Origin of the sequence: Lysinibacillus sp. JNUCC 51 (assembly GCF_015999525.1) — a bacterium.
Lineage (GTDB): Bacteria > Bacillota > Bacilli > Bacillales_A > Planococcaceae > Lysinibacillus > Lysinibacillus xylanilyticus.
The window spans coordinates 4,506,472-4,564,142 of the sequence record NZ_CP065545.1 but is presented as its reverse complement, the minus strand read 5'-3'; the positions used below and the strand labels follow the sequence as shown (position 1 = coordinate 4,564,142).

At 36.8% G+C, this 57,671-nt stretch carries 61 protein-coding genes and 3 pseudogenes (2 of these 64 only partly in view); 15 read left to right on the top strand and 49 right to left on the bottom strand.

From position 1 onward, the window contains the following. From leuB to JNUCC51_RS21985, 10 genes are all read right to left on the bottom strand, one after another. Positions 1 to 101 carry the start of a 3-isopropylmalate dehydrogenase gene (gene leuB / locus JNUCC51_RS22030; protein WP_049664474.1) on the bottom strand. It extends 1,000 nt beyond the left edge of the window, so 101 of the gene's 1,101 nt are visible here — the first part of the coding sequence; the start codon lies at positions 99 to 101; its stop codon lies beyond the left edge, outside the window. Between the two features lie 138 nt (positions 102 to 239). Beyond that, on the bottom strand, positions 240 to 1,778 hold the full coding sequence (locus tag JNUCC51_RS22025; protein ID WP_337989770.1) for a 2-isopropylmalate synthase: 1,539 nt from the start codon (positions 1,776 to 1,778) through the stop codon (positions 240 to 242). After that, on the bottom strand, positions 1,765 to 2,799 hold the full coding sequence (gene ilvC / locus JNUCC51_RS22020) for a ketol-acid reductoisomerase (RefSeq protein WP_100543809.1): 1,035 nt from the start codon (positions 2,797 to 2,799) through the stop codon (positions 1,765 to 1,767). The genes JNUCC51_RS22025 and ilvC overlap by 14 nt, the downstream gene beginning before the upstream one ends. Before the next feature lie 90 nt (positions 2,800 to 2,889). Beyond that, a complete protein-coding gene (gene ilvN, locus JNUCC51_RS22015) occupies positions 2,890 to 3,405 on the bottom strand; it encodes an acetolactate synthase small subunit (protein WP_132359853.1) in 516 nt (171 codons plus the stop codon). Next, a complete protein-coding gene (gene ilvB, locus JNUCC51_RS22010) occupies positions 3,402 to 5,168 on the bottom strand; it encodes a biosynthetic-type acetolactate synthase large subunit (RefSeq protein WP_337989769.1) in 1,767 nt (588 codons plus the stop codon). The genes ilvN and ilvB overlap by 4 nt, the downstream gene beginning before the upstream one ends. A 573-nt stretch (positions 5,169 to 5,741) precedes the next feature. Beyond that, positions 5,742 to 7,412 carry a dihydroxy-acid dehydratase gene (gene ilvD, locus JNUCC51_RS22005; RefSeq protein WP_337989768.1) on the bottom strand — a complete coding sequence of 557 codons (1,671 nt, stop codon included), beginning with the start codon at positions 7,410 to 7,412 and terminating at the stop codon, positions 5,742 to 5,744. 336 nt (positions 7,413 to 7,748) lie between these two features. Next, entirely contained in the window at positions 7,749 to 8,699 is a 951-nt protein-coding gene (locus JNUCC51_RS22000) for a D-arabinono-1,4-lactone oxidase (RefSeq protein WP_337989767.1), read from the bottom strand. Positions 8,700 to 8,937: 238 nt separating this feature from the next. Continuing rightward, on the bottom strand, positions 8,938 to 10,089 hold the full coding sequence (locus JNUCC51_RS21995; protein ID WP_337989766.1) for an RNA-guided endonuclease InsQ/TnpB family protein: 1,152 nt from the start codon (positions 10,087 to 10,089) through the stop codon (positions 8,938 to 8,940). Between the two features lie 670 nt (positions 10,090 to 10,759). Beyond that, positions 10,760 to 11,107, bottom strand: a complete 348-nt coding sequence (locus tag JNUCC51_RS21990; protein ID WP_049664464.1) for an FAD-binding protein — start codon at positions 11,105 to 11,107, stop codon at positions 10,760 to 10,762. Further along, positions 11,095 to 12,270 (bottom strand): amino acid deaminase/aldolase, encoded by a 1,176-nt coding sequence (locus JNUCC51_RS21985; protein ID WP_337989765.1) that lies wholly within the window; start codon positions 12,268 to 12,270, stop codon positions 11,095 to 11,097. The genes JNUCC51_RS21990 and JNUCC51_RS21985 overlap by 13 nt, the downstream gene beginning before the upstream one ends. A gap of 407 nt (positions 12,271 to 12,677) precedes the next feature. On the opposite strand from JNUCC51_RS21985, the gene JNUCC51_RS21980 reads away from it, so the two are divergent. Continuing rightward, positions 12,678 to 13,226, top strand: coding sequence for a cysteine hydrolase family protein (locus JNUCC51_RS21980; RefSeq protein WP_337989764.1), 549 nt, complete (start codon positions 12,678 to 12,680; stop codon positions 13,224 to 13,226). Positions 13,227 to 13,341: 115 nt separating this feature from the next. Continuing rightward, on the top strand, positions 13,342 to 13,599 hold the full coding sequence (locus JNUCC51_RS21975) for a GlsB/YeaQ/YmgE family stress response membrane protein (RefSeq protein ID WP_049664459.1): 258 nt from the start codon (positions 13,342 to 13,344) through the stop codon (positions 13,597 to 13,599). Positions 13,600 to 14,223: 624 nt separating this feature from the next. Here the strand turns inward: JNUCC51_RS21975 and JNUCC51_RS21970 are convergent. Continuing rightward, positions 14,224 to 14,919, bottom strand: coding sequence for a lytic transglycosylase domain-containing protein (locus tag JNUCC51_RS21970; RefSeq protein WP_337989763.1), 696 nt, complete (start codon positions 14,917 to 14,919; stop codon positions 14,224 to 14,226). A 168-nt stretch (positions 14,920 to 15,087) separates the two neighbouring features. Between JNUCC51_RS21970 and mscL the strand changes: the two genes are divergently transcribed. Further along, the gene (mscL, locus tag JNUCC51_RS21965) at positions 15,088 to 15,477 is read left to right on the top strand and encodes a large conductance mechanosensitive channel protein MscL (protein ID WP_337989762.1); all 390 of its coding nucleotides are present in this window, start codon (positions 15,088 to 15,090) and stop codon (positions 15,475 to 15,477) included. Here mscL and JNUCC51_RS21960 read toward each other — a convergent pair. Continuing rightward, positions 15,474 to 16,091 (bottom strand): Rossmann-fold NAD(P)-binding domain-containing protein, encoded by a 618-nt coding sequence (locus tag JNUCC51_RS21960; protein ID WP_337989761.1) that lies wholly within the window; start codon positions 16,089 to 16,091, stop codon positions 15,474 to 15,476. The genes mscL and JNUCC51_RS21960 overlap by 4 nt on opposite strands. 188 nt (positions 16,092 to 16,279) lie before the next feature. Between JNUCC51_RS21960 and JNUCC51_RS21955 the strand changes: the two genes are divergently transcribed. After that, positions 16,280 to 17,413, top strand: a complete 1,134-nt coding sequence (locus JNUCC51_RS21955) for a methionine biosynthesis PLP-dependent protein (RefSeq protein ID WP_337989760.1) — start codon at positions 16,280 to 16,282, stop codon at positions 17,411 to 17,413. After that, complete coding sequence (locus tag JNUCC51_RS21950) at positions 17,397 to 18,563, top strand: aminotransferase class I/II-fold pyridoxal phosphate-dependent enzyme (RefSeq protein ID WP_337989759.1); 1,167 nt, start codon at positions 17,397 to 17,399, stop codon at positions 18,561 to 18,563. Before JNUCC51_RS21955 ends, JNUCC51_RS21950 begins: the two co-directional genes overlap by 17 nt. 72 nt (positions 18,564 to 18,635) lie before the next feature. Here JNUCC51_RS21950 and JNUCC51_RS21945 read toward each other — a convergent pair whose 3' ends face one another. After that, positions 18,636 to 19,064, bottom strand: coding sequence for an NUDIX hydrolase (locus JNUCC51_RS21945; protein ID WP_337989758.1), 429 nt, complete (start codon positions 19,062 to 19,064; stop codon positions 18,636 to 18,638). A 90-nt stretch (positions 19,065 to 19,154) separates the two neighbouring features. On the opposite strand from JNUCC51_RS21945, the pseudogene JNUCC51_RS21940 reads away from it, so the two are divergent. Beyond that, positions 19,155 to 19,624 (top strand): annotated as a pseudogene (locus JNUCC51_RS21940) (GNAT family N-acetyltransferase). Positions 19,625 to 20,015: 391 nt separating this feature from the next. Here JNUCC51_RS21940 and JNUCC51_RS21935 read toward each other — a convergent pair. From JNUCC51_RS21935 to JNUCC51_RS21890, 10 genes and pseudogenes are all read right to left on the bottom strand, one after another. Further along, a complete protein-coding gene (locus tag JNUCC51_RS21935) occupies positions 20,016 to 20,354 on the bottom strand; it encodes a cupin domain-containing protein (RefSeq protein WP_337989757.1) in 339 nt (112 codons plus the stop codon). 39 nt (positions 20,355 to 20,393) lie between these two features. Beyond that, a complete protein-coding gene (locus JNUCC51_RS21930) occupies positions 20,394 to 20,915 on the bottom strand; it encodes a GNAT family N-acetyltransferase (protein WP_337989756.1) in 522 nt (173 codons plus the stop codon). A gap of 311 nt (positions 20,916 to 21,226) precedes the next feature. Further along, positions 21,227 to 21,379, bottom strand: a complete 153-nt coding sequence (locus tag JNUCC51_RS21925) for a YpzG family protein (protein WP_082172689.1) — start codon at positions 21,377 to 21,379, stop codon at positions 21,227 to 21,229. Between the two features lie 92 nt (positions 21,380 to 21,471). Then, positions 21,472 to 22,218, bottom strand: a complete 747-nt coding sequence (locus JNUCC51_RS21920) for a nucleotidyltransferase domain-containing protein (RefSeq protein ID WP_337992278.1) — start codon at positions 22,216 to 22,218, stop codon at positions 21,472 to 21,474. Between the two features lie 431 nt (positions 22,219 to 22,649). After that, positions 22,650 to 23,600, bottom strand: a complete 951-nt coding sequence (locus JNUCC51_RS21915; protein WP_337989755.1) for a restriction endonuclease — start codon at positions 23,598 to 23,600, stop codon at positions 22,650 to 22,652. Positions 23,601 to 23,757: 157 nt separating this feature from the next. Continuing rightward, positions 23,758 to 24,054: a hypothetical protein gene (locus JNUCC51_RS21910; RefSeq protein WP_337989754.1), complete on the bottom strand. Its 297-nt coding sequence runs from the start codon at positions 24,052 to 24,054 to the stop codon at positions 23,758 to 23,760. Positions 24,055 to 24,174: 120 nt separating this feature from the next. After that, a pseudogene (locus JNUCC51_RS21905) lies at positions 24,175 to 24,408 on the bottom strand (transposase); the annotation flags it as partial. A 5-nt stretch (positions 24,409 to 24,413) separates the two neighbouring features. Continuing rightward, a complete protein-coding gene (locus JNUCC51_RS21900) occupies positions 24,414 to 24,665 on the bottom strand; it encodes a transposase (protein ID WP_337989753.1) in 252 nt (83 codons plus the stop codon). Between the two features lie 190 nt (positions 24,666 to 24,855). Then, a complete protein-coding gene (locus JNUCC51_RS21895) occupies positions 24,856 to 25,185 on the bottom strand; it encodes a hypothetical protein (protein WP_337989752.1) in 330 nt (109 codons plus the stop codon). Positions 25,186 to 25,419: 234 nt separating this feature from the next. Further along, a complete protein-coding gene (locus JNUCC51_RS21890; protein ID WP_337989751.1) occupies positions 25,420 to 25,599 on the bottom strand; it encodes a hypothetical protein in 180 nt (59 codons plus the stop codon). Positions 25,600 to 25,920: 321 nt separating this feature from the next. Here JNUCC51_RS21890 and JNUCC51_RS21885 point away from each other — a divergent pair, with 321 nt between their 5' ends. Continuing rightward, positions 25,921 to 26,130, top strand: coding sequence for a helix-turn-helix domain-containing protein (locus tag JNUCC51_RS21885; protein ID WP_337989750.1), 210 nt, complete (start codon positions 25,921 to 25,923; stop codon positions 26,128 to 26,130). 322 nt (positions 26,131 to 26,452) lie between these two features. Here JNUCC51_RS21885 and JNUCC51_RS21880 read toward each other — a convergent pair whose 3' ends face one another. From JNUCC51_RS21880 to JNUCC51_RS21865, 4 genes are all read right to left on the bottom strand, one after another. Further along, positions 26,453 to 27,184, bottom strand: a complete 732-nt coding sequence (locus JNUCC51_RS21880; protein ID WP_337989749.1) for an ABC transporter permease — start codon at positions 27,182 to 27,184, stop codon at positions 26,453 to 26,455. Continuing rightward, the gene (locus JNUCC51_RS21875) at positions 27,177 to 28,097 is read right to left on the bottom strand and encodes an ABC transporter ATP-binding protein (protein WP_337989748.1); all 921 of its coding nucleotides are present in this window, start codon (positions 28,095 to 28,097) and stop codon (positions 27,177 to 27,179) included. Before JNUCC51_RS21875 ends, JNUCC51_RS21880 begins: the two co-directional genes overlap by 8 nt. Before the next feature lie 83 nt (positions 28,098 to 28,180). Next, positions 28,181 to 29,113 (bottom strand): sensor histidine kinase, encoded by a 933-nt coding sequence (locus JNUCC51_RS21870; protein ID WP_337989747.1) that lies wholly within the window; start codon positions 29,111 to 29,113, stop codon positions 28,181 to 28,183. 33 nt (positions 29,114 to 29,146) lie between these two features. After that, complete coding sequence (locus JNUCC51_RS21865) at positions 29,147 to 29,845, bottom strand: response regulator transcription factor (RefSeq protein WP_337989746.1); 699 nt, start codon at positions 29,843 to 29,845, stop codon at positions 29,147 to 29,149. Between the two features lie 234 nt (positions 29,846 to 30,079). Here JNUCC51_RS21865 and JNUCC51_RS24885 point away from each other — a divergent pair, with 234 nt between their 5' ends. Next, positions 30,080 to 30,229: a helix-turn-helix domain-containing protein gene (locus tag JNUCC51_RS24885; RefSeq protein WP_443136966.1), complete on the top strand. Its 150-nt coding sequence runs from the start codon at positions 30,080 to 30,082 to the stop codon at positions 30,227 to 30,229. Between the two features lie 238 nt (positions 30,230 to 30,467). Here JNUCC51_RS24885 and JNUCC51_RS21860 read toward each other — a convergent pair whose 3' ends face one another. Then, complete coding sequence (locus JNUCC51_RS21860; protein ID WP_337989745.1) at positions 30,468 to 30,770, bottom strand: helix-turn-helix transcriptional regulator; 303 nt, start codon at positions 30,768 to 30,770, stop codon at positions 30,468 to 30,470. Between the two features lie 712 nt (positions 30,771 to 31,482). Here JNUCC51_RS21860 and JNUCC51_RS21855 point away from each other — a divergent pair. Further along, positions 31,483 to 33,189 (top strand): methyl-accepting chemotaxis protein, encoded by a 1,707-nt coding sequence (locus tag JNUCC51_RS21855; RefSeq protein WP_337989744.1) that lies wholly within the window; start codon positions 31,483 to 31,485, stop codon positions 33,187 to 33,189. A 134-nt stretch (positions 33,190 to 33,323) separates the two neighbouring features. Here JNUCC51_RS21855 and JNUCC51_RS21850 read toward each other — a convergent pair whose 3' ends face one another. From JNUCC51_RS21850 to JNUCC51_RS21820, 7 genes are all read right to left on the bottom strand, one after another. Beyond that, positions 33,324 to 33,767: a hypothetical protein gene (locus tag JNUCC51_RS21850; protein ID WP_337989743.1), complete on the bottom strand. Its 444-nt coding sequence runs from the start codon at positions 33,765 to 33,767 to the stop codon at positions 33,324 to 33,326. Between the two features lie 201 nt (positions 33,768 to 33,968). Beyond that, entirely contained in the window at positions 33,969 to 35,618 is a 1,650-nt protein-coding gene (locus JNUCC51_RS21845) for a sensor domain-containing diguanylate cyclase (protein ID WP_337989742.1), read from the bottom strand. Between the two features lie 121 nt (positions 35,619 to 35,739). Continuing rightward, positions 35,740 to 35,988 carry a hypothetical protein gene (locus tag JNUCC51_RS21840; protein WP_049664421.1) on the bottom strand — a complete coding sequence of 83 codons (249 nt, stop codon included), beginning with the start codon at positions 35,986 to 35,988 and terminating at the stop codon, positions 35,740 to 35,742. Continuing rightward, positions 35,981 to 36,484, bottom strand: a complete 504-nt coding sequence (locus tag JNUCC51_RS21835; RefSeq protein WP_443137015.1) for an RNA polymerase sigma factor — start codon at positions 36,482 to 36,484, stop codon at positions 35,981 to 35,983. The genes JNUCC51_RS21840 and JNUCC51_RS21835 overlap by 8 nt, the downstream gene beginning before the upstream one ends. A gap of 7 nt (positions 36,485 to 36,491) precedes the next feature. Next, entirely contained in the window at positions 36,492 to 36,872 is a 381-nt protein-coding gene (locus tag JNUCC51_RS21830; protein WP_337989740.1) for a group-specific protein, read from the bottom strand. Positions 36,873 to 36,880: 8 nt separating this feature from the next. Further along, positions 36,881 to 37,630: an ABC transporter permease gene (locus JNUCC51_RS21825; protein ID WP_337989739.1), complete on the bottom strand. Its 750-nt coding sequence runs from the start codon at positions 37,628 to 37,630 to the stop codon at positions 36,881 to 36,883. Continuing rightward, positions 37,627 to 38,349, bottom strand: a complete 723-nt coding sequence (locus tag JNUCC51_RS21820; RefSeq protein WP_337989738.1) for an ATP-binding cassette domain-containing protein — start codon at positions 38,347 to 38,349, stop codon at positions 37,627 to 37,629. Before JNUCC51_RS21820 ends, JNUCC51_RS21825 begins: the two co-directional genes overlap by 4 nt. A 268-nt stretch (positions 38,350 to 38,617) precedes the next feature. On the opposite strand from JNUCC51_RS21820, the gene JNUCC51_RS21815 reads away from it, so the two are divergent. Beyond that, entirely contained in the window at positions 38,618 to 39,205 is a 588-nt protein-coding gene (locus tag JNUCC51_RS21815; protein WP_337989737.1) for a hypothetical protein, read from the top strand. Between the two features lie 264 nt (positions 39,206 to 39,469). On the opposite strand, the gene JNUCC51_RS21810 is transcribed toward JNUCC51_RS21815, so the two are convergent. The 12 genes and pseudogenes from JNUCC51_RS21810 to JNUCC51_RS21755 form a co-directional block, all read right to left on the bottom strand. Then, positions 39,470 to 40,573 carry a C45 family autoproteolytic acyltransferase/hydrolase gene (locus JNUCC51_RS21810; RefSeq protein WP_337989736.1) on the bottom strand — a complete coding sequence of 368 codons (1,104 nt, stop codon included), beginning with the start codon at positions 40,571 to 40,573 and terminating at the stop codon, positions 39,470 to 39,472. 87 nt (positions 40,574 to 40,660) lie between these two features. Further along, positions 40,661 to 41,509 (bottom strand): MerR family transcriptional regulator, encoded by an 849-nt coding sequence (locus tag JNUCC51_RS21805; protein WP_337989735.1) that lies wholly within the window; start codon positions 41,507 to 41,509, stop codon positions 40,661 to 40,663. A gap of 193 nt (positions 41,510 to 41,702) precedes the next feature. Then, positions 41,703 to 42,032 (bottom strand): hypothetical protein, encoded by a 330-nt coding sequence (locus JNUCC51_RS21800; RefSeq protein ID WP_337989734.1) that lies wholly within the window; start codon positions 42,030 to 42,032, stop codon positions 41,703 to 41,705. A 798-nt stretch (positions 42,033 to 42,830) separates the two neighbouring features. After that, positions 42,831 to 43,145, bottom strand: coding sequence for a DUF3784 domain-containing protein (locus JNUCC51_RS21795; RefSeq protein ID WP_337989733.1), 315 nt, complete (start codon positions 43,143 to 43,145; stop codon positions 42,831 to 42,833). 12 nt (positions 43,146 to 43,157) lie between these two features. After that, the gene (locus tag JNUCC51_RS21790; RefSeq protein ID WP_337989732.1) at positions 43,158 to 44,441 is read right to left on the bottom strand and encodes an alpha/beta hydrolase; all 1,284 of its coding nucleotides are present in this window, start codon (positions 44,439 to 44,441) and stop codon (positions 43,158 to 43,160) included. 13 nt (positions 44,442 to 44,454) lie between these two features. Beyond that, a complete protein-coding gene (locus JNUCC51_RS21785; RefSeq protein ID WP_337989731.1) occupies positions 44,455 to 45,534 on the bottom strand; it encodes a DUF1648 domain-containing protein in 1,080 nt (359 codons plus the stop codon). A 7-nt stretch (positions 45,535 to 45,541) separates the two neighbouring features. Further along, positions 45,542 to 45,919, bottom strand: coding sequence for a GntR family transcriptional regulator (locus JNUCC51_RS21780; RefSeq protein ID WP_337989730.1), 378 nt, complete (start codon positions 45,917 to 45,919; stop codon positions 45,542 to 45,544). Between the two features lie 629 nt (positions 45,920 to 46,548). Next, positions 46,549 to 46,855 (bottom strand): annotated as a pseudogene (locus tag JNUCC51_RS21775) (carboxymuconolactone decarboxylase family protein). 623 nt (positions 46,856 to 47,478) lie between these two features. Further along, the gene (gene argH / locus JNUCC51_RS21770) at positions 47,479 to 48,852 is read right to left on the bottom strand and encodes an argininosuccinate lyase (RefSeq protein WP_337989729.1); all 1,374 of its coding nucleotides are present in this window, start codon (positions 48,850 to 48,852) and stop codon (positions 47,479 to 47,481) included. Between the two features lie 83 nt (positions 48,853 to 48,935). Then, positions 48,936 to 50,129 carry an argininosuccinate synthase gene (locus JNUCC51_RS21765; RefSeq protein ID WP_337989728.1) on the bottom strand — a complete coding sequence of 398 codons (1,194 nt, stop codon included), beginning with the start codon at positions 50,127 to 50,129 and terminating at the stop codon, positions 48,936 to 48,938. Between the two features lie 505 nt (positions 50,130 to 50,634). Then, a complete protein-coding gene (locus JNUCC51_RS21760) occupies positions 50,635 to 51,390 on the bottom strand; it encodes an SDR family NAD(P)-dependent oxidoreductase (protein WP_443136965.1) in 756 nt (251 codons plus the stop codon). An 8-nt stretch (positions 51,391 to 51,398) separates the two neighbouring features. Continuing rightward, a complete protein-coding gene (locus JNUCC51_RS21755) occupies positions 51,399 to 52,346 on the bottom strand; it encodes an MBL fold metallo-hydrolase (RefSeq protein WP_337989727.1) in 948 nt (315 codons plus the stop codon). A 492-nt stretch (positions 52,347 to 52,838) separates the two neighbouring features. On the opposite strand from JNUCC51_RS21755, the gene proC reads away from it, so the two are divergent. Together proC and namA are read left to right on the top strand one after the other, a co-directional pair. Then, on the top strand, positions 52,839 to 53,645 hold the full coding sequence (gene proC / locus JNUCC51_RS21750) for a pyrroline-5-carboxylate reductase (protein ID WP_337989726.1): 807 nt from the start codon (positions 52,839 to 52,841) through the stop codon (positions 53,643 to 53,645). 45 nt (positions 53,646 to 53,690) lie between these two features. Continuing rightward, positions 53,691 to 54,701 (top strand): NADPH dehydrogenase NamA, encoded by a 1,011-nt coding sequence (gene namA, locus JNUCC51_RS21745; RefSeq protein WP_337989725.1) that lies wholly within the window; start codon positions 53,691 to 53,693, stop codon positions 54,699 to 54,701. Positions 54,702 to 55,023: 322 nt separating this feature from the next. Here the strand turns inward: namA and JNUCC51_RS21740 are convergent, their stop codons facing one another. Next, complete coding sequence (locus JNUCC51_RS21740) at positions 55,024 to 55,377, bottom strand: immunity 51 family protein (RefSeq protein ID WP_337989724.1); 354 nt, start codon at positions 55,375 to 55,377, stop codon at positions 55,024 to 55,026. A 392-nt stretch (positions 55,378 to 55,769) separates the two neighbouring features. Between JNUCC51_RS21740 and JNUCC51_RS21735 the strand changes: the two genes are divergently transcribed. Beyond that, positions 55,770 to 55,865, top strand: a complete 96-nt coding sequence (locus JNUCC51_RS21735) for a putative holin-like toxin (protein ID WP_337989723.1) — start codon at positions 55,770 to 55,772, stop codon at positions 55,863 to 55,865. 298 nt (positions 55,866 to 56,163) lie between these two features. Here the strand turns inward: JNUCC51_RS21735 and JNUCC51_RS21730 are convergent, their stop codons facing one another. After that, positions 56,164 to 56,607: an immunity 22 family protein gene (locus tag JNUCC51_RS21730; RefSeq protein WP_337989722.1), complete on the bottom strand. Its 444-nt coding sequence runs from the start codon at positions 56,605 to 56,607 to the stop codon at positions 56,164 to 56,166. Positions 56,608 to 57,114: 507 nt separating this feature from the next. Between JNUCC51_RS21730 and JNUCC51_RS21725 the strand changes: the two genes are divergently transcribed. Both JNUCC51_RS21725 and JNUCC51_RS21720 read left to right on the top strand, forming a co-directional pair. Continuing rightward, complete coding sequence (locus JNUCC51_RS21725; protein WP_049664394.1) at positions 57,115 to 57,324, top strand: hypothetical protein; 210 nt, start codon at positions 57,115 to 57,117, stop codon at positions 57,322 to 57,324. 28 nt (positions 57,325 to 57,352) lie between these two features. Further along, positions 57,353 to 57,671: the 5' end (the start) of a DUF2167 domain-containing protein gene (locus tag JNUCC51_RS21720; protein WP_337989721.1), read on the top strand. The gene runs 671 nt beyond the window's last position; 319 of the gene's 990 nt are visible here — the first part of the coding sequence; it begins with the start codon at positions 57,353 to 57,355; the stop codon falls past the right edge of the window.

Sequence of the window (57,671 nt, the reverse complement as noted above, 5' to 3'; positions counted from 1 at the left end):
TGGTTGAATCGCTTACCAATCACCTGTAATACACGTACAGCAGAAGCAACAACCTCTGGCCCTATTCCGTCACCAGGAAGTACTGAAATTTTTTTCTCCATCGTCAAAACACCTTTCTTTGTATAGCGCTGAAATACGCTATTTTAGTAAGACTCTCACCTATATTAATAGGTGAGGTCATCAATATTACGACTACACATAACATAATTGGCATAATTCCGTGACATCCGCCGGAAGCTTTAACTTACAGGCTGTGTACGAAGGCTTGCTTGTATTAAATGACGGTTGATGGCATTTAAATAAGCTTTTGCCGATGCTTCTAAAACATCCTGTGAAGAGTTTCGTCCGGTTGTTGAAATACCATCATATCGAATATTAATTACAGCTTCTCCTAATGCATCTCGTCCCTTACCAACAGACTTAACTCGATAATCAATCACATGAATATCTCCTTGAACAAGTTGCTCAAGCGTATTGAAAATAGCTTCCACCGATCCAGAACCCGTTGCCACAACTGTCTTTTCCAAACCTTCTGGTGTTAAAACAATCGCTGTTGCTGTTGGTATATTTTCTGTACCATATTGCACCTGTACCATCTTTAATTCGTAAAGTGGAACATCTTCTATTTGAACTTGTTGCTCTGTAAGAAGCGTTAGTAAATCTTCTTCTGTAATTTCTTTTTTACGATCAGCAAGCTTTTTAAATTCAGTAAATGCTTTATTTAGTTTTTCATCCGAAAGGTTGTAGCCCATTGTTTCTGCACGGTCACGGAATGCTGCTCGGCCAGAGTGTTTACCTAGAACAAGTGGCACCTCTCCTTCACCAATAAGAGCCGGTGTAATAATTTCATACGTTTCCGGATTTTTTAACATACCATCTTGGTGAATACCTGATTCGTGAGCAAATGCATTTTTACCAACAATCGCTTTATTCGGCTGAATAACCACATTCGTAAGCTTACTGACTAATTGAGATGTACGCTTAATTTCTTGTAAATGAATACCTGTTTCTACAGGGTAAATATCTTTACGGATATGAAGGGCAACTGCGATTTCTTCAAGCGCAACATTTCCAGCGCGCTCTCCGATACCGTTAATCGTACCCTCTACTTGTGAGGCACCATTTTCAATGGCTGCAATCGTGTTAGCGGTCGCCATACCTAGATCATCATGGCAATGTGCAGAGAATTTTACCTTGTCTGCACCTTTTACGTTTTCAAGTAGGAATTTAAATAATGCACCATATTCTTGTGGCGATGCATATCCTACTGTGTCAGGTACATTAATGGTTGTTGCACCTGCCGCAATAACATCATTCATAATACGTACTAAAAATTCACGATCTGAACGAAATGCATCTTCTGCAGACCATTGTACAAGCGGAAAGATTTTTTTCGCGTATTTTACAGCTTCAACCGCTTGTTCTACTACTTGATCGGGTGATTTTTTTAGCTTGTATTCCATATGAATTGGGGAAGTAGCTAGGAAAATATGAATGTGTGGCTGTTCGGCCACTTTAATTGCATCCCACGTTGTGTCGATATCCTTTTGTACACAGCGAGCTAAGCCAGTTACGATAGAGTTTTTTACTGTCCCTGCAATACGATTTACCGCTTCAAAGTCACCGGGTGACGAAGCAGGAAAACCTGCTTCAATAATTGTCACTCCAAGGCGCTCCAGTTGCTTAGCGATTTCAATCTTCTCTGCTGTGTTTAGATTAATGCCAGCAGATTGTTCGCCGTCACGAAGGGTAGTATCGAAAATATCAATTTTTCGCACTTGCAGCCACTTCTCTCACAACTTTTTCTTTACCTTCGTTGATGAATGGCATCATAGCACGTAATTTAGCACCAACTTCTTCGATTTGGTGGTTTGCACCAGCTTCTTTGAATTTTGTATATTCTGGACGACCGTTTTCGTTTTCTTGAATCCAACGACGAGCGAATGTACCATCTTGGATATCAGTTAATACATCTTTCATACGAGCTTTAACTGAGTCATCGATAATACGTGGTCCCGCTACATAGTCACCCCACTCTGCTGTATCTGATACTGAGTAACGCATTGTTGCCATACCACCTTCAAACATTAGGTCAACAATTAATTTTAGTTCGTGAAGTGTTTCAAAGTATGCTAATTCTGGTTGGTAGCCTGCTTCTACTAAAGTTTCGAAACCTGCTCTTACTAATTGTGTAGCACCACCACAAAGTACAGCTTGCTCACCGAATAAATCAGTTTCAGTTTCTTCTTTGAATGTTGTTTCAAGTAAGCCGCCACGAGCTGCACCGATTCCTTTTCCGTATGCAAGAGCTAAATCTTTTGCTTGACCAGTTGCATCTTGATGAATTGCGAATAAGCCTGGTACACCAGCACCTTCTTGGAATTGACGACGAACTAAATGTCCTGGACCTTTCGGAGCAACTAAGAATACATCCACATCTGCTGGCGGTGTAATTTGACCGAAATGAATGTTAAAACCATGTGCAAACATAAGTGCCTTACCTGCTTCAAGATGTGGAGCAATTTCAGCCTCATATACAGCTTTTTGACGCTCATCTGGAAGTAAAATTTGGATAACATCTGCTTCTTGCGCTGCTTCAGCAACAGTTTTTACATCTATTCCATCCGCTTTTGCTGCATCGAATGATCCACCTGGGCGAACTCCTACTACTACATCGAATCCTGATTCTTTAAGGTTTAATGCATGTGCGTGACCTTGTGAACCATAACCGATGATTGCGATTTTTTTTCCTTTTAATACTTCCTCGTTGATGTTTTGTTCATAGTACATAGTAGCCATTGTTTGTTTCCTCCTAATATTGGTTTTTTTTTACTTCAGATGCAAACCGACTTAGGGCATGCATCCAAAGCTATGAATTTTATATGCAAACTATTTTAAAATAGAGAGCTGCGCGTTTGAGATTTTTTGTGTTTCACGAACAGATGCAGTAGCTCCTGTACGCGTTAATTCTTTAATACCATAAGGTCGAATTAGTTCAATAAAGGCGTCAATCTTATCTGGATCGCCTACTACTTGATATGTGACAACGTTTTTCGCTGTATCAATAATTTGTGGACGGAATGGTTCAACAATTGAATTCATTTCCAATCGTAAGTTTGGTGGTGAAATTACCTTCACAAGTGCTAATTCGCGTAGCACGATTGATTTATCTGTAATGTCATTGACCTTTAACACATCAATTTGCTTCGATAATTGCTTCACAAGCTGTTCAATTTTACGCTCATCCTCAACGTTTACAACAAAAGTCATTTTAGAAAAGTTTGGCTGTTCTGTATGACCAACTGTGATTGATTCGATATTAAATTGACGCTTCATAAGTAAGCCTGTTACACGATTTAACACACCGCTTTGGTTAATCACTGTTACTGTAATTACTCGTTTCAATTCTCTTTCACCCCAATCATTTCATGTAGGCCTTTGCCTGGTGCTACCATTGGGTAAACACATTGATGCTGTTTAACACGACAATCAATTAACACTGGCTCATCAGAAAGTAGTGCCTCGCGGAAAATACTTTCCGCTTCATCGATTGTGTTGATTCGGTAGCCCTTAAGATCATATGCATCAGCTAATTTAACAAAATCTGGTTGAACCGGCATTAATGAAGATGAATAACGCTCCTCATAGAATGTTTCTTGCCATTGGCGTACCATTCCTAGACAGCTGTTATTTAAAATTACTACTTTTACCGGTAAGTTGAATTCTTGTAGTATTGAAAGCTCTTGCGCAGTCATTTGGAATCCTGCATCTCCTACAATAGCAACAACTTTTTTGTCTGGCTTCGCAAACTGGGCGCCAATTGCAGCTGGGAAGCCGAAGCCCATCGTACCAAGTCCACCAGACGTTACCCATCCATGATCATTGTTTAAGTGATAATATTGCGCAGCCCACATTTGATGCTGACCAACATCTGTAGTGACAATTGCGTCACCTTCTGTAATTTTATGCACAAGCTCTAGTGCTTCCTGCGGTAAAATTTCTTTATCCCCTGGCTCCTTGCTGTACCATAATGGATATTCCTTTGCGTGATTATTTAAGTACTCTAACCATTCTGTTGTATCTGGACCATCGAAGCCCTTTTTCAATAATGCTTTTAATGCTTCTTTGGCATCTGCAACGATTGGAATATCCGTAGGAACGTTTTTTCCAATTTCCGCTGGATCAATATCGATGTGTATGATTGTTGCATTTGGAGCAAATGTTGCTAAATTACCCGTTAAACGGTCATCAAAGCGAGCTCCGATATTCAATAATAAATCTGATTTTGTTATAGCTGTGTTCGCCGTTGCAGTTCCGTGCATTCCTGCCATACCGATGAATAATTCATGCTCTCCATGGATAGAACCAAGTCCTAGTAGAGTGTTTGCTACTGGAATTTGGTATTTTTCAGCGAATGCTGTTAACTCTTCTTTGGCATCTGCAAAGAGTACACCTGCTCCAGCTAAAATAACTGGATTTTTAGCCAATGAAATCGCCTGAATGGCCTTTTGAACTTGTAAATAATTTGGTTTATATGTTGGTTGATAACCAGGTAAATATATTTCGTCAGGAGCCTGTGGTGGATTCTCCACATCAAATAACATTTGAGAAACATTTTTAGGGAAATCCACTACAACAGGGCCCTTTCGCCCAGTGCTTGCAATATGGAAAGCCTCTTTAACAATACGTGGGATATCATTAACATCCTGTACCTGATAATTGTGCTTCGTAATTGGTGTCGTAATTCCCATAATGTCCGCTTCTTGGAAAGCATCTGTACCAATCACAGATGTTGAAACTTGACCTGTGAATACAACTAATGGGATGGAATCAATCATCGCATCAGCAATACCAGTTACTAAGTTTGTTGCCCCCGGGCCGCTTGTTGCAATAACTACACCAGTTTTATTGGAAACACGCGCGTAACCTTCTGCTGCATGGATTGCACCTTGTTCATGTCTAGTTAAAATATGACGAATCGGATTTTTATACATTGCGTCATAGATTGGTAGTACCGCTCCACCTGGGTAACCAAAAACAATTTCAACACCTTGTTCATGCAGTGCTTGCACTAATACGTCTGCACCATCTTTCGCTTGATAGGTTTGTTCAGCTTTTGCTGTTGTTGCTAATTCTTCTTTCTCATTGATAGAAACATTCGTACTCATCAAATATGCCTCCTTCTTTATCATTCAATTTCACATCAGTAATGCGCATCATTGAAGTATTACAAGCTGGTTATCTCCTTGAAAAGAGACGACAGACTCTTTCTAACGTTGTAAAAAAATAAAAAGCCTTTTTCTCCACACGCAAAGAATTACCTTACGTAGGGATGAAAAAGACTTTCCATGGTACCACCCTTTTTTATAGCAAATAATTGCTACCTCGTGAATAAATATAAGCATTTATGCACCAACGCGAGATCATTCGCATCCAATACGGTGTCATAAATTATTTATTCATTAATAACGAGCACTTTCGATTATGCCCGGAGCTATCTAATGGCGAACACGCGTTTAATAGCTCACTCAGAGGGGATGTCGGATCTAGTTGTATCGCCGGCTTCCAGCACGACCGGCTCTCTGGTAAATACAAGGCTCTAGAACCTTTAACCTCATCAACGCTTTATCTTTTTCAATTGTGCCTTGGCATAATTGCGTCTGGAATCGGCTTTGTGCTTGCACAAAGAACTCCTTTCCGATTCCATGACATCCGCCGGAGGCTTTAACTTCTGAAAGAAGTTAAATTTTCATAACGCCACCTGTAGAGGCGCTTGTTACTAATTTTGAATATCTTGCTAACCAACCGCGCTTAATTTTCGGTTCAAATACCGGCAGTTTTGCACGACGTTCAGCTAATACTTCGTCTGAAACTTCTAAATTAATAGTTCGATTTGGTAGATCAATTGTAATAATGTCACCGTTCTCTACTAAAGCGATTGGACCGCCTTCTGCAGCTTCTGGTGAAATATGTCCGATTGAAATACCACGAGATGCACCTGAGAAACGTCCATCTGTAATTAATGCAACCTTTGTGCCAAGACCGCGGCCTTGAATCGCAGACGTTGGTGCAAGCATTTCAGGCATCCCTGGGCCACCTTTTGGTCCTTCGTAGCGAATGACGACAACATGACCCTCTTTAACCGTCCCGTTATCGATATTTTCCTGTGCCGCTTCTTGTGATTCAAAGACGATTGCTTCGCCTCTGAATACTTTAATAGAAGGGTCTACAGCTCCTACTTTAATAACAGAACCATCTGGTGCGATATTTCCAAATAACACCGATAAACCGCCAACTGGGCTATACGGATTGTCTTTCGTACGAATAACTTCAGCATTTGTAATATGATAATCTTTAACAAGCTCACCCATTGTCACTCCTGCAACTGTTGGTCGATCTGGGTGAATAGCACCTGGAATGGATGCTAATTCATTAATAATGGCACTAACGCCACCCGCTTTATTAATATCATCCATTGAAATATCTGAAGCAGGCATAATTTTCGCTAGATATGGAACACGCTCTGCAACTTTATTAATATCCTCAATGTTATAATCGATTTCAGCTTCATTGGCGATTGCTAATGTATGGAGGACTGTATTTGTCGAACCACCCATCGCCATATCAAGTGCAAATGCATCATCAATAGCTTCTTTAGTAATAATGTCTCGAGGTTTTATGTCCTCTTTTATCATACGGACTAATTGTTTTGCAGCTTCTTTAATAAGCTTATGGCGCTCTTCAGAAGTAGCAACAATTGTTCCATTACCTGGTAAAGCTACCCCTAGCATTTCCATTAAGCAGTTCATAGAGTTTGCTGTAAACATTCCTGAACATGAACCACATGTTGGGCATGCATTGTTTTCAATATCTAATAGCTCTTCAGCTGACATTTTGCCAGATTTATGTGCCCCTACACCTTCAAAAACTGAAGTTAATGAAAGTTGCTTGCCAGTAGCAGAAGTACCTGCCTCCATTGGACCACCAGATACGAAAATTGACGGTACATTAGTACGAACTGCTGCCATTAACATTCCCGGTGTAATTTTGTCACAGTTAGGAATATAAAATACTCCATCGAACCAGTGTGCATTAATAACTGTTTCAGCAGAATCTGCGATAATTTCACGACTCGGTAAAGAGTAACGCATACCAATATGTCCCATTGCTATTCCATCATCTACACCGATTGTATTAAATTCGAATGGAATACCACCCGCCTCAATAATGGCTTCTTTTACAACATCTGCAAATGTACGTAAATGAACGTGACCTGGTATAATGTCGATATAAGAATTACAAACCCCAATAAATGGCTTGCCTAAATCTTTCGCTTTTACTTTGCCTGTTGCATATAAAAGACTTCGATGTGGCGCACGATCTACGCCTACTTTAATCATGTCACTTCTCATTTTAAACGCCCCTCATTTATTGCTATGTTCGTTGCTATATACAAAATGTTCTGTCTATTCCATTTTTGCGTATATGTTAATCTCTTAGAAGATTACTAATTGCTGTAACGAACGTGTTAAATTGTTGTAATCATAGTACGAAAAAAAGGTCTAGTCAACAGTATTTTTAGAATTGTTTGAACAATTTAAATAATGCATAAAATTTGAAATCGTTTTCATGCTGATTAAGCATCACTTTTATCTCGCTCCGGAGAATATTTTGACATTTTGTTCAAATTTTAATTTTTTCAATAATTCCACCATTTTTTCAAATCCTTTAAATTGCATAATATTCCTTCACAATGTAAATAATTTTCTTAAGTACCCTGTCAAAAACACATTATCAGGATCCAATTCACTACGAATTGCTAAAAATTTCTCGATATCCGGGTATAGCTCGTATACATATTTTGCGGTTAAATGATTTAGTTTGCCCCAATGCGGTCGTCCTTTATATTTCTTCATCATCGTATGAACCCATTCAAAATAAGGCTCTTCCTGCATTCCTTTATACATATGGAAGGCAACAAACGCTGATTCTTGTCCTTGGGTAGGACTTAAAAAACCTGCTTCCCCTGCTGTCGTACGACATTCTAACGGGAAATGTACATCAAAAATTCCACTTTTAAAGGTTGCGTGGATCTCCTCCATACATGCCTCAAATTGCGTTAATGGAATCGCATATTCACTTTCTTGGAACTTTACGCTACGTGGAGACGGATAAATTTCATAGCTAATCCCTGTTTTCTCCCCTTCAACTACATTGGCTGCTGCTAATTTACTCATAGCGCCACTTAACGAAGGCTTCCATTTACAAAGCTCGGACATAGCAAAAAAAGCACCGTTCTCTACTATTTGCAGTTTCAACGTCTCTATTCTCTTACTCCAATCACTTTGATAAACAGGCGCTATAGCGTTCATACGCTTCACTTGAATGGTTTCGCTGCCCGGGAAATAAAACCACTCAACATGTCGATTCTGTCGAATATCTTCAGCAAATATCGCCAGACCATTTTCTAAAGTATCTCTTGTACTCACGTAATGTAAGCTATATAGAGGTATCACCTTTATCGTTACCTTCACAAGCACACCCAGCATACCTAGCGAAACATGCAAAGCTTCAGATAAATCATCCATTCCTCTCACATGCTCCCTATAAGTACCTGTACCATCTACAAAACCCCATTTTGTTACAGCTGAGGATAACGAACCAAGTGTTACACCTGTTCCATGGGTACCCGTTGACACTGCTCCTGCAATCGTTTGCTCTTGAATATCGCCGATACGAAAAATATATACATTTCTTAAAAAATGTAGACATCTCTACTGTGACACAACTTATATCTTCCGACTTTCGTTTATGTGTCTTCCTTATTCTCTGAGTCTGGTTTCGCCAAAGCTACTACCATTTAGTATGACTCTCCAAAGGCGTAAATTCCGCAGTATCGTTGCGTACACATCTAAGGTTTATTTCTAGTTAAGCTCCTTAGATTGAATAATTTGCTAAGTTAATGCTTGCGTTCAAATCTCTATCCAACTTTAACCCACAAGAGCAGATATATAATCTGTCTTTCAGTTTCAAATCGACTTTGATTTGTCCACAACTAGAACAAGTTTTTGATGATGGAAACCATCTGTCAGCTTCAACAAATTCAATTCCGTATTTTTGACATTTATATTGAATTTGCCGTTTGAATTCATATAGCTTTTGCTCGGCTACCGCCTTGGCCAGATGTTTATTTTTCATCATACTTTTTACATTTAAATGTTCCATGACAATACGAGATGGCTTGGTTTTCACAATCTCATTAGAACATTGATGTAAATGATTTGTTCGGATGTCGTTAAGTCGCTTATATAAATTTCGGATTGCAATGTTTTGTTTTTGAATATTTTTCATATTGTTTAAAGGTGTTTTATAGATTGGCTTTCGGTTTTTAGTATACTCTTTCGTGTTGGCTTCGAGCTTACGAGCTTGTTTTCGTTGCTCTCGTTTTAACTTTTGCTCTAATCGTTTAACTTCTTTGGTTTTGTTGATGTTCTTTTTGAACTTGCCATCAGAACAAACTGCCAATTTTTTGATCCCAACATCAATTCCTAAACTTTCACCTGTTACATCAAATGGCTCAAATTCTTGCTCATATCCAATGGATAAGAACCAATTTCGTCCGTCAAATGAAATGCGTGGATTTGAATATTTATGACCTTTTTTAAGCTTAGGAAGTGCATTGCAAGTTTTTACAATGCCAATCTTTTCACCTCTAAAACCTTCATTTGTTCGTTTTAAACTTTCGTAATTTACATAAAAGCTAACTTTACTTCTTCGTCTGCTTTTGAACCTTGGCTTTTCAGTCAATCCTTCGAACCAACGCTTTCTAGCAATATCCGCATCTTTTACGGCCTGCTTCATCACATTGCTTCCGACTCCCTTAAGCCATTTATGCGTTGATGGTTTCAGTTCGTTATTGATTTTCTTACGAACTTCGCCCTCTTTGACTGTACGCTTCTCGTCGTTATAAATACGTTCGCTTTCAGCCAAGAAATAGTTGTAAGCCCATCTCGCAGTCCCCGCAGACTTCCAAAATAAAACCTCTTGTTCTTTAGTTGGCTTTAGTTTAATCTTTGTCGCCAATATCATTGTTTTTCACCTTGACTTGATGTACTGGCTCGACAATAGCCAATGACCAACTTTTGTTTAGCAAATTTCCCAATGGACATTAATTCCATGCGTACCACCTCTCTTTCACTATGATAAAATCACATTACCCTATTTAGAGAGGTTGTTAACATTTTTTATATTTGTATATATTTTTCTTGTTCACACGAAGGCGCAACCCTTCATGCAGTCTTTCTCTCACGAGTAGACCTCTTATGCTTTCACATAAGCGCAGACTATATCTTCATCTTACCTTCTAAATAAGAGCCACATTTTTCTTCCGCCATTCGCTTGCGGTTTTACTCTCCCTCAAGGAGATAGTCGTTGAACGTTTTCCTTGTCTCATTAGAGATTTAGGACTTTCGCTGCTAAACATCCATTGTCAAAGCACTTAGCGCCACCGTTTTCCGTTGTCACGATGATCCTTTACGGACACTGAGTAATTTTTTTCAGCTTATGCCATCCTTGTTGTTTTTTCTGCTTTCGCACCGTTACGTCTGCCGTTTCCAGCTCCGCGTTGGTCACAAGGCTTTAGGAGTTAAAAGCAATTAACGTGGAGTTCGCACCAATCGCTTGATACGAAGGGTATTCTGTTTTAAATTTATACTTCTATACAGATTTGTATAGGTTTGTCTAAATTTGTCGCAACAGTTTAGTTACCCATATTTATAAGGGCAAATCCGTGCTTCGCAAGCAACGGTCCTATTTCATATAAATACGTTCCGGACCAAAGTGTCACCTCTTGCTTCTCTTCATTCACTGCTATTAGCCCACGCATATTATGTAAAGAAAGTGCTATATGCTCAGGCATTGCAACAGCGCTAAAGGAGTGAGCAGCACCAGTGACACGAATCGTTTTTCCTAACTCACGAGCATGCTTCACGATATTCGTAACCTCTTCAATAGATCGAGGCAAGTACATCTCAGACGGATAAGAGATGACATTACCAGCCCAGTTTGTCCACTTCTCACCATTTTTCCACTTATCTATAGAAAACATTGACCATTCCCCCTATAGGTTGAATAAGTTCCCACATACTTGTCCCCTCTAATCCCATGTAGTACTTGAAATCGTTCACAAAGTTCCCCAGCCTTCGCATGTCGAAAATATAGCGTGTCCCCTACATTAACTTTTTTACGCTTTACTTTAACGGGTGTTTGAACTTCTCCCGCTCCTTCTAAGGTAAGATATGAAAAAAAGGTAGGCTCATAGAATACCGGTAATCGATCAGTATTAATTGCCCCAGACGCCGTATAACCACCACCATGGCAAACAACAATATTTTTTTCTGGCTTTCTTGTTACACTTAAAGCAAATCCAACTGCCTTTTCTAGTTGTAGATGTGTAAATTGGTCAAACAAAGCTGGTGCATAAAATGCAGAGCCAACTGTTATTTCTGTTACTTCCTTCTGTTGTGCCGTGTATGCCATACTTCCTGAACCACCACCATTTACAAAGTGCAAGCTCGGGAAATACGCTTTTATATGCGCAATTGCTAATCTACGAAACTGGGTGACTTGCTTTTTAGCTTGTAATTGCATTACTTCAATTAGTTTTCCTTTAACAGTGTTGGCTGGGCGATTACCGACTCCTGCAATTTGAGCCTCATAGCCCATCGCTCCAACCACCTCAATAAATGCTTGATTTTTAATATATTCGAGGAATGGTGTAAGTGACTCAAGTGAATGAAGCGAAGAGCGTTTCGTACCAAAATATAGCAGTTTAAAATCATTGGATACATTAATATCAATACATACTTGTACACGAACGCCTAGCTCTTGCCCTAACTTCGCCAAAAATTTGACATGTTCCCGCTTATCCACCATAAAAGTGACAGTTTTCCCGGCCTTTACGAAATGTAATAACCGACGAACAGCAGCTTCTTCCATCACCGGATATCCTAGCAGTAAATCATCAAATTGCTGTTGCAGTAAAAATATTGTTTCTGCCGCTGTGAACGTCATAAACCCCATCACATTTGGTTGATTTGTTTGTAAATAACGTAATATCTCCACAGAACGAACTGATTTCGTAGCGATGCGTATATTTTTCTCTCCACAAGCGTTGTGTACGGTTGAAATATTGTGATCCAATGCATCAAAGTCCAACCAAGCAAATGGACGTTCTAGTTCATGAAACGCTCGATCAAATCTAGTGGTCATGCTATCACTCCTTTGTTGACGCCGTTGTCTTTATTATAAAAATTCCATTTAGACATAAAAAAACAACCGTGGACATGTAATCAAATTTGCCTTCACGGTTGTTTTAATAATAGACAAGCATTTAACTCACCTTTCTATATTTTTAAGAGATTACGAGGAAAATATGAAATCCGCTGCTAAATTTAGTAACACTAGCAGATGTAAACCTGCAATAAGTAATCCTTGGCGATTTAATCGTTTCATAGCTGTCATATTCATATAGACCACTCTCCTTTTTTCACATTATACTCTCAGAAAAATCAATTTTCAAACTATTCTTAATATTAAAATTGGATCATTTTTCTGACAACCAGGCCCAAATATGGCATGATAAAAGTGAAATAATACCTATAGGGAGAGTGAGAAGGTTGAAAAAGGCTTTACTAGTAATTGATTATACGTATGATTTTGTTGCTTCTGACGGAAAACTAACTTGTGGAGAGCCCGGTCAAGCATTAGATAAAAAAATCTCATCCTTAATTCAAAAATTTATTACTGAAAACGAATTTGTCGTTTTTGCGAATGATCTACATGAGGAAGATGATCCGTTCCATCCTGAAACAAAGCTATTTCCTCCTCATAATATTCGCGGCACTAAGGGACGTCATTTATTTGGGCAAGTCGGCGAAATTTATAACCTTCACAAAGATAAAGTTCTGTGGCTCGATAAAACTCGCTATAGCGCATTTGCCGGAACCAATTTATCGATTTTATTGAATGAACGAGGTATCAAAGAAATTCATTTAGTTGGAGTTTGTACTGATATTTGCATTTTACATACAGCAGTTGATGCTTATAATTTGGGCATTTCAACGGTTGTTTATGCAGATGGTGTTGCAAGTTTTGATGCTGCAGGTCATGTGTGGGCATTACGTCATTTCGAACATACATTAGGCGCAACAGTTGTTAAGCCATAAAAACAGTATCGTAAATTTGTAATAATTACTAAAGAAACGAATACGTTTAATATACTCCATTCAGGGCATAACTAAGCAATCGCCATTATATCTTAATTTTAAGGAGATGAAAAAAATGATTAGCTTCATTTGGTATTTAATCATTGGCGGGATATTAGGTTGGTTAGCTGGCGTAATTTTAGGTAAAGATGTACCTGGCGGCATAATCGGAAATATTGTTGCTGGGGTTATCGGTTCTTGGATCGGTAGTATGATTCTTGGCAACTGGGGTTGGCGAGTTAGTAACTTTTACGTATTCCCAGCATTAATAGGTGCTGTAGTGCTGATCTTCATTGTAAGCATTATTTTAAAGAGTATGCGTAAAGCAACCTAAATATGTAATAAAGAGACTGGGACAAAAGGATTTTAGCCAATGAAAAACCCGAACTATATTACGAAACACTCATTTTGTGTTTTGTAATAGTTCGGGTTTTCTGTTTATTTTCTTTGTTAATTTTAAAAATTATACGTCTTTAATAAAGGACAAATTAGTTATGTCCCAGCCTCTTTACATATATTTTTGAAATATACAATGATCAAGGAAATATTTGTAATGTGGCAACGTTTTACATGAGTTTGTCGAGTCCCTTTCTCATGTAAATATCCATTCGAATTTCCGTTTTACATAATTTAAATTACAAACCGGGAGATTTGGTTGATTGGAGTTGAGACTGGGCGACTCCTTGGGGATTAGCAATAGAGGAAGAACGAAGGCTAAAACCATCACGTCCTGTGATAACGCCTTCGTGACCAACATCCTGCTGTTGCTGCTGCCGCTTCGCTTTCGCGCAGATGAACCCCTTTTGCTGCCGCTACATTAGCACTTCGCTTTCGCGGAAAAAACACCTGTTGCCCCAAGCGGCTCATCGGACGCCCCAAACAAAGCACCCAGTCGGAACGGAAATCAACCCCACGTTTTGCCAAATTACAATGTTTTTTATTAAAGAGCCATCTTTTTTTACTTTTCTTTATAAGCGATTGCTTCCTTTAGTTCATCATGATAGTCATTATACAAATTGAAATAATGTAACACCTTTTCCACATATTCATCACTGTGATTGTACTTAAACACAGCTTGTTTTATATGGCCATCTGCTGCACCATTTTTCGATAAATAATTCGCGGCACTAAATATAGCGTCCTCAATATCATAAGGATCCGCTATGCCATCTCCATTAGCATCTACTCCATAACCACCATATTTTTTAATGGCTGTTGGATTCATTAGTTCAGTCTTCGATATATCCCCTTTTCCTAACCCCGAGCAGGAAGGATGTTGCCAGCCTACAAACGTACATGGCATAAATTGTAAATGTCCTTCTGCTCCAACTGGTGAAACGAGCGATTTCATTGAAGAAAATCGTGTTTCAATTCGATGATGAGCGGCAAGTAAAGTCCAAGGTACGCCGTATTTCTCTTCTGCTGCTACATAGATAGGAATATATTTCTCAGGAATTTTCATATCGAAATTTTGTTGAATTTCTTCTAGTTCTTTTTCCCGCGCTAACTTTTCAAATATAGGTAATGTTTGTAGTTCCTTCCACGCAAAGAAAGCGAAAACACAAACAGTTATCGCTATTGGTATTAATAAAGCTATCACGCCTAATTGAGCGGGAGACGATAGCATCGGTTTTTTCTTCTTTTTTTTCACCATATGTCACACCTAATCATTTATTCTATTTCTATATTACCAAAATTTTTGATTATATAGCAGATTTTTCAGTATATAATTACCACTACTTTAATAGTTGAAAAGGTAGGAAAAAATATAGTAAAATATAATTCGATTATTTTATATGGATAATAATAGGAGGAATTTGTTTTGTGGAAAGACTTTAAAGAATTTGCTATGAAAGGCAATATTGTCGATCTAGCAGTAGCAGTAGTTATTGGTGGTGCTTTCGGTAAAATTGTTACCTCCTTAGTTGAAAATATCATCATGCCATTAGTCGGTGTCTTAACTGGTGGTATTGATTTAACAGAAAGCTTTAAATATGGCTCAGGTGACGCTCAAGTAAAGTTAGGCGTATTTTTACAGTCAATTCTTGACTTTTTAATAATCGCATTTGCAATTTTCATGGCATTACGACTTATGACTAAGCTTTCTCGTAAAAAAGAAGAGGCTGTTGTGGAAGAACCAGCACCAGAATTAGATGCTAAAGAAGAGCTTCTAAAAGAAATTCGTGATTTATTAAAAAAAGAACAAGCTTAAATTAAGTGAAAAAGAATCTGTCTAATTCCCTCGACTTCCGAGGTAATAGGCAGATTCTTTTTTTGTTTAAGGGCGCAAATTCCACGGCTCAAAACACCTACATGTTTTTCTGGTATTTCTTGTTTTATTGCATCAATAGTTCCTTGGGTAATTTCACTATTTGTTAGCCATCTCGAAGTGTTGTTGTCTTCTATGATAAAACCAAGTTTCACCTCTCGATAAATTATATTAGAAGGGATATAACTTTTTGTACTGTCATTACTTAAATAAGAGCTACTTCCTTTTATATGGTATAAAATCACATTTTTTGTGTTAGAAGCTGCTTGAAAAAGTGACTCCCAAATTCTTGTATCAGAGCCATGAATCCAAGCAATAATACAATCAAACGACCCATGAGTTTCTTGAGACTTTATTAATGCCGTTTTCAAGTTATTATAATTCGTATAATCAACTAATAATGGCGTCAATTTTGAAGAATTTTTAGCTTCATTTATTAAATTTTGCATTTTCTTTTGTTGTCTCCCGATAACGGTTACATGATTACCTCCATTTATAAGCCATATAGAAACATCCTTTAGCATTCCTGTTCCACCTATTACTAACCAATGCTTCATTTACTTATCTTCCCTTCCTTATCTCCTACTATTCCTAGATGATTTAATATAAATAATCTAGTTAATTTTCTGAAATTATCTTGTTCTTCTTTATTATACATGTTAAATTGGAAACAATTATTTTGAATATGGGGAAAAGAAGGTCTAATAGATTCCCCATTTATTATGATGAAGAAAAGAGTGACGACATGACAAACAGCAGAAGTATTGAAACAAAACTTGTACAACTTGGGAATTTAAGTGACCCGAGAACAGGTGCTGTCAGCCCACCAATCCATTTATCGACAGCTTACAAACATACTGGTATCGGTGAATCCACTGGTTTTGATTATACACGTACAAAAAATCCAACTCGTGCACTATTAGAAGCAGGTATTGCCGATTTAGAGGGCGGAGATGCTGGATTTGCCTGTAGCTCTGGGATGGCAGCTATTCAATTAGTTCTATCTTTATTTAAGCCTGGTGATGAATTAGTGGTGCCTGATGATTTATATGGTGGTACATACCGACTTTTTAATTTCTTTGAAGAAACATATAATATTAAGCCAGTCTATTCAAAATTTGAATCAGTTGAACAGGTAGAAGCATTAATCAACGACAATACGCGTGCTATATTCATTGAAACACCAACAAATCCGCTTATGCAGGAATTTGATTTGCAAGTATATGCAGAATTAGCTCACAAGCATGGGGCATGGTTAATTGTCGATAATACGTTTTATACACCATATTTCCAACGTCCAATCGAATTAGGTGCAGACATAGTTATTCATTCGGCTACTAAATATATTGGAGGCCACAATGATGTGTTAGCTGGATTAGTTGTAGCTAAAGGTACTGAATTAGCAGAACGCATTGGCTTTATTCATAATGGAAGCGGTATGGTTTTAGGTGCGATGGATTCTTGGTTACTTATTCGCGGATTAAAAACAATGCATCTTCGATTAAAGCAGCACGATGCGAATGGCAAAGCAATTGCCGCATTTTTAGAGGAAGAAGAACTTGTGACAGATGTGCTATACACAGGAAAAGGTGGCATGCTTTCATTCCGCTTGGAAAAGGCTGATTGGATTGACCCATTCCTTCGAAACTTGAAGCTAATTATTTTTGCTGAAAGCCTTGGTGGTGTTGAAAGCTTCATTACGTATCCTGCCACTCAAACACATGCAGACATGCCTTATGAGGAGCGTATTGAACGTGGCGTTTGTGACAGATTACTACGCTTTTCTGTTGGAGTTGAAGAGGCTGAAGATTTAATTGCAGATTTAAAACAAGTATTCGATATCCTTAGAAAAGAGGTTAAAAATGAAGCAGCATATTGAAACAAGTCTTATTCACGCAGGTGTCCGTGACGGCTATGAAAATAAAAAAGGTGCAGTCAATGTGCCTATGTATTTATCATCTACTTTCCATCAGGAGAGTATCGATGAATTCGGCGAATATGATTATGCACGTTCAGGAAACCCTACGCGGGATGCATTAGAAAAAGCAGTAGCAGAGCTTGAAGGCGGAGTACGAGCTCATGCATTTTCTTCTGGTATTGCCGCTGTATCTGCAGCGTTAATGCTATTATCTCAGGGTGATCATATTGTCATTACTGAGGATGTTTATGGTGGAACATACCGCTTCGTCTCCAAGGTTTTACCACGCTTCGGTATTTCCCATACTTTCGTTGACTTCACAGATTTAGCGGCAGTAGAAGCAGCCATTACACCGGCTACAAAGCTACTCTATATGGAAACACCGTCAAATCCAACACTTGGCATCACAGATATTCGCAGAGTAGTAGCACTTGCCAAGCAGTATAATTGCCTAACATTTTTAGACAATACGTTTATGACACCTTTACACCAACGTCCACTTGAGCTAGGTGTAGATGTTGTTATTCATAGTGCTACAAAATTTTTATCTGGTCATTCTGATATTATCGCGGGATTGACAGTAACAGCTGACGAAAAACTTGGTCAGGATCTGTACTTTATCCAAAATTCATTTGGCAATATATTAGGTGTACAGGACTGCTTTACTCTATTGCAAAATATTAAAACAACAGATGTGCGTTTTAGTCGTTCTGCAGAATCGGCACAAAAAATTGCTGAGTTTTTAGACGCAAGTTCCCTTGTCGAGCAAGTATACTATCCGGGTCTTGCATCACACCCTGGTTATGAGATTCATCATAGTCAGTCCACGAGTGCAGGAGCAGTACTATCCTTCCGTTTACCAAGCTACGAAGCTGCAAAAGCACTAGTAGAAGCTATGAAAATTCCTGTTTTCGCTGTCTCTCTTGGTGGCGTTGAATCGATTTTATCCTACCCTGCTAAAATGAGTCATGCAGCAATGGAGCCTGAGGAACGAGCAAAACGTGGTATTACTGATGGACTTTTACGTTTCTCAGTCGGACTAGAACATGTTGACGATTTGATCGCCGATTTCGCTCAAGCATTAGAAGCGATTGCCTTAAAGGCTAGATAAAAATAACCGCGTCTCCAAATTATTGGAACGCGGTTTTGTTTTTAATATATACAATTTATGAATGTTTAACAATCAGTTGTTAACATGAGCTGTCACCCGATATAAATAATCTCCATGTCCCTTTGCCAAAGTCACTTCTTGTTCATCTGTTATCCAGTAAAATGAAAATTCTAAGCCTGTCTCGTTTACACCTGTCGGACAATGCATCCATGAATCTCGTTTTTCATTTGTCGTTAAATGATAAAAATAGCGTTTTTGTAATAACCCTGAATGATGATTAAAATAATCCTGGGCAATTAATCCCTTCACTACTAAAGAGGATAAACCTGTTTCTTCAAACATCTCTCGTTTTACTGCCTCTAGAGGTGTTTCCTCTTCCTCTACCGTGCCTTTAGGAATTTGAATTCCCGCCCCTTCTGTATTTTGCTCAAATACTAGCACTTGTAACTGACCCTCATGCTCTCTCGTAATATAGCCAAATGCCTTTTCTACAACTTGCATGAAGTCATCCCCTTTCGCGTGATTTGATGTTCCAATAAATAGAAAAAATGGAATTGAAGGTGAAAAGTATTGATATCAATTATACGGCATATGCAAAAGAATGACATCATTTTTGTGCAAGAAATTGCCAAAAAGAGTTGGCATCAAACATACGAAGGAATTATCCCAAATGAGATTCAGGATCGTTTTATAGAAGCTGCTAATAGTAGTGATCGATTACTGAGCCGTTTAGAAAATAGTCTATTTTTAGTTGCTATACTTGAAGAGTCAATAGTAGGCTTTGCAAATTTTTCAAATGTTGTAGATGGTGAGGCAGAACTTTTTTCAATATATTTACTTCCTGAAACTCAGGGCAAAGGAATTGGTAAAGCCCTATTACAGGAAGGGATCAACATGCTTCCAGATTTAACGTCACTTTTAGTTTGTGTAGAAAGGAAAATAAGATTGGCATTAACTTTTATCAAGCGAAAGGCTTCAAGAAATTGGAGGAATTTGATGAGCTATTTGATGGTCATTTATTGAAAACAGTTAAACTTGGAATCAATTATGCCTTGGCATAATTGCGTCCGGAATCGGCTTTGTGCTTAGGCCTGCACGACGCAGGTCAGTTAGCCGTTATCGCATGGATGCGATGATTTTAGGCTAACATCCCCTAAGAACTCCTTTCCGATTTCCGTGACATCCGCCGGAGGCTTTAGGCCAACACGAAGTTGGTCACTCAGTCGTTGCCACAGGACGTGGCGTTCTTAGACTGAGTTCCTCTATTTCGGCGGATATTTGTACACCCAGTGAAAGTAACTTAAATCCGTATTCATCTCACCACCTAAAGAGGTGGTAGTCTTCTGTTGCTGAGGCTTCGCTTTCGTTACAAAAAACATCTGCCGAAAGAAGTTAAATATAACTTAGTGAAACGGAGCTATAAATTACTCCGTTACACATTTTTTATGTAATCTATGCAAGATTGATTTGCTCGGATTGGATGACAAGTGCTGTTAACCCTGAATTACTCCCGGATTCATGCGCTTCTCCTGTTTGCCAAAGGACACCTTCTCCAGTTTTTATGAGTACTTTCTCTTGATCCTCACCGCAAACCCATCCTTCCCCCTGAATCACAATAAATAACTGTGGTATAGGCGCCTCATGCATCCCGACAACACCACCAGGTTCTATATACATAAAGCCAATATTGGCAGGCTCCACCGTTTTCATGATTTTTGTATAAAAAGCATCTATGGATTGATAGTTATTAATTTGATTGGCCAATTCTTGTGTGAAATTATATTTTTTCATGTGATTTGCATGCTCCTTTCTATTTAAAAGCCAAAATAATTATTTATGAACCATTTTATACATTAAAACATCATCTATATATTCATAGTCATGTAGCTTTATTTCTTTGATTTTTCTTCCTTCTTCAACAAATCCCATCTTTTTATAGAGCGCAATAGCCCTTTCGTTTGTTGAAAATACGCCAAGACTAATCTTTTCAATATAAGGGTTATGCTCTGCCCATTCTAGTAGCTTTTCAATTAAAAGTTTGCCAATCCCTAGACCACGATATTCATTAAGCACCATCATGCCAAAGGTACCTGTATGTGCTAATCGTTTTCTTTGTGGCGATTGAAATACAAGCAAGCCAACTATTTTCCCTTGATATTGTGCAATAAAAATTGTTTCTCGTTCATTTGCTAATTTCTCTTGTATCCATTCTCTTTGCTCTTCAATCGTTCTTTGAAATTCATCTATTGTAGTAATTAAATAATCTTCTTCTGCTAAAACCTTTTGCTGAATTTTCAACAAAGCTCCAGCATCCTCTTCATTAGCAACTTTAATTTTGATTTTTTCTGTCAAAATCCCCTCTCCTTTCAAATATTTATTAAATCTCCATGAAATCATTAATTTGAGCATTCGTAGATTGAAGATAATTTATCGTATGAGTATAGAACGTTATCTTCATAATAAAATTGTCTCCCTCTTTACTATACCGCATTAATTACAAATAATTGAAAATAAAATAATAATTAGGTTAGATATCTTGCATTATCATTTGTTAGTATGTTGATTGGGTTGAAGGCTGCGAAGATGAGACCTTAGAAGTTATAGGAACGAAGAAAAAACCCAGAATATTTTCTGGGCTTGATGACACTTACTTTTCTAGCTGATTAAAACTGTCGGGCTTTTGCTTCACTTCTCAAGATACGGTTATGGAGAGTAATCTCCGTTTCACCATTTACTTGAGATTTTGAACGCTTAATCCTTGACCAGTTGCGGTGGATTTTTTGAGATTTTGGGTCTAGTTGTTCGAACCTACTCATTCGTGCCATCCTCCTCATCAATATAGATTTCATAAGTGAAACCTTTTTTAGTATGACCTTACAATTAAAATTTATTCAGATTTCTATGACCGTTAACCCCACACTTCTTTCAATGTATTTCTAAATAACGCATCTAATTTTTGTGTAGGATCATCCATTTTAACATGAAGACTTTTACAATATGCCTCAATATGCTTTATTTCTTTATCTAAATACTCATTAATATTTTCAATTCGAGGCTCCATATTTAGTTCATCACCAGCCATTTTTCTTTGTAAAAGTTGCTGAACTTCGGTTTTTAAAGGCCCCTCAGTAATAATTGCATTTAACAATTCCTGAAAATCAATTGGTGGAACCGTATTGTTTTGCTCTATCCATTTACATGCTATAACTGGTCTAAGGACATAGAAATATTTTTTTATTTTCACTTCTGAGCCCTGTAAATACTCTCGATAATTGTTTTTAGCCATATTTAAATAATGATACAAACTTGCATTTGGATAAAAAACTTCACTTTCCAGTAACCGTACATTGTCAATAAATGAATATTGCTGATCATACACAATATTGCTTCGTAACCATTCTAATAGAGGTGGATTACTTTTGCGAAATAGCCTTAATGCTTTTGTTATTTCCCAACCACTAATATCCAATAAATCATTGATAGGCACTTCAATAACATCCCTCTTTGCACCAATCCCTTGAGGGTCGATTGAAAGATACCATTGAGGTTGATGAATATATATAAAACGAACATCATAATCACTATCCTTAGAAGGAAACCCCCAAGCACGACTACCCGATTCTACAGCATATAATGTGGAATGAATGCATGCAATATCTTAAAACACCAATAAACACTGATTTATCAATACTTTGTGATTTTCGCCAGCCTCAACAACAAAAATATAATCTAAAATCCAATAGTGTTGCTTTATCCAATAAAAACATTTTAATAGAAAAGTTCAGTAAAATAATTTTCAATATTCGCCAAAATAAGTTCCGAATTTACTTATTAAAGCAGAGATAATATCAAAGGGTTACTATCCCTAAAAACTATTCCTCTACACTATCCTCATCAAAAGAAGGAATAATATCTTCATCATCAATTAATTTAATTCTCTAGGATCATCTAAGTCATTTTCAAATCATCATTACCATTACCTTCATCGACTTTATCAACAGATTTTACATCCATTTTTTTTGCAAAACGTTATTAACTAGTTGGGTTAAAAAAGTGGGGAATGTAATCAAAAATTTCTATTTCTATTTATAGATAAGATGGAATCGAAGCTAACTGTCTCAACCTTTCAGTTTGCTCTTCGCTTCGATTTTTAACTACTAATTGAGATACTTTAAGTATAAACTGTTTCAGTTTAGAAAACGCCTCGTCAGTATAAACATCTTCACCATCTCGAACTCTATTTAAAACTGCCATGTTCCAAGAAAGATATTTATTTGGAATGATAATATCAGAAATATCTTCCCACTTTGTTATACAGTTTTGTTGTAAATAATGATGTTCTAATACACTATCACAGCGCCCTTTACAACTAAAATAAATATCCACATATTTACTTTTTTCGTAATTATTCTCTTCTGAAAATTTAATATCTTCAACAAAAACAATTATAGACTCATCAATAATTTTTCTGTCTAAAAGATCTTTCTCACAATACTTACATCTAAGGGGCTCATATTCATTAAATAGATTAGCAGGCTCATTCTGAAATGATTCCCATTTTGTAAATGATTTAATAAAATACCTTCGTGCAATATCTTTACCCTTACTATTCTCAAGTAACTGTGTTTCAATTCTTTCATTATCAAATATTAATACTTCATAACCACGTAGTTTCAAAGCTTCTAGCTTTCTACCTAAAGGAGAGCTTATAACGGTTGAATAGAATCCTATAAAACCACTAGCATTATGAGCTGTCAGCCTATCACTTATATCTTGCTCGTCACTGTCTGTTACTGATTTTCCTGAATGTGCTTTATGCTTACAACTTACCATCCATCTGACTTCTGTATTTCCAATAATACCTGGTCTTTTCTCAAGTAAGATTAAATCTCGGCCACCATCTTGTCCCCTATCTGGCCCTTCTAAAATTTCAAATCCTAACATTTTAAAAAAGTCCCTCGCAAACAGCTCAAAAGTATCTTGTTTTCCTGTAGGTTTATTAGCCTGTGCAATTTCCAAAAAGTCTAAAACCGGCATCTTTCTCCTCCAATTTCTCAATTCATCTTTACTAAAATCCTGCATTTACTGGAATTATGAATTTTTCAAATAAAATAAAATCCTTTGTATTATGGATAACCCACAACCCATTTTAACTAAAGAACTAAGTAAATATTCTTTCCTTAAAATTACAATTTTAAAAGTCTTCATTTACTCGCCACTCACCTTCTCCATCATAGAATATTGTAAGTTGTTGGTGAGCATTATTTAAAGCCTCTTCCTCAGAACTAAAGTTAGCAGCTGATGAAATGTATATCCCTGCACAATCTTTACAACGATAATAATGGCTTGTGTCCATTTGATAATATCCGTCTGAACCTAAATATATTTTAATGCCCACTTTTTTATTTCCTACTAACATGGTATATTGACTAATCAATTTCCTTACCCCAGAAACATTTCGGGATGTTGAAATTTCAAAATTTTTACTCATATTCTCACCTCCCACCCAATAATAAGTTATAAAATGAAAAATATGGCTCATCACCAAAATCCGGGGATGACAAAATCAATGACCTGTTTCCAAACGTAAACGGAGGAAAAGATGGGCATCATTTCGGTAGCCAAAACCACGTCTTTTGATGAGCTTAATTTTATTATTTGTGCCTTCCATAATGCCGTTTGAGAAAGGTGAGTTTATGGTATCTATCATGGCTTTCTCACGAACAATCACGGTTTTAGCTATCTTTGAAACTACAGTACTTGTGTGAAATTGATAGCGTTTGAGCCAGTCTTTTAAGCGTTTTGTTGCTTGTGTATCCGTTGTAGCTTTTAACACATAACGCATGTGATTCAATGCTTGATAGATATGCTTTGTATGAAATCTTCCCGTAGCCATTCACGCACAAAACCACGTTCTTCCTCTGTTAACTCGTCCGGCTTTCGCGCTAAACAGCGGTCGATAAATCGGGATTTGTGCTGTTTTTTTGCTTCACCTAAGTAACGTCGTCTGCGCTGCTGGGCATCGGTGAAAAATTGAATCAAATGAAAGCGATCCAATACATGAATAGCTGTTGGGTAAACGGCTTGAATCGCACCTGCCATGGCCGCTGCGAAATCACTGACCACGGTAAAGTGTACTTTGCGTTTCCATCAGACCTCCCCGGGTAAGCGCATCCGGTATGCTATCACTTTGCTAATTTCCGCTTCTAGTCCATTTTTGGCTAGTACTTCTGTTAAAACGTTGTAAGCTGCTGCTTTTAATCCAACAATTCAGTGAATCGTGGGTGATCTGTTACAGAATACATATTGTTTCCTCCTTCTTTTTCAACTCTGCTGACTTTTGTTTTATCAACTCAGTAACTTCGATTAAACCTTTCCCCTTATAGTCTATTTCAAAAAGATTAGCTGCATATTTCACCGTATATACCAGAGCACCGTTCTCTTCAAACATAAAGCGTTTATAGGCCTCTAAAGATATAGTAGCTTCACGTTCCCCCTTAACTTCTTCTTTCCATACATGTAGTACAATATCTTCCGTTTTGTATATAAGTTGCAAAGTTAAAATACCTGCTGTGTAATCACTATAAATCAAGAAACTATCACCATAATATTTACTTTCCACGCCTCTCACCCAATCTCTGTATTTGTTTTCAAAGCAACCTTTTCGAAAGTTCAAATTTACTAAAGTTAAAATCTATCTTTTCCACAATTATGACCAAAATACTAAGAATCTATTACACGGGATTAAAATATATTTCTTATATATGCCTCCCTTGATTTTCATGGGAACTTCTTTTTAAGGTCCGACATAACAAGCCATTCTTTTTCCATCCAATTCCACTTTCTAACATGCTTTTTATACACAATCTGTTATTACAGTAATACGCTGATCATACAAACAAACCTCAATCGCATTGATAGCCGCTACTAATGCATTCAACTCTGTCAGCAACTCGCTATCCTTCGTTTCTTTCCATTCGGCTCCTGCTGTATAGAATTGTTCTTTTAGATAATCAAGTGTGTTTTGTAAACGCATATCGCTTCTCCTCTCCTCTTAGTTACTTTTTAATTTGCTGTGTGAGCAACTTCATAGCCTTTTAGCATGTCTCGTGTTATTTTCTGGCGTTCTTGTGATGATAGTACCTTCATATACATTCACCTACCTTTATGTTGCATGTCGGCTATTTCTAGTCCATTCACCGACTGGCTATTGATAGCCTTCAAAACACAAACCAAAAGTTCAACTTCATGAACTTATAATACATCTTATTAAATCAACAGTCAACACGTTAATGAATTAAAAGTTTATTTTTGTGAACTTTTAGTATATAATAGTAAACATATGGAGGTGCTTTCTATGTCATTTGATTACAAACCATTCTTTAAAACACTTATTGACAAAGAAGTGACAAGAGAACAAATAAAAAAAGATTTACAACTTTCCCCTGCAACTATGGCTAAACTTGCTAAAGGTGAAAACATATCTATGTCTGTATTAGATAAACTATGTGAGTATTTAGATTGTGAAATAGAAGATATTATTTCACATGTGAAGGTATCTGAATAACAACACAAAAAGCATCTACTCTTTTGAGCAGATGCTTTTTGTATTTTGGGTTGTTAGTTATAATGTCATGTCGATAAGTTCTATAGAGACTGTGTTTCAACGCTAGCTTTTGGATATAGTAAATCAACTAGTACCAATGGGGTACCACTGAGAAGGGATACCTCAACTCACCCCTTTAACGGTAGTGTCAGAGTTAGATTGCTCCTATAGACTTTATAGTTTAAGTGCATTCTTAAAAAAATATCTTTAAAGAAACATCCAACTTATCTTTATATAATGGAAATTTAAATTCTTCATGTATAAACGTTGTTTTCCTCTAATACTATGACCCACTATGTACATCCATCTTATGGAAATAAACTAAACTTACAATTAATGGAATGGTAAAATAAAAGACTAAAGAGCTAATAGAAGGTACAGATATTTGGAGACTATGTTCTGAGAATCCAAGCTTACCTGCTATACTATATAATGTCATAGTGGCAGCCGTAGAGGGAAACAGGTGTCCAAGTTTGAAGCTTGCTAATACTCCACCTATTAGTGAGGTAGCTACTCCAAACCCTGTACTTAAAATGTAATTTTTGCTTAAAATGGTAAGGAAAGCGGCAATAGGTACAAATGCAAATTCCATAATATTCAAAATAACATAGAACTGAATATATTTAATTACCATCTCTATGTTTAGACCCGGAATATTAGTAAGTAAACCAAAGATTATTGTAAAAATGAACGACATTGTTATCGATGTGGTAATCAAAATAAAGATTGCAAACATCTTCCCGATAAAAAATTTATAAGCTGCATAGGGGTAGGCTAATAAATTATTTATCGTTTTATCGAGATATTCGTTTGCAAAAACATAACCGGTGAACAAGGATGCGATAGCTGGCCCCATTAAGATCGACCAAAATACTGCATTATTTATTAAAGCGCTATGCCAATCCTTTGCATTAAATCCGCTTAATATCGCAGTTATAATAGCCGCAAGCGGGATAACAATAAATACAAGCGACCTTTTAAGTTTTACAATTTCAGAATATAAAATGCTAAGCATTATTCTCACCCCCAGTTAATTTCAAGAAATAGTCCTCTAGGGTATCTTTAGAAATTTTTATTTCAGCTACATCAATGCCATTTTTCACAAATATTTTATTAATAGCCGAGGAATTTTCCGAATTTTCGTAAATCCGAATAATTCCTGGCTCTATTATAGAATAATTTTCAATCGCAAAATGATTCTCCAGTAAATAAGCGGCTTTTTTATCATTGCTTACTTTTGCTTCGATGAAGTGTCGGTTTCTTTCCTTTATGGCTTCATACCCTACCTCTTCGAGAAGATGCCCATTATTAATAATCCCGATTCTTGTTACCATTTGGTGAATTTCACTCAAGATATGACTGGATACTAGAATTGTTATTCCATGAGTTTTAGCCAAATCTATGATTAATTGCCTTATTTCCTTAATACCCACAGGATCAAGACCATTCGTCGGCTCATCAAGTATTAAAAATTCAGGTTTATGAAGTAGCGCGCGAGCAATCCCTAATCTTTGCTTCATACCAAGTGAAAAACCTTTTACCTTTTTATTAGAAACATGTTGCAGATTTACCAATTCCAATACTTCGTCTATTCTTTTTTTATCGGATACTCTCATTAGTCTGCGATGCATTTCAAGGTTTTCCCTTGCAGTTAGATTTTGATAAGACCCAGGAAATTCAATAATAGTTCCTACCCTCTCAAGAAAAGCTTTATTCCCTCTGGAAACTGGATGGCCGAATATCTCAACATTTCCAGATGTGGGATTGATTAGTCCTGTAATCATACGAATCAACGTAGTCTTTCCTGCACCGTTTTTTCCAATAAACCCATAAATGTCACCTTTTTTAATCGTCATATTTACATTTTCTACAGCTGTAATGTCTTTGTATTTCTTTGTTAGATTATAGGTCTTTAAGATATAGTCCATATTATATTTAGGACCCTCCTTTCTACAAAATTAACTATATCAATTAAATCTTTCTACGATTTAATAAAAGTCTTACATTTTTCTTACATGGCTTTAATTGGTTTTTTTAGAGAAAAAGAAAAAACTGTTTTACCTTTAATCTCACTTGTAACAGTAATATTTCCATTTTGCATTTCTACTAATCTCTTTACGATGGCAAGTCCCAGTCCGTTTCCCCTAGATTCTGGATTTCTTGAATATTCTCCAGTATATGTCCTTTCAAAAATATGATTAATTTGAGTTTTGCTTATTGTTACTCCTTTATTCCATACATCCACCCAAATCCAATCTTCTTCTTCTCTTAGTTCGATGCCTACTAATTTTCCTTTTTTACCGTAACGCAATGTATTGGATAATAAATTACCTAATATCCTTTTAATGCTCATCGGATCACCAAGGACATAAAGAGGAAAGCAAGGAATATTGATTTGAGGTGTTATGTCCTCTTTTTCAAAATCATTATAAAAGTCGAGCAGAGTATCTTGTACAACTTCCGATAAATCTATCTTTTTTATTTCTATAGTTATATCCCCTGCATCTATTTTTGCAAGATCGAAAAAATATTCGATCAAGTTTAACATATCTTTCCCTTTTCTTTGAACAATGTTTAAACATTCTTCTCTCTCTTCTTCTAATATCTCATCATTCTGAAGCACTTCAATGTATCCTAATAAAGAAGTTAAAGGAGTACGTAAATCATGTGATATATTAGAGACCATTTTTCTTCTTTCTTCTTCTGTCCGCTTTGCTTTAACTTCTAGATCGTTTACTTCTTTAGTGATTCTATTTAAATAACTGCTAAGTTCTCTAATATTCTTTGAGGTAGGTTCAACACGAAAATACTGATTAAAGTTTCCTGTGCAAACCTCTTTTAAAATATTATTTATTTTTTTTATTCTTCTTTCAGTTCTGAGCCATAGATAAAAGAATCCTATGAGTAAGAAACTCGTTATAATCAATAAAAACTCTAGCTCCATTAATATATCCCCTTACATCAATAAATTAAAACTCTAATCCTTTTTGAGTCTATAACCGATACCCCAAACTGTTTGAATATAATCGGGGTTTGATGGATTATCTTCGATTTTGGAACGCAAGCGGTTAATTTGTACCATAATAACATTGTCCTCTCCAAGATATTCATCTTTCCAAATTGCCCTGTAAAGCTGAGGTTTTGAAAAAACTTTATTGGGGTTTTCAATAAATACCCTCAGGATTTCAAACTCTTTAGCTGATAGAGCAATAGGCAGATCGTCTTTGAATGCCTCGTAAGTTTCTAAATTCAGAAGCAAATTCTTAAATTTCAACATATTATGTAATTCCTGATTCGAACCATTGAGAAGTACAAAACGGCGTATTTGTGCGTTTACTCTTGCCAATAGTTCTCCAACGGTAAAGGGTTTAGTGATATAATCATCCGCCCCCAAATCTAATGCTTCAATTTTGTCTATTTCATCGCTTTTTGCAGATACAATTAATACAGGAACATTTTTTTGTTTTCTAATGATCTCTATAATTGTGTAACCGTTTATTTCAGGTAGCATAAGATCTAATATAATCAAGTGATAATCATTAGAAGTAAGTAATTCTAAAGCTTCTTTTCCATTAAAAGCAGCGTGAACACTATAATTTTGTTTTTGAAGATATCTCGATATGAGGTTATTAATATCTAAATCATCTTCAACGATTAGTATTTTATGTTGACTCATTATAATTCCTCCAGAATTTTCAGTTAAGTTCTATATTATTACTCTATAAGAACTTTGGGAATATCATGCGCTTATACCCTATTCTATATTATATCCATTACTTTCTATTTGTTCGTAGTTTAATTTCCAATTCTCAAACAATAAGCTCAAATTTGAGCGCATCTCCAAAGTTGATGTCACCCTTTTATGGAGATGTAGAATGTTTTAACGAAGGGAGAAAAAATTAAAGTTCTTTTGAATCGAAAAGATCTGTCTGTTCAAGATTTAGCAGAACTACTGGGGCAATCAAGACAGAATATTAATACGAAATTGAAGAAGGATAACTTTAGTGAACAGGATTTAAAGAAAATTGCTGAAGTGTTAGATGTGAAGTGTGAAGTGTGAAGGCTTCTTCTTCCTAGAAAACGGTGACAAAATCTAATGGCAGCACAAAAAAAGCATCTACTCTCTTAGAGCGGATGCTTTTTGTATTTTTAAGGCCATTAGTTGTCACGTCGTCTTGTACGCTCAAATAAGATCTATATTTCAAATGCCAGCCTTGATATATGTAATCCACTAGTATCTCGCTAACGACTTCGAAACTTTCGAAGTGGTGAAACATGTTGTAATCTATCAAATCAAATTAAATTGAATTATTTTTTATCCACTCGAATATTTCATCGCGTGGATATTTGCCAGCAAAAGGTATGAGTCTTGGAAAATCCTTTCTTCTTACAAGTCTGTCCACCGTTGCTGTAGAAACTTGGAAGATTTTCTTTAAATCCTTCTTAGTTAACACGGGCTCGTAATTGTACTTCGTTTGTCCATCTTGTACACCTTTTAGATATGCTTTCTCAATGACTAATTCTAACTTTTGCTGAAATAACTCAAATTCTAAAGAATCAATTTTTTGTATTTGTTCTTTAATATTCATCTTAAATGGCATTCCTTTCCTGATTTCGATTGTAAACTTTCTGACTTAATTAAATATATACCGGAAGAAAATTAACACAAAAAGCATCTACTTTCTTAGAGAGGATGTTTTTTGTGTTTATGGGGGCTATAAGATGTCACGTCCTATAGAAATGATCTAGAGAAGCGGTATTCAAACGCCAGTATTAAAGGCAGAAAATCAACTAGATCCAAATCTGGTATCCACTCTATATGGTTACCTCAACTCCCCTGATATGACGGTAGTAGTCAGATTGATTACTAGGCAAGAATTAGAATTTGATGTTTGTATAGAGTAGCACCAAAGTTGGCGATGGCTGATTATTCGAAGACCGCTAGTTTCACAAGATAAGACTAACCAGTTTGTATGGGTTTCCATTAAACAGCTTTTAACTACTGATTTGTAGGTACGTCGCTTACTTTACGCATGTAGCTACACCAGTAGATACAGACAATACATAATTATCACGATATGACGACTACAAATTTTGAGCGTAGAACTTTTTGATTTACTACCATAAAACCATTATAAAAGGATTCTTTGTGCAGTGAAAATTAATAAAAAGTTCATATTTCTCTCTTTTCTCTTCACTGATTAAACAATGAGATGTAGTATAATATTACAAAATCAGAATTACTCAATATATCCAAAGTTATTAGTATGTTCCATTTTTTTGAAGATAATTGAGCCAATGGAGGAAATATTTTTGAAAAACTTATCAATTAGAAAGAAAATTCTAACACTTATTGCATCCGCTGTTATATTTTTACTAATTATTTCAGGCGGTGGTTTTTATTACATTAATGATATGGCAAAAAAATCTAGTGAAATGTATGACGAGTCACTTTTGCCAATTCAATATATCGGTCAAACTCGAACTGATATTCGTGCGATGGATTCTTTCGTTTTAGAACTCATGATTACTACGAATGCAAATGATAATGCTGACCTAAAGACAATGATCTCAGAGAGAGCTGAAAGTATTAAAGACTCAATCGTAAAATTTGAAGCCACTTACAATGGAAATGAAGATGAACAAAAACAGTTAGAATCTCTTAAATCCAATGTTGATGGTTATTTGAGCACCATGGCAGATGTTATTGATTTGGCTAGTCAGAACCGAAACGACGAAGCCTATTCTATTTACACAACAACTTTAGATGATTTTGCTGAGAATATGGCAGGTGATGCACGCAATCTTATGACTCAATGTTCTGAAGATGCCAATCAACTGAATGAAGAAAATAAAAAAAGTCTATCCACTACTATGATTATTTCTGCCATTCTCTCTGTTGTGGCCATTATTTTCTTTATTACATTAGCAACATGGGTTGTACGTTTAATTGTAAATCCAGTTAAAGAGTTGCAGGCTAATATGTTAAAGGCAGGCGATGGTGATTTGACTGTGCAAGGTACCTATTCATCCACAGATGAAATCGGTCAATTAACTCAATCATTTAATTCGATGATTAATAATATTCGTAATACGGTAACTAAAGTCACTGAAACTGCTAATCATGTAGCCGCAGCATCTGAAGAACTGAATGCTAATGCAGCTGAAACTACGAAAGCAACAGAGATGGTTGCAAATACGATGGAAACTATCGCTCATGGTTCAGTAGAGCAACTAAACAATGTCTCTAGCACCGTCAATACTGTCAATGAGCTTTCAACAGGTGTACAACAAGTAGCTGGAAATGCTCAAGCTGTAACCGAACTTTCAGGTGATTCTTTATCCCTGGTGATAAATGGTATAAATGCCGCAAATCAAATGAATCAACAAATGATGGACATCACAGAACGAGTAAATGGCTTATCCGAAGTTGTCGACGTGTTAGGAAAACGTTCTAATGAAATCGGTCAAATTATTGATTCAATTACAGCAATTGCTGAACAAACAAATCTCCTTTCCCTGAACGCCGCAATTGAAGCCGCACGAGCTGGCGAGCATGGAAAAGGCTTTGCTGTCGTTGCAGATGAGGTTAGAAAATTAGCAGAACAGTCCGCTATTTCTTCAAACCAAATTGAAGTGTTGATTTCAGAGACGCAGAAAGATACTCAAAAGGCTGTTGAATCAATGAAGTTAGTAACAACGGGAGTTAATGAAGGGATTAAAACAACAGAAAATACACGTACAACTTTTGCTACAATTCAAGGTGCCATTCAAAGTGTTACGATGCAAGTAGAAGAAGTATCTGCAGCGGTTGAGCAAATGGCCGCAGGAACTGAAGAAATTGTTGGTAGTATGAATACAATCCATTCTATAACTAAATCTACTACAGCTGGTACAGAGAGTATTTCTGCTACAACTGAAGAACAAATGGCATCTATGGAGGAAATTTCATCATCTGCTTATGCACTGGCAAACTTGGCAGAAGAGTTAAGAGACATGGCAGCTCAATTCCGAGTTTAATATAATTATCATTGGCAGCACCACTTTTTTAACATTTAAATATGACTTTACACATTTTCCAAGGAATAACAACATCATCATTCATATAAAAAAGAAGCGGCTAGATCATTTTAGATCGAAACCGCTTCTTCTACTTATATCCCCCACTGACCTTTTAATTTGGTTAGAAGCTTCATCTTGCTGCCATCATCACCTGACACATCTGGATGGAATTTCTTTGATGCCATTCTGTAGATTTCATGTAGCATCTTCTTTTCATCTTCGTTGTAGTTACTAGATGAAGCTACCGAGTAACTACTACCGCCACCTCCCCCACTATAATACTTTTTATAGTTACGCTCGAATGCTTCCTCACTACGTCTTCTATATTCTTCTTGCACCTTTTCCCTAACCTTTAGATCATCTAAGTAAGCTGGATTACGCAACGTACCAAACACGTCATAGCAATACCTGTACTCACCCTGACCGTATTCCTTTTCAAATGCTGCCTCCGCTTCTCTATGTGCTCTAAGAATCGCTTCTTGTTCTTTCTTAACCCTATATTCTTCTGTCTGTTGGAACTCTGCTATTATAGACACATTTGACCGTGCTATTGAAAATGGGGCTAAAAGTGGGGCTAGTTCATAACTAACCCCCACTCAAACCGCTATATATAGGCACTATCAATACCTTTAAGATTCTACAGCATATAAAATTTTCACTTGATATTCATTTTCAATTTCTTTTAATTTACTAAGTATAATTTCCTTCATGTAAATACCACTTTCCAAATTTGTCTTTTAAAGTATTTGTCCTGCATCAACTATGCCTGTATTATCATATATTCTAAGTTGGTTTCGACCGCTTTCCTTAGCAATATAAAGTGCTTGATCCGCACTATCAAGCAGCTCGTAGAATGTTGAAATATTTTTAGAATGACCATATCCTGCGATACCAATACTCACTGTCACATTAATCTCTAAATTATCCGCATAATAAGGATTATCTTCAACATGTTGCCGAACTCTTTCCGCTATTTTCACTGAACTCTCTAACGTAGTATTTGGGGATAAAATGACAAACTCCTCTCCCCCATACCTTGTAACAATGTCGATACTTCGCACAGAATTTGAAATGATGTTTGCGACGTGCTGTAGTACCTCATCTCCGATTAAATGTCCATATGTATCATTGACTTTTTTGAAAAAATCAATATCAAGTGCTATACATGAACAATGGTTTTGTTCTTCTAAACATTTCTGAAAAACAAGCACCCCCTGTTCATTTAAAAAACGACGATTATACAGCTTCGTCAACTGACAGGTTATCGATAATTCCTTTAGTAAGATAGTATCTTTGCTCACCTTGTCGCTCATTTCATTGAAGGACGCACAAAGCTCCTGAAATTCTTGTGCATAAGGTGCCAGCTGCTGTTCATTTATTTGATAATCATAATAACCTTGTTCTACCTTTCTAACACCTGTAAGAAGCTGCTGAATAGGTTCTTCGATTCTTTTTGAGAGGTGTAGCATCATTTTAATCGTAAAAAAAGAACCTACTACTAAACAAAATGTTATCAATGAAAATCTAATGATTAATGGTTTATAAGCCTCTAACAGACCAATTTCTGATATGATAAACCATTTCCCTCCATTTATAGGCTTGCTTTTAGCAAGAACCCACTTCTCATTCGCGTCTTTATAAAGCTCGAGGCCATCTGTTTTATTTTTTAATGCAGCGTTCAGGATACGCTTATCAACTAAATAATTACCAGAAGATCGGTGTTGCTTATTGATAAATTCAGTGAGCATAGTACCTTCCTGATCTATAATATAAGAATGCCCTAAAAAGCCTACTCTCGATTCTTGTAGCAGTTGATCGATGGTGTCTAAATTTACTGCGCCAAAAACTACACCATTGAATTGTTGCTGTGCATTAAGAATCGGTGAAGCAAATGCGATAATAGGCTGCTTTGTAACTTTACTTATTAAAATATCTGTTATATACGGTTGCTTCGTTTTATTAGCAATTTGAAAATACTTACGGTCATTTACATCCATACTAACACCAGTTTTACTGTATTCGGTAATTGTATCAAATTGCACGATGCCCTCTTTATTGACGAATATTAATTCTGTGAAATCTGTATTTTCTTTAAAATCTTGAAAAAGAGCTTTAGATTTTTCATAATTATAGTCCTTTATATAATCTAAGTTAGCTATTGTATGTATATCACTGGATCGCTCTGATAACCAGCTTTCAAAAAAATATGTTTGGGCATTCAAATAATGTGTCATCTCTTCATTTTGATGTTGAATGGTTTGCCGATATTCAATATAAAGCGTTGGAATAAAAATACATAGACCAATAATAAAAGTAATCCATACAAGTACTCGATGAAGCTGACCTTTTATTGTTTTTGGCTGTGGAAACTTTTTCAAAACCCTCAAAGTACTAACCTCCAAATTAACCTAATCATTTCCTTAAAATGGGCAATAAATAGTATTTTACTCATTAAAAATACCACAATCGGGTGATTGTGGCAGTGAGAAATTTAATAGTTAATAAAATTTATTGCAATAAAATTTGGAGAATTGTAATAAATACAGCCGCTACAATAGGCACTATTTTCAAAGAGGTGTAGCCTACTGAAGATGTACATATTGGCTCTAACGGATCCTTCGTTGGTGAAGCTAAATACTGAAGAAAACGTTGCCAACGACTTTTCTTGTATGTCATTAGCTGCTGGGGAATCTCCACTTTATCGTGATCTAAGCTGTCTTTTAACCATTGTTCCTTTTGAAATTCATCCTTAAGCATCGAAATCCTCCTTTAGCTCTTCCTTTAAAGCCCTTATCGCATTATGTAGCCTCGACTTAACTGTTCCAAGTGGAATGGACAAAATTTGTGCAATTTCTTCCTGTGGCAAATCATGATAATAAACAAGCAAAATAACAGCTCGTTGCTTATCAGGTAAGCGAAGTATCGCTTCTTGAATCGTTAATTTCTCGTCAGCTGATATCCGAGGACTTGACGTCGGTACTAAAAACGGGAAGAGTGAGCGCCATTTTTTGCGGCGGTTCAATTTATTAATCATTAAGCGATAAGCGATTTGAAATAAAAATGCTTTAACAGTTCCCTTTTGCTGATCAAAATCTTCTTTTATATATTGTAAACGCTCAAAGGTATCTTGCACAATATCAATGCTTAGCTGATCTTCCCGAGTATAGCGAAATAAAAAGCAGTACAGAGGCTCATACAAACGACTATATAGCTGTTCAAAGCCATCGACATCGCCATTTTTATAGGCCTCCATCCACTCCTCATTGCTTATCATCTAGCTCATCCCCCCAATGAGCCTTAATGGCCTTCAATGTCATGGACACACGTGAAACTAAATATGCGACTGTTACAATTACCCATGCTTGCGATTGGTTTGTAAAAAACTGTACATATGGATTTTCGATTGTTTTGCCAGAAGACACGAGCATATTTAATGCCTGCACACAAAGTATCGTATAAATAGCTAAGACAAGTGTTAATGTATCAAACACGTTCCAGCGTAAAAAAACAGTTGATTTTTTGTAGTTAATTTTTCCATTTTCACGTACAGTATATTTTAACCCCATGGCAATACCAATCACTATGATTACTACCATCATAATACCGCCAACAATAAGAGACACTAACCATCCAATTTCCATCAAATCACCTACTTACTGGTATATATTTTTTTAGCGATGGCTGCTAGCACCAAGCTAAGAATTGTTAAAATCATAAAATACTGATATTGCGGAAGCCAAGTTTCTCCTATTAAATTTAAAGACACTTGCAAGCTATCAAATAAATATAGCATCGGATTCCAGATTAAGAAAATAAAATAATCCTGAGGGTCTTTTTTCGCTAATGTTAAAAACATCGTTGACATTTGTATTGAAAACATAAAAATCAACATAATCGGTTGCAACATACTTGTTGCCACTCTTTCATTTTTAAATAGACCAGCCAATATAAAACTCAATGGATATAATGCCAGTAACATAAAGTTACTCATTAAAATAATTAGAAAAAATGAAGATAATGAAATATCAATAATAAAAGAGTAGCCAATGAGTAATAACACTAAGAATAGATTTAATAAAGTAAAAACACCAATTCCCATTCCTATAAAGTAAGTGTGTGGCTTAATGCCTGTACGTTGCAGCCATCGGAGGGTTTTATTGGCTTTCATATCTGTTAAATAGATTGTAGCACTAGAAAAACAAAAGAAGAAGATTAGCATTATTATAGAAATCGGTAAAAACTGACCTTTAATTAAAAAATTAAATGATTCTTCAGTCATCGCGCTTTTAGCAAAAAATGATATACCCAAAAAGATATAAGCTGGTAACAAATTTCCAATAGCCATTCCTAGGCTACGAATATTTTCTAACATATACATACGTGCAATTTGTTTCATCATCCTGCTTTTCCTCCTAAAATTTGTCCTGTCACTTCATAGTAAAGACCTTCGATTCCTGGTAATTTCGCGTCTGTGTATTTTCTATAGAGTTCATCCTGTGTGCTATTTTCAATAAGCTTCCCGTCTTTTAATATCACTACATAATCAAATAACAGTTCTAACCCTGCCACCTCATGACTAATGATGATGATCATTTTGTTACGTTGACGAATTTCTTGCTGTAAGTAAAACATCAATTGCTTTTTCTTTGTTAAATCTAAATCAGCGAACGGTTCATCTAATATGATGATTGGTTTATTTAATAAAAAAGAAAGGAAGATGGATACTGCTTTTCGCTGACCTCCTGATGCATTTTTCAATAAGATGTGATCATAAGTTGGTAATCCTAATATTTCATATAACTCTCCCAAATCATTTTTATTGTTCGTCAAAGTAGTAAAAAGAGCCATCACTTCACGAATTTTAAGATGCTGATAACTCGAAAAAAATTGGTATTGTAACGCAACTTGTTCTTGTACATTTTTAGACGAATCATTGAATAGAATGGAACCACTATCAGGTTTTACATCTCCAGCTATACATTTTGATAATGTAGATTTACCTGCTCCATTCTGACCTAATAATAAATAACAATACCCCATTTCAAATGTGGCCGACACACCATCCAAAACGTTCACACCATTATATTTTTTCACAATATCGTTCACAATAAGTTCCAAAATAAACCCTCCCTTTTTATATGTTCACTGACTATACAAACGGGGATTGCAAATGGTTCATTTTATTTTTAAAAAAATGAAATAAAATTATATATTCCTATAAAATGATTTTTTATGAAAAATATTTAATTACTTGGAATTAAGTAAAGATAAAGGAATATCATCTTAATATGGCTCTGACAAAAGATGTTTGATGAGCGGTTTGGCCAAGTTTTTCTTGTTTTTACTGCACGATTAAAAGAATACTAATTTAAAGGGAGTTACCGAAGTGAGCGATTTTGAAGAACTTAAGTATTTTTTAGGACCACATTTTGGTCCAGAGATAGACTGGGAGCTAATCGAATACGCTGTTATTGATCATCGGCAATTAAGTAAAAAAGTCCGATCCAAATTCAAAGAAGAGCTCCTTTATATGAAGCAACTGTTAGAACAAAATCAATATGAAAAAATACAGCAGATTATCAAGAAGCATGACTTCGAAGATACCAAGCTTTACGATATAGAAAAAATACAAAGATTTATTGATGAGGTTTTACCTATTATTGAAAAATATGAGTATAAGAAAGGTATCCCTTATGTCCCTTTTAAAGCTTTATACTATTTGTTTGATAAAATTATTATCCCAGCTAAAACATTTTTATCTTTTGACTTTATTGCTATAGATATCAAAAGAGAAGGGGATACATTTATACATCATATCTTGCAAGATTTACAATATGTAGAAAAAGCCTTTATGGAGCAAGATGAAGCAAAGATTCAAAAGTTACAACAACTTTCCAAAGAGAAAGGGGTTACTATTTTTGATTCACAATATAGAGATGATTTTATCCAAGTAGTAACGAACGAATTGAGTTAATAAACAAGATAAAGAGAATTAACTACGAATGATAGCCACTAAATAGCACGTTCAGCCCTCATAATATTCGATCCAAATAAAGTATAACTTCAGTTAATAGTAATTTTTCTAGTTTAGATAATCGAGATTTTGCGCTTTAGTGTAAATGTCAACACCGAGCGTCAATGCGTGTTTCTTTCTCTTCTCACTATCGGACGCAGTATGATTGTTTGTACATACAAAAAGACCTCTCACCAATGCACCAAGGAAAGGTCTTTTTGTTGTTTAAGATTTTATTATTTTCCAAAATTCTGTTCCATAGCTTTTATTATTAAATTCAACAGGTGTTGATGTTTTCACAAAATTCTCGCCAACGTCTATTTTGTTTACCTGATTTTGTAATGGTGAGCCAAATGAAAATTCCATTTGCAAATCAGTAAGGTTAAATAAAATTGAATGTACTGTTCCAAAGCTTTCTTTGTAATTATGGACGGATAATCCTTTTGGGAACTCTGTTAAAAGAAGTTCTTGGATTTCATCAATAGATCTTTTTCCACTTTCCTTAAATTTCGCCTCTAAAATATCATATCTTAATTGAGAATGCTTGAGCTTGCCAGGCTCCATTTCTTGTATTGCTGAAAATAGTCCGTGGTTAGTTGCAATAAGATAATCGAGTTCTGCAAGTTTAACTTCTTTTATCCCGTCATATGTTCCAATCAAAGCTGCGTCGCCATTTGCATCAGCAATAAGCAAATTCATATTCGTTCCTACTGGCATATTGTTAACCATATAAATTGTTTCTTCGACATCTTTACAATTTTCTAACAGGGCTCTAACAATAACCATAAACTGTAACCCAGGTACCACTGGTGGCCTCATACCAGGATATTTGCCAATGGGCATACCACATGATGCATATGCAACACATAGCCCCTTCTCATTTAAGCCCTCACTTCGACCAAATGTAGAAACAGAAAATCCTGTATGAGTAAATTTCCCTTCGACGTCTGTTGTACATAAACGCATATCTGAAATATCAGGTGATAGATCGTAATTTCTTAAAACATATGTTTTTCCATCAGCCATTTTTCCAGGTAATAAAGCCCCTAAACTACATCCCCCTGGAATTAACCACGCATTTTGATAATAATTTAATTGTTCGGGCTCATAGCCAAAGCCTTCCGCAAAGCCTTCTAATTCTTTATTTAAACCTGGGCAATACTGCTCAATATGTGCTTTCATTTCATAATAAGAGTTGTCAGAAGTTAAATTTTCCGTAAAGAATAGCGATTTCGCAAAAGGGTTTTTTTGATATTCTCGCGCTTGTTGTTGCCCAATCTCGTACGAACTACCTTTAAGAAATGCAAACTGTCCTGTATTTGTTTTCATCGATATACCCCATTCTATATATTAGTAGCAAGATATTTCTTACCTTACTAAATACAGAATAAAGTCTCCATCTACTGGAGAGTTTAGCTAGTTTTTTACTTTCACAAACACTTTCGTCAAAAAATCATTGGGATGTAGCTCCATATTTGGTTTAATATTAATTGGATTTATAACTTCAGTTGGGATTAACCCTTTTATGTATTGCTCCATAAACGCCCCTTCTACCTGGAAGGATTGCTCAGTAAGCCATTCCTGCAAGCGACTATAGCCAAAATGTAACTCTGAGTACGGTCCTTTTACATTTATACAAGCATATTTACCTTCTGATATTACTTTTATGTGCTCTCCCTGTTGAGTTTCTTTTACTGGTAACAGCAGTTCAACATCTGCTATATTTCGGTTCCTGTCCTGTTGGTGGAGAATTGCAACAAGCTCACCATCTATCTCAAATTGATATGCATATATTCGTTCAAATAATTTTTGTACTAGCTTATCCATTTCAATAATATGTATCTTTTCACGGATGGAGAGCACCTGTGTTTTTGGGCGTTCTTCTAAGTAACAACTTGATAATATTGGCTTTGGATTAAATGTCTCAGTCTGCCTTATAGAATTTTTAACTTGGACAATATTTTGAATTTGTTCAGCGAGTATTTCTTGTTGGTGCTCTAATTCCTGAACTTTTTTATTTAATCTTACCTCTAAATCTTGCCTATCATTTTTTCCGTTAATAATCTGTTCAATTTCTTTTAATGAAAAATGGCAATGTTTTAGAACCTGTATAGTATTCAGCTCTTTCATTTTATCGTAATCATAATAACGATAGCCTGTCACTTGATCTATAAAGGATGGTTCGAGTAACCCAATATCGCTATAATAACGAATGGTTTTTATAGGAACATTGCACAGACTCGAAAATTTTCCAATGCTATACATAATAAAACCTTCTTTTCAAATATTGTTGAAATCGATTAACTGCTTAGTTATTACTATATCGTAAGATAGAAATGTGGTAAATGTTTCAAATTCAATGCTCATTAACATAACATGGGCAAACATTTTAACAAATGTTCTCCCAAGCCCAAAAAAGAGTATGCTCTGATTTGAGCATACTCTTTTTTGTTAGATATTAATAATGAGCATTACTTTTTTCCGGGGCATTTGCCTTGCTTCCGCGAGTATTTACCCTGCTTCCGCGAGTATTCACCTTGCTTCCGCGAGTATTTACCCTGCTTCCGCGAGTATTTACCCTGCTTCCGCGAGTATTTACCCTGCTTCCGCGAGTATTCACCTTGCTTTCGCGAGTATTTATCCTGCTTCCGCGAGTATTTACCTTGCTTCCGCGAGTATTTACCCTGCTTTCGCGAGTATTTACCTTGCTTTCGCGAGTATTTACCCTGCTTCCGCGAGTATTTACCCTGCTTCCGCGAGTATTTGCCCTGCTTCCGCGAGTATTCACCTTGCTTTCGCGAGTATTTACCCTGCTTCCGCGAGTATTTACCTTGCTTCCGCGAGTGTATTTACCCTGCTTTACTTTCGCGGGTACTCGCCTTGCTTTCGCGAGTATTTGCCCTGCTTTCGCGAGTATTTGCCTGCTTTACTTTCGCGGGTACTCGCCCTGCTTCCGCGAGTATTTGCCTGCTTTACTTTCGCGGGTACTCGCCTTGCTTTGCGAGTATTTATCCTGCTTTACTTTCGCGGGTACTCGCCTTGCTTCCGCGAGTATTCACCTTGCTTTCGCGAGTATTTACCCTGCTTCCGCGAGTATTTACCTTGCTTCCGCGAGTGTATTTACCCTGCTTTACTTTCGCGGGTACTCGCCCTGCTTCCGCGAGTATTTGCCTGCTTTACTTTCGCGGGTACTCGCCTTGCTTTGCGAGTATTTATCCTGCTTTACTTTCGCGGGTACTCGCCTTGCTTCCGCGAGTATTCACCTTGCTTTCGCGAGTATTTACCCTGCTTCCGCGAGTATTTACCTTGCTTCCGCGAGTGTATTTACCCTGCTTTACTTTCGCGGGTACTCGCCCTGCTTCCGCGAGTATTTGCCTGCTTTACTTTCGCGGGTACTCGCCTTGCTTCCGCGAGTATTTACACTGCTTCCGCGAGTATTTACCTTGCTTCCGCGAGTATTTGCCCTGCTTTACTTTCGCGGGTACTCGCCTTGCTTCCGCGAGTATTTACCCTGCTTTACTTTCGCGGGTACTCGCCCTGCTTCCGCGAGTATATCTATTTTGCTCGGCTCACCTTATATAGAAACTTATTTTTTAAAGCGATTACGTGTATTAGCATAGACAACTACGAAAATTGTAAGGCCAATAAAGAGAACGAGCCCAAGGAGAAATAGCCATTCCGTTTTGAATAGGTCGTTCAGTCCCCATAATAGTAAACAAACACAATAGCCGTACATCACTTTGCCCACAAATTTAGCAAGTGCTTTTTCGTTATATTTCTCTTTCTCACTATCGGACATCGTATTATAGCCCGCTATTAGAAATGCACCATTTCCTTGTGATAAAACAATAGCAAATATTAGGAACGGAATCATAATGATAAACCAAACAATGGCATCCATAATGCTTAGTTTCTACTTTCCATTCATAATAAATTGCTGAATGGTTGGCAGCAATTCTTTATGAAGTGGTAATGATGGGTTTGAATATGTCGCTAAATTCTCCGTACGATCCGCTGGAGCATTTTTTAACACATGATTCATACCTTCCAGATTTACAAGCTTGGCATCTGGTTTACCTTTCTTTAACGCTTCCGCATCCGTTGCAACGACTTGTAAATCGGTTGTTCCTTGAAGAATTAATACTCTGCTATTCACTTTCGCTAACTCACTTGCCGGGTTATATTTTAACCATGAAATCATATATGGTTGTACAGAAGAACGGAAGAGTGATTGTAACTCTGGGGAAACGTTCTTCACTAGCTCGCCTTTTTTCAAGGATGCAAGAGCATCAGTTGATTCTTTTAGAAGCTCTGATGATAATTGACCTTTTAATTGCTCTAGCAAAACTTCATCTATTGGTCTTCCAGTGCCTGCTATGGATACAAAGGACTCTACATTTGTTTTTTGTGCTGCTAGTAACCCGATTAGTGAGCCTTCGCTATGTCCAATAATATTAACACTTGAATAAGCTTTATCAGCTAAAAGAGTATTAATCACTTGAACTGCGTCATCTACGTATTGGTCAATTGTGATATCCTCTTCCTTAGTTAAAAGGGATTGATTATCGCCAAGTCCACGTTTATCATAGCGGACAGTAGCAATACCGTCTTTTGCTAACCCTTCCGCAATCATTTTTAAGCTGTCATTTTTACCAGCTATAGCTGAATTTCCATCTTTATCAGTTGGTCCAGAGCCCGCTATAATAAGCGCCACTGGAGATGGCTCCTTGCTAGCCTTTTGAAGAGCCACTGTTAACTGACCATCTTTAACAGGAATCTTTAACGTTTCATACGTAACTGGTTGTTCTTTGAATGGCTTTAAGACAAGAGGGAATTTACCACCATTTTGTTGAAACGTTGCTTCAATTTGCCCATCTTTTAATGTTCCGTTAATAACTATAGCCGAGCCATTTAAATTAATTGAAACACTCACTTGATCAGCATTGTATTTAATGCTTTTAAATGGGTAATTAGATATTCCTTGTGCTGGCACAGATAGTTTTCCACTATCTTTTTGCAAATCAACAATAATTGGAAGTACTCCGTTTGGCAATTCAATATTCCCTTCCCATTTTCCTACTAGCTGTTCATTCATTTTATTGTCCCCCTTCGTCTCTTTACCTTTTGCGTTGTCTTCCTTCTGACCACATGCTGCTAATAATAAAAGTGAACAACATAACAACAATAGTTTTTTCATAAAATCTCTCCCTCTATATGAAAATGACTAACAAGATTGGTAAAAATATTACAAGTAAAATGATATAGCTCCATTTATTTGCTAGATTCACAGTCCAACCGATACCATATTTCTTTTGCACTAATAGGGAAGGGTCATTTTTATTGATGTAAAAAACACCCAATTTCCAGTATAGATCATCGGCTGCAGCTGTTTCGTTTGTATGTATATCATCAAACCGCTCATTACTTTTACTTAACTTCCATATTAAGAGGATAAGTCCCCCTAAAGAGACGATCATAAAAATGATAAAAAGCGGGAAAAAGTAAAGAATTGTTTGATTTTTTAAAATAACTGTCGTGTAATGTAAAACAACAAATAGAATAGTTACACTATAATTAATTGCCGCGAGGTACCAGCTGCCATATTTACGCTGTTTAAGCTCTCTATTGGCTGAAGCTTCTTTCGCTTGTGCGCTCAATTGTATTTTGGCACTTTTCATACCTATACTCATGATGAAAAAGCTAATTTGTGTGCCTAGGAGAATAAGCGGCAGTAAAATAACTGATAGCCATGTTTTTTCAGTCCAACCGTCTACCTCACCTGCTGCATTCCAATGGGTAGCAAATACATCCGGGATGGTATCGTAATTCATATAGGTAAAGGTAATTAATGACAAAGTGATAATAATTGGTAATGAGAAAAATGTAGGTGAAAGCACTTCATCTCTATCTCGTATAGATAAATCCATCACATAAACAGTTTTTACATACGCTTCCCAATTTTCTTGCTTTTTTAGTTTTTTTGTTTTTATATGATATAACATATAAAGTCCAGCTGATATAAGAAGCATGATATACAGCAAAATAAAGGATAATAAAACAAATGCCTCTTCCTGAATGGACGTAAATAGTAGTAAAATTTGGCCTAAAAGAAATGCAATTGCTATGCTCCCGACCATCATACTGTAGTGCTTTTTAAATATTTGTAATTGCCTATGTTGCACATAGGGCTCTGGAATTGACACACCAAACACTGTTGTTTTTCTCGTTAAAAACGGTGTTACTGTTTCCAGTACCCCTGCAAAGATGAAGATGCTTATTATAAAAAGCATATTTCCCCTACTTCCATTGTTTTAAAATTCGATGAAACAAACTTGTCATCTGATCTTTTTCGAGACCACGTGCAAGGGCCTCCGCCATAATTGGTTTTAATGCATTTTCTACTTTTTCAACTTCCGTCTCTTCCAGTTCTTTTTTTTGACCACCGATAATGATTGCCTTTGCTTTCGGCTTTAATTCGATTAACCCTTTTTCTTCAAGTTCATGATAGCTCTTACTAACCGTGCTAACATTGATACCTAAATCCGAAGCCATTGAACGAACTGAAGGTAATGTGTCACCATTTTTTAACTTTCCCTTAGCGATTAACTCAATTAACTGATTCGCTAACTGTTTATAGAGCTGTAATTCACTGCTTGGATCTAAATGAATATTCATTTTCCCCCTCCAATCTGTATCGCTTATCACCAAACAGAAATCTGTCATGCTTAGAGTAATACAGTTTTCTTAAAAAGTCAAATTCTTCTATAAAGTGAAAATTAATCGGTGCGGTCCTCTTCTCACCAATCGGGCTTTAGGACAATGTGAAATAAAAAAGGACCCAGAAAAATTCTGAATCCAAGAACACTTATTTCTATTGATTATATCTGTATTGTTTTTTGCTTCTTCTTAAGCTACAGCAAAACAGAATATCCTCTGCCTCACCAAATTACTTAAGATTTTTTAGAAGCTCACCTAATACAACTGTGGCGGACTTTCCTGAGATTTCTGGTCTTTGGGTGTTTGACTACTCATTCTACATCCTCCTAATCACATTAGATTAATAAGTGATTCCGCTCTTAATATGAACCGTTTAATAAGTGTTTATTCATGTGAAGAGCATTTTTAACAACAGTGGCTTCTTCAAGAATAAAACTTCACGAAAATGCTGAGTTTTATTTTAGGCGTCTTCCTTAAAGACCTGTTGCGCAATGGATCAATTATGCCTCGGCATAATTGCGTCCGGAATCGGCTTTGTGCTTGCATAAAGCCGATTCCGTGACATCCGCCGGAGGCTTTAACTTTTTTCAGTAGGTGTTTGGACACCTGCTGAAAAAAGTTAAAGCATTTTGGACCCGCGGAAAACCAATGTATGGTACTAATTGTTTGTGGGGCAGCACCTTGAGTTACTACCGCTGTAATGACAACAAGTGCACGGCTTTTTGCATCTAGCCCTGGTCGAGAATAAACATCACCATAGGCAAATTCAATAATCATTTTACGTAAATCTGGTGCTACATCAGCCAGTGCATCTGCCTCAATCATTCGAGCCGCTTCTTCCTTTGTTACATACTGTTTAATTGTTTCGTACCCCTTTGAAAAACGATCATTCATTGAAATCCCTCCCTTTGTTATTTCTTTACACAAAAACCCCAATTCCGCGTCTCCAGAATTGGGGTTTGTCCTTCACCTATGTAAGGGGCTCTTTTTCGTTTTACCCTCTGGCTCTAACGAAAAAGGAAAATGGTTTTTCATAGTGCCTCACTGGACAGCTTTAATGAATATCTATGCAAAAGTCACAAGGACATGCACGCTAAAGAAATTGATCAATTATGCCTCCATAATTGCGTCCGGATTCGGCTTTGTGCTTAGGCCTGCAGATGTTTTTTGCGCGAAAGCGAAGCGGCAGCAGCACCGACGCAGGTCAGTTAGCTGTTATCGCATGGATGCGATGATTTTAGGCTAACATCCCCTAAGAACTCCCTTCCGAATTCGTGACATCCGCCGGAGGCTTTAGGCCAACAGATGTTTTTTGTGCGAAAGCGAAGCGGCAGCAACGTGTTTTTGTCTGTGCGAAAGCGAAGCGACAGCAACACAGCAACACAGCACGAAGTTGGTCACTCAGTCGTTGCCACAGGACGTGGCGCTCTTAGACTGAGTTCCTCTATTTCAGCAGATGTCTTTTGTACCGAAAGCGTAGCGACAGGTACAGATGTTTGTACATCCGCTAAAAGAAGTTAAGCAAAACAAGCTTTTGCTTTGTCAATCTGGATTATTACTTGATCAAATCCTGTACCACCTAATGAATGACGACGACGAACGGCTGCTTCAGGTGCTAATACATCGTAAATATCCGCTTCGATAAGCTCACTTTCTTTTTTCATGTCTTCAAGCGGTAAATCTAATAAGTAAATACCCTTTTGAATACATGTGAATACAAGTTTTCCTGTCACTTCATGTGCTTCACGGAAAGGCATACCTTTTGTTGCTAGATAATCTGCAAGCTCCGTAGCATTAGAGAAGTCAGAGTGTACTGCCTGGTGCAAACGCTCTTTGTTGACTGTCATTGTGCGAATCATACCTTCAAAGATTTTTAGAGAACCAAGAATTGTATGGACTGTATCGAACATACCTTCTTTATCTTCCTGCATATCTTTGTTGTACGTTAACGGAGTTCCTTTAAGAACGGTTAATAGGCCCATCAAGTTACCGTAAACGCGTCCCGTTTTTCCACGGATTAACTCTGCCATATCAGGATTTTTCTTTTGTGGCATAATAGAAGAGCCTGTTGAGAAGGCATCATCTAATTCGATAAATTTGAATTCATCTGTCGACCATAAAATAATTTCCTCTGCAAAACGAGATAAATGTGCCATTAATAATGATGAATTGCTTAAAAATTCAACGATAAAATCACGGTCACTTACTGCATCCATAGAGTTTGCATAAACCTCGCTGAAGCCTAAAAGCTCCGCGGATTTTAAGCGATCAATTGGGAAAGTTGTCCCGGCCATCGCACCTGCACCTAAAGGCAAAATATCGATGCGCTTAAGTGACTCAGTAAAGCGTTGCTTATCACGCTCTAACATCCAGAAATAGGCCATTAAATGATGGGCAAATGAGATTGGTTGAGCACGTTGTAAATGTGTATATCCTGGAGCAATTGTTTCTACATGCTCCTCAGCTTTTTCTAGCAATGTCTTTTGGAATGTCTCAATTAAACCGATTGCTTCCTTCACACGTTTTTTCAAGAAAATATGCATATCCGTTGCTACTTGGTCATTTCGACTACGGCCTGTGTGAAGCTTTCCACCTACAGGACCAATTAAATCAATGAGCATTTTTTCCAGATTTAAATGAATATCTTCATTGGCAACTGTAAATTCAAGCTCTCCTGCGATTGCTTTTTCTTGTAATTGTGCAAGGCCACCGAGAATTGCCTCTACGTCAGCATCTGGTAAAATTCCTGTTGCGCCAAGCATCGTAACATGCGCTACGCTACCCTCAAGGTCTTCTAGAACAAGCTGTTGGTCAAAGCCAATCGATGCGCCGAACTCGTCCACCCATGCTTCTGCTGATTTTTGGAAACGTCCGCCCCAAAGTTTTGTCATAACAGCTCACCTTTTCCTTACATTCTTTTTGAAAAAGGTGCAGTACAGCGAATAATGCTACACTACACCCTGCTGTCAAAAGATTATTTTTTATTTACTGAAGAGTTAACCACTGTTGGCAGACCCCATAATTCGATGAAGCCTACTGCTGAAGCATGGTTGAATTGGTCTTCTTTAGAATATGTTGCTAGCTTCTCACTATAAAGTGAATTTGGAGATTTACGTCCTTCCACAATTGCATGACCTTTGTAAAGCTTCACACGCACAGTTCCGTTTACAAATTTTTGTGATTCAGCAAGGAATGACTCTAGTGCTACACGTAATGGAGAGAACCATAAACCATCATAAATTAATTCAGATAATTTTTTCTCAATGACTGGCTTGAAGTGTGCTAACTCTTTTACAAGCGTTAAGTCTTCAAGCTCTTTATGAGCCGTTAATAGCACTTTTGCTCCTGGAATTTCATATACTTCACGAGATTTAATACCAACTAAACGGTTTTCTACATGATCGATACGACCAACACCGTGTGCTCCAGCTACTGCATTTAGCTCTTGGATTAAATCAGCAAGCTTCATTTCTTTACCGTTTAAAGATACTGGCTTACCAGCAACAAATTCAATTTCTACGTATTCCGCTTCATCTGGAGCATTTTCCACAGAAACTGTTAAACCGTATGCTTCTTCTGGTGGAGATACCCATGGATCTTCCATTATGCCCGCTTCATTTGCACGGCCCCATAAGTTTTGGTCAATAGAGAATGGTGAATCTAACGTTGCAGGAATCGGTACTTCATGTTTCATTGCATATTCGATTTCCTCATCACGGCTCCAGCCCCACTCACGTACAGGTGCTAATACCTCTAAATCTGGATTTAAAGCTTTGATTGAAACTTCGAAACGAACTTGGTCATTACCTTTACCTGTGCAACCATGAGCTACTGCGTCCGCACCTACTTGGTTTGCAATTTCCACTAATTTTTTAGAAATTAATGGACGAGAAAGCGCCGATACTAGTGGATACTTTTGTTCGTACCAAGTATGAGCTTGTAATGAGATTAATGCATATTCTTCAGCAAACTCATCCTTCGCATCTACCATATATGATTCTATGGCCCCTACTTGAAGAGCTTTATTTTTTACGAATTCAAGGTCCTTACCTTCACCAACGTCAAGACACACTGCAATAACGTCCCAACCTTGTTCTTTTAACCACGGAATTGCTACAGAAGTATCAAGACCTCCTGAATATGCTAATACTACTTTTTTATTCGCCATAAAAAATACGCCTCCAATTAATCAATAAGATATGTATGTTTATACATCAACCTAAAAGTTTATACACGAATAGTAACACGTTATAAAAATAAGCGCAAGTGTATTTTTATAAATTTATAGACTTTTATGTTTATTGTAAAAAGTGAGTCACTTCAATAGTTTTTGCTCCTGTACAAACTATGAATATTTTTACTCGGAAAAACGAATTTTTACTCGCTCCTCTAATGTATATGATATAAATTTTGGGATAGTAAATGGTCTTCGGCAAAACGAGGGGGCGATTTTCGTTCAAGATGGGTGCCTTCAGGAGGGCATACGATGAGCAAATAATAAACGTTATAATAAAAAACTGTAAACACACTCAAATTTTTTACTTGAGTACGTTTACAGTTTAACTTCTTTCAGCAATGTTTTTTTGTAGCGAAAGTGAAACGGCAGTTACAAATGTTTTGTGTAACGTAAGTGAAACGGCAGTTACAATTATTTTAAAGCATAATTGATTAACCTATTTTTTATTAAAAAATGATTTACCTAAAAATTCAACGGTTGCAGGTGCCATTGCATACAGCTTGCTTGTTAACCCCATGACCCTTGGTAAATTAACCTCTCGTACAGGGCGTTCAATTGTCTTTATAGTAGCTTCTGCCACTTCTTCAGCTGTTAATAAAAATCTTCCTAAAGACTCGCGATAACCACTTTCATCACTCGCCTTATCTAAAAATGGTGTATCAATTGGACCTGGATGTATCGCAGTGACTTTAACATTATACGGAGCCAGTTCCATGCGAAGCCCATTCGTAAAGCCGACAATCGCATGCTTTGTAGCAGCATAAACACTAGCCTTAGGTGTCGCTACCTTTCCTGCCTGTGAGCCGATGAAGATTAACTGACCTTGCTGACGTTGTATCATAGATGCTGCTAGACGTTTTGCTAAATACATCGGTACACTGACATTTAGCTCTACCATTTGTCTAATAGCTTCATCTGATAAGTCAGGTGCAATGCCAAATTTACCTACCCCGGCAGATAAAATCGCAACATCAAGAGGCGGTAGCTGTGCACATACTTCATCGATTGTAGATAAATTAGTTAAATCTGCTTGTATCACGTTTGCACCAACGCGTTCTAATGCTTTCAATGCTACTGTATTGCGTCCTGTTGCATAAACCGAATGACCCTGTGCTACTAATAATTCTGTAATTTTCAGTCCAACACCACTAGTTGCACCTGTAACGAAGATAGTCTTTTTACTCATGTTCATATTTAAACCTACCTCCTTTGAAATAAATAGATACCTTCTTCGCTTTTTGTAGATGTAATGAAATTGTTGGCCTCTAGGTAATCTAAATAACCGAGCGTTTTAGATAACGTCAGACCTAGTTGACGTTGAAAAATTGATGGGTAAAAGTGCTTCGTTACTTGTACAGCGGTTAATGATTCGTCACCAAATAATTCGCAAACCTTCAAAGATTGCTGATGCTGGCGTTCTAGTCGTTTATCAATTAAATCAGGAATATTCTCTAGCTCAGCACCATGTCCTGTATACATCTTTTTTACGGCTAATCGACGCAAAGTTTCGAGCGATTCATTATATTGTAGTAACGATTTAGTACGTCCTAATGTACGATCTAGCGGTGGTTCAATTAACGGGTTTGGCGTTATTTTTTCAAGCAATAAATCTCCACCTATTACATCATGAGTTTTTTCATCCCAGAAGATTAAGTGACTTTGTGCGTGTCCTAATGTTTCAATAGCCTTTAATCCTGGATGTCCTGGCACTTCATCCCCATCGTTAAGAATTTGTGTTAATGGTCGTTCACCTACAAGCTCTATTTCACGGCGGACATGTACACTCGGCTGGATATATTGTTGAGGAACACCGTGCTCAAATAAGCGCTCACTGTAAAACTGCACATGGTAACGTAAAAAATCCTCGTCATGACGAAGCCATTTATCATTATAGGCATGCCCTAAAATTTCTGCGTTTGGAAAGGCATCCACCCAACCTGCATGATCTGGATGATGATGGGTTAACACAACCTGTTCAATATCTCGCATGTCAAAGCCTGCTGCACGAATACCCCATTTAAGTGCATCATAGGCTTCCATTGTTTTTGGACCAACATCAAAAATTGTCAATGCATCGCCCTTTACAACAAATGCATTCACATCTCCTACTTCATAGGGTGTTGGTATTTCTATTTTGTATATAGACAAAATATGTTTCCCCCTTTTATGCCACTAGTGAATACCGATTCATTCTATTTTACAAGTTTTTCTTCTTTTCGTCACCCTCCTGTTGACAGGTCGACGTATTATCAATATAATTTTGAATAATCTAATTATTTATGTGCGTTGATGAAGCCAAGTACGTAATTGGTGAAGGTGTCCTAGAGAGTGTTACATTTGCTGAAAGTGACATCACCCGCTCCCATTACCGAACCTACTTCTGAGCAGTTATGAAAACATAACCGTCTCCCTTGCGATAAAAGGGCTATGAGTTGTGCCAATTGGCAAACAAAGGTGGTACCGCGGAAACAAAAGCGTTTTCGTCCTTCTTTATAAGGACGAGAGCGCTTTTTTATCTTTATTTAGTAGATCTTTTTTGTGCGAAAGTGAAGCGACAGCGGCAAATGGTTTGGTAGCGAAAGCGTAGCGGCAGCTACAATTACGGCAAGGCGAAATTGATTTTGAACTGGAGGTTTTATTATGAAAAAAATACTATTTATTGGTGCAGGCTGTATGGCAGAGGCATTGATTCAGGGCTGGATTAAACAAAAAGTATTTACGGCACAAGAAATTTACGTCACCAATCGCTCAGACAAAGAACGCTTACTTTTTTTACACGACACATATGATGTAAATTGTAATATTGATCAAGATATTTATCAGCAGGCTGATTTAATCATTTTAGCAATGAAGCCTAAAGATGCTGTTGCAGCGATGCGTGAGCTAAAGCCTAAAATTACAGAGCAATCAGCTGTTCTTTCTATTTTAGCTGGTATTGCTATTTCTACTATTACAGAACATCTAGGTGCTCGCCCAGTAGCACGCGTTATGCCTAACACTTCTGCTACTATTGGGATGTCTGCAAGTGGAATTGCATTTAATGACAAAGTGACAGCAGAACAGCGCTCCATTTTCTTACAGCTTTTAGAGGCGGTTGGTTCAGTTATTGAGGTAGATGAGGATCAATTACATGCTGTAACAGCTCTTTCAGGAAGTGGGCCAGCTTATATTTATTATTTAATGGAGGCATTTGAACGGGTTGGTACAAAAGTCGGTCTCTCGAAGGATACAGTACGACTATTAATGACGCAAACACTTGCTGGTACTGCAGAAATGCTTAAGCAATCAGTCGATGAGCCTGATGTATTACGCCGTAAAGTAACAAGTCCAGGCGGTACAACAGAAGCTGGAATTAAAGCTCTTGAACAATATCAATTTAATGAAGCCATTGAAGCATGTATTAAAGAAGCTGAAGCTCGATCTCGTTCACTTGCAAATAGTAAATAATGTGTGCAAAATAGAGTATATCACTAGGGATTAGGGGGCTTTATTTTGGCTAAATTATTTGAATCTTATCAATTACAAAATATTTCTTTGAAAAATCGTGTTGTGATGGCACCGATGTGTATGTACTCGGCGAAGGATGATGGGCTTGTCACACCATTCCACCAAGTACATTATGCAACGCGGGCTGCTGGTCAAGTGGGTTTAATCATTGTCGAAGCTACTGGTGTTGTACCTGAGGGTCGTATTTCTAGTAACGATCTTGGAATTTGGGATGACGCTCATATAGAAGGGTTAAGTCAATTAGTTCAAGGAATGAAAGCATACGGAGCAAAAACCGGCATACAGCTTGCACATGCAGGACGTAAAGCAACTGTAGATGGAGAAATATTTGCTCCAACAGCCATTGCATTTAGCGATGCCTATAAAACACCAACTGAGATGACATTAGAAGACATCGAATATGTTGTAGAAGCATTTAAACAAGCAGCTGTCCGCGCATCTAAAGCAGGCTTTGATGTTCTTGAAATCCATGGAGCACACGGCTATTTAATTAGTGAATTTTTATCACCAGCAACGAATAAACGCAATGACCAATACGGTGGCTCTCAAGAAAATCGTTACCGATTATTGCGCCAAGTCATCGATGCTATTCGTAGTGTTTGGGAAGGTCCTTTGCTTGTGCGTGTTTCCGCTGAAGACTACGCAGAAGATGGTACAACAATGGAAGACTTTATCGTTTTCAGTCGCTGGATGAAAACACAGGGTATCGATTTAGTGGACGTTTCTACAGGTGGTGTCGTGCAAGCACATATCAATGTTTTTCCAGGCTATCAAGTAACTCATGCTGAAGCGATCAAGCATGGTGCTGATATTCCAACTGGAGCAGTTGGCCTTATTACGACAGCCATTCAAGCAGAGGAAATTTTACAAAATAATCGCGCTGACTTAATCTTCCTAGCACGCGTTCTTCTGCGCGATCCATATTGGCCACTTCATGCTGCCAAGGAATTAGGAGAAGAAGTTACACCTCCTGTGCAATACGTACGAGGCTGGTAAAAATAACGGCTATTCAAAAAGTAAAAAACAGCTTGTTGATTTATGCTAACAAGCTGTTTTCATTTTAATAAAGAGGATTTTTTTAATTTCATCACCGATTGCCTTTACTAACGTCTCTGCATCATCTGTAGTTACGACTTCTCCATTGACGATGGTGAGGATACCTTATCGAACCTTTTATTCGAATTTACTTAGTAGCTCGCTACATTGTGATATCTCTAAAAATATCGTTTGATTTTTTCACTATTGGAAGATCAAATACGTATCTATTATTCCTGCCATTTCCATTACTTCGTCTTCAAACAATATGAAAATAAAACCCTCAATCCAATTCTGCACGAGAAAACAAATCCGTAATAGTAGCTTCATCTTCACATGTATTTTTAAATGAAATAGCAAACTGCTCTAATGCTTTTTTATCTGTGGAATAAGCACAAAACATACTGGCTTCGGAATCAAAATTGACAATACCTTTTAATTCGGGCATTTTTTCTTCAAGAAAGACAATCGCCAAAGATTCCCAATCATAACCTCCTCCTTCAAATCCCTCATCAGCTCGTGTATCAAAAACCTCTTGCTTATATTCACCAACATCTAAACATAAGGACGCAGAGCTACTACTCCGATCAACCCAAAAAAACGGAGCTATTAGCTGTTTATCATTAATTAAATTCATCTTAACCCTCCCTAAAAATATAATTTTTTGTACCTTGAAACCTCACGCTTTCACCGAGCACATAATAATCACAATACTTAAAACTACATTATTACCTAGTTAAAGAGTTAGAATTTACCTTAGTCCATATTATGTCGGCAAATATGAATTAATTGGAGAATAATCAATTGAGTTATTGAGTGATAAAGTTTAAAAAATCGAAGAAGAGAATAACTAATCAGTTAGAGGAATTAGAATCTAGTAAGAGATAGCAAAACTATGATAATAATAGAAGAAATGGTATAATTAAAGAGTAACAGAATAAAGGTATTTAAGGGTGATTGGCAATCTTCTCTACTACTCCTAATTTAAATTTTTCTATTTAGTTCTAGGATAGAAAGGAGGGATTGCTTATGACAACATATGAAGCATTAAGCTTAGCTATTGGTCTCGGTACTTTAATTATAGCTATCCTTGCATTGTCATATACTTTTTCACAAAAAAAGTAAAAGCACCCTTTAAAACCTAAGCAGGGTTAGAGTGCTTTTACTTTCACTCTTGCCAATCGCTCTAAAAGCGTTTGTTTTGTTACTTGACCGTATTGTGTTACCGCACCATACGGTCTTTTTTCTTACCCTTATTATAACACATCGCTTTTTTTTCTCAAGAATTTATACCCCTATTACCCAGTATCTATGTACACAAAAGAACCCAACACAACACAAAATAAACCAATAAAGATAGTATAAATTAATAAAGCAATCCGTACACGGTCCAGTAAAATCGCTTTGAGGAATTGGTTAAATTTTAGATATTCATCTCAAATTCTCCTAAGTAAACTAAACCATTAAATAACTTATCAGTGTCAGTTATTTTTAAATTCGCATCTGTGTAGAAAAACATTGCATTTATATTTTTAATCCCTTTTCTAATACAGATAGTGTTGATTTCTAATAACGTATCCTTTGAAACTGGTATTTCTTCTAGTGCTTCTTCAACATTTATTAAATGGGCAATCTTATAAACACCTATCATGTCCTCATCGTACCATTCTGTTTTGATATCAACACAAAATTGACACACCATATATTCAGGGTCGTCCATTTCTACATCAGCATTGTAATCTAATTCAAAATATTTTTCGAATGTTTCATCGTCAGAGTTATTGATTCCTATCCATACATGCACTTTAGACATATCCATTATATTTTTACAACTCGCTCTCATATATTTATTGATGACATTCACCATTTGTTACCTGATTCTCTGTATCGTTAGATGAATTTGACTTTCTTCTCACCTTTAATCTCGCCTATCTGCCAGAATAATCATGATTATTACAGTATATTCTACCATTTCCAGCACCCATAGCGAACCTAAAATACCAAATAAATACATTAAAATTCATTCTTAACCTTCCTCTCTTTCCTATAATATTGATACTAACCATCACTATCACTATCACTATGAAATCGTGATATTTCTTCTCCTAACTCATACATAAAAGACATCACTTCTGTGTACAAAATGTTTTTCCTATAGTATTTAGGCTAAATATTAAATTTATTAATTAGTTAGTTGGTTGGTTGGAAAATCATTTTTATACAGATAATCCGTAATACCTAACAAAATCCTTTTGTTACCAACGTTTCATAATTACTACATTAATTACATGACTTTTTACACCGTTGCCACATTTTGGGTTATATGATAATCTACAGAAGTATTTTTTCCATTATTTTATCAAGGAGGTTAATTATGTTACGCACTGGTATTGTGTTTTTAATTTTGGGGCTAGGGGCATTTATACTGCCACAATTCGGTTTGCAATTTAAGTTATTTACCGTTTTTGGCGACATTTTTGGCGGAGGCGAAACCTTTGTTGAAATTGCTATTGCAGGTATCGGCGCCGTCCTAGTAGGCATTCATTTATTTAAAGGAAATAAGGACAAGTCGTCCGCAGCGTAAGAAGACATGGTTTGGGAGGAAGTTATTTTTGAAATCGTTAATTGCAAAACTATTAAAATCAGTATCTGTTATGACTTTAATTATGATGGTGTGTGCGGTTCCCGCATTCGCCGAAGAAGAGCTAAATTGGATAGAAGGTGGACAGAAAGTTGACGTTGGGAACAATTTAGCGGAATTAGAGTTAGGCAGTGATTTTATTTTTCTTAATGCCGAAGATACGAAAAAGTACCTAAAGCAGGGTGGAATGGAACCAAGCGGGTCAGAAATCGGCGTGGTTTTCCCAAAGGATGAAAATCAGACTTGGGCCGTTTATTTCGAATATGAAGAATCTGGATATATAGAAGACG

What these genes read in the sequence shown, in the direction of transcription:
- JNUCC51_RS21835 (WP_443137015.1), bottom strand. Translation starts at nt 36,484, where the DNA reads ATGGAGGCCTATAAAAATGGCGATGTCGATGGCTTTGAACAGCTATAT.
- JNUCC51_RS21885 (WP_337989750.1), top strand. Translation starts at nt 25,921, where the DNA reads ATGTCATTTGATTACAAACCATTCTTTAAAACACTTATTGACAAAGAA.
- JNUCC51_RS21910 (WP_337989754.1), bottom strand. Translation starts at nt 24,054, where the DNA reads ATGAGTAAAAATTTTGAAATTTCAACATCCCGAAATGTTTCTGGGGTA.
- JNUCC51_RS21840 (WP_049664421.1), bottom strand. Translation starts at nt 35,988, where the DNA reads ATGCTTAAGGATGAATTTCAAAAGGAACAATGGTTAAAAGACAGCTTA.
- JNUCC51_RS21915 (WP_337989755.1), bottom strand. Translation starts at nt 23,600, where the DNA reads ATGCCGGTTTTAGACTTTTTGGAAATTGCACAGGCTAATAAACCTACA.
- proC (WP_337989726.1), top strand. Translation starts at nt 52,839, where the DNA reads ATGAAAAAAATACTATTTATTGGTGCAGGCTGTATGGCAGAGGCATTG.
- JNUCC51_RS21825 (WP_337989739.1), bottom strand. Translation starts at nt 37,630, where the DNA reads ATGATGAAACAAATTGCACGTATGTATATGTTAGAAAATATTCGTAGC.
- JNUCC51_RS21865 (WP_337989746.1), bottom strand. Translation starts at nt 29,845, where the DNA reads ATGAGTCAACATAAAATACTAATCGTTGAAGATGATTTAGATATTAAT.
- JNUCC51_RS21725 (WP_049664394.1), top strand. Translation starts at nt 57,115, where the DNA reads ATGTTACGCACTGGTATTGTGTTTTTAATTTTGGGGCTAGGGGCATTT.
- ilvB (WP_337989769.1), bottom strand. Translation starts at nt 5,168, where the DNA reads ATGAGTACGAATGTTTCTATCAATGAGAAAGAAGAATTAGCAACAACA.
- JNUCC51_RS21810 (WP_337989736.1), bottom strand. Translation starts at nt 40,573, where the DNA reads ATGAAAACAAATACAGGACAGTTTGCATTTCTTAAAGGTAGTTCGTAC.
- JNUCC51_RS21950 (WP_337989759.1), top strand. Translation starts at nt 17,397, where the DNA reads ATGAAGCAGCATATTGAAACAAGTCTTATTCACGCAGGTGTCCGTGAC.
- JNUCC51_RS21860 (WP_337989745.1), bottom strand. Translation starts at nt 30,770, where the DNA reads ATGCCATTTAAGATGAATATTAAAGAACAAATACAAAAAATTGATTCT.
- JNUCC51_RS21880 (WP_337989749.1), bottom strand. Translation starts at nt 27,184, where the DNA reads ATGCTTAGCATTTTATATTCTGAAATTGTAAAACTTAAAAGGTCGCTT.
- argH (WP_337989729.1), bottom strand. Translation starts at nt 48,852, where the DNA reads ATGACAAAACTTTGGGGCGGACGTTTCCAAAAATCAGCAGAAGCATGG.
- JNUCC51_RS21795 (WP_337989733.1), bottom strand. Translation starts at nt 43,145, where the DNA reads ATGGATGCCATTGTTTGGTTTATCATTATGATTCCGTTCCTAATATTT.
- JNUCC51_RS21945 (WP_337989758.1), bottom strand. Translation starts at nt 19,064, where the DNA reads ATGCAAGTTGTAGAAAAGGCATTTGGCTATATTACGAGAGAGCATGAG.
- JNUCC51_RS21780 (WP_337989730.1), bottom strand. Translation starts at nt 45,919, where the DNA reads ATGAATATTCATTTAGATCCAAGCAGTGAATTACAGCTCTATAAACAG.
- JNUCC51_RS21765 (WP_337989728.1), bottom strand. Translation starts at nt 50,129, where the DNA reads ATGGCGAATAAAAAAGTAGTATTAGCATATTCAGGAGGTCTTGATACT.
- JNUCC51_RS21760 (WP_443136965.1), bottom strand. Translation starts at nt 51,390, where the DNA reads ATGAACATGAGTAAAAAGACTATCTTCGTTACAGGTGCAACTAGTGGT.
- JNUCC51_RS21890 (WP_337989751.1), bottom strand. Translation starts at nt 25,599, where the DNA reads ATGCGTTTACAAAACACACTTGATTATCTAAAAGAACAATTCTATACA.
- ilvD (WP_337989768.1), bottom strand. Translation starts at nt 7,412, where the DNA reads ATGAGAAGTGACATGATTAAAGTAGGCGTAGATCGTGCGCCACATCGA.
- JNUCC51_RS21785 (WP_337989731.1), bottom strand. Translation starts at nt 45,534, where the DNA reads ATGCTTTTTATAATAAGCATCTTCATCTTTGCAGGGGTACTGGAAACA.
- JNUCC51_RS21875 (WP_337989748.1), bottom strand. Translation starts at nt 28,097, where the DNA reads ATGGACTATATCTTAAAGACCTATAATCTAACAAAGAAATACAAAGAC.
- JNUCC51_RS21960 (WP_337989761.1), bottom strand. Translation starts at nt 16,091, where the DNA reads ATGAAGCATTGGTTAGTAATAGGTGGAACAGGAATGCTAAAGGATGTT.
- JNUCC51_RS21830 (WP_337989740.1), bottom strand. Translation starts at nt 36,872, where the DNA reads ATGGAAATTGGATGGTTAGTGTCTCTTATTGTTGGCGGTATTATGATG.
- JNUCC51_RS21990 (WP_049664464.1), bottom strand. Translation starts at nt 11,107, where the DNA reads ATGTTTTCTATAGATAAGTGGAAAAATGGTGAGAAGTGGACAAACTGG.
- JNUCC51_RS21935 (WP_337989757.1), bottom strand. Translation starts at nt 20,354, where the DNA reads ATGAAAAAATATAATTTCACACAAGAATTGGCCAATCAAATTAATAAC.
- JNUCC51_RS21740 (WP_337989724.1), bottom strand. Translation starts at nt 55,377, where the DNA reads ATGAATTTAATTAATGATAAACAGCTAATAGCTCCGTTTTTTTGGGTT.
- JNUCC51_RS21790 (WP_337989732.1), bottom strand. Translation starts at nt 44,441, where the DNA reads ATGAAAAAACTATTGTTGTTATGTTGTTCACTTTTATTATTAGCAGCA.
- JNUCC51_RS21735 (WP_337989723.1), top strand. Translation starts at nt 55,770, where the DNA reads ATGACAACATATGAAGCATTAAGCTTAGCTATTGGTCTCGGTACTTTA.
- JNUCC51_RS21870 (WP_337989747.1), bottom strand. Translation starts at nt 29,113, where the DNA reads ATGGAGCTAGAGTTTTTATTGATTATAACGAGTTTCTTACTCATAGGA.
- JNUCC51_RS21900 (WP_337989753.1), bottom strand. Translation starts at nt 24,665, where the DNA reads ATGGCAGGTGCGATTCAAGCCGTTTACCCAACAGCTATTCATGTATTG.
- JNUCC51_RS21985 (WP_337989765.1), bottom strand. Translation starts at nt 12,270, where the DNA reads ATGACCACTAGATTTGATCGAGCGTTTCATGAACTAGAACGTCCATTT.
- JNUCC51_RS21955 (WP_337989760.1), top strand. Translation starts at nt 16,280, where the DNA reads ATGACAAACAGCAGAAGTATTGAAACAAAACTTGTACAACTTGGGAAT.
- JNUCC51_RS21975 (WP_049664459.1), top strand. Translation starts at nt 13,342, where the DNA reads ATGATTAGCTTCATTTGGTATTTAATCATTGGCGGGATATTAGGTTGG.
- JNUCC51_RS21805 (WP_337989735.1), bottom strand. Translation starts at nt 41,509, where the DNA reads ATGTATAGCATTGGAAAATTTTCGAGTCTGTGCAATGTTCCTATAAAA.
- JNUCC51_RS21925 (WP_082172689.1), bottom strand. Translation starts at nt 21,379, where the DNA reads ATGAGTAGGTTCGAACAACTAGACCCAAAATCTCAAAAAATCCACCGC.
- ilvC (WP_100543809.1), bottom strand. Translation starts at nt 2,799, where the DNA reads ATGGCTACTATGTACTATGAACAAAACATCAACGAGGAAGTATTAAAA.
- JNUCC51_RS21970 (WP_337989763.1), bottom strand. Translation starts at nt 14,919, where the DNA reads ATGGTGAAAAAAAAGAAGAAAAAACCGATGCTATCGTCTCCCGCTCAA.
- JNUCC51_RS21995 (WP_337989766.1), bottom strand. Translation starts at nt 10,089, where the DNA reads ATGATATTGGCGACAAAGATTAAACTAAAGCCAACTAAAGAACAAGAG.
- JNUCC51_RS21730 (WP_337989722.1), bottom strand. Translation starts at nt 56,607, where the DNA reads ATGGTGAATGTCATCAATAAATATATGAGAGCGAGTTGTAAAAATATA.